36 protein-coding genes and 2 tRNA genes are annotated in these 44,639 nt (G+C 46.0%); 18 read left to right on the forward strand and 20 right to left on the reverse strand.

From position 1 onward, the window contains the following. Nucleotides 1-207: 207 nt before the first annotated feature. From QUA00_RS23935 to QUA00_RS23965, 7 genes are all read right to left on the reverse strand, one after another. A tRNA-Ser gene (locus QUA00_RS23935) sits at nt 208-294 on the reverse strand. Nucleotides 295-354: 60 nt separating this feature from the next. Further along, the gene (locus QUA00_RS23940; protein ID WP_333411333.1) at nt 355-2,964 is read right to left on the reverse strand and encodes a ComEC/Rec2 family competence protein; all 2,610 of its coding nucleotides are present in this window, start codon (nt 2,962-2,964) and stop codon (nt 355-357) included. A gap of 229 nt (nt 2,965-3,193) precedes the next feature. Continuing rightward, on the reverse strand, nt 3,194-4,462 hold the full coding sequence (locus QUA00_RS23945; protein ID WP_333411334.1) for a transposase: 1,269 nt from the start codon (nt 4,460-4,462) through the stop codon (nt 3,194-3,196). Nucleotides 4,463-4,595: 133 nt separating this feature from the next. After that, complete coding sequence (locus QUA00_RS23950) at nt 4,596-5,075, reverse strand: DUF4079 domain-containing protein (protein WP_333140054.1); 480 nt, start codon at nt 5,073-5,075, stop codon at nt 4,596-4,598. An 848-nt stretch (nt 5,076-5,923) separates the two neighbouring features. Next, complete coding sequence (locus tag QUA00_RS23955; RefSeq protein ID WP_015176985.1) at nt 5,924-6,262, reverse strand: DUF1815 family protein; 339 nt, start codon at nt 6,260-6,262, stop codon at nt 5,924-5,926. A gap of 317 nt (nt 6,263-6,579) precedes the next feature. Beyond that, the gene (radC, locus tag QUA00_RS23960) at nt 6,580-7,311 is read right to left on the reverse strand and encodes a RadC family protein (RefSeq protein ID WP_333229317.1); all 732 of its coding nucleotides are present in this window, start codon (nt 7,309-7,311) and stop codon (nt 6,580-6,582) included. Nucleotides 7,312-7,433: 122 nt separating this feature from the next. Continuing rightward, the gene (locus QUA00_RS23965; protein ID WP_333411335.1) at nt 7,434-7,982 is read right to left on the reverse strand and encodes an excalibur calcium-binding domain-containing protein; all 549 of its coding nucleotides are present in this window, start codon (nt 7,980-7,982) and stop codon (nt 7,434-7,436) included. A 496-nt stretch (nt 7,983-8,478) separates the two neighbouring features. Here QUA00_RS23965 and QUA00_RS23970 point away from each other — a divergent pair, with 496 nt between their 5' ends. The 4 genes from QUA00_RS23970 to QUA00_RS23985 all read left to right on the forward strand — a co-directional run bounded on the left by QUA00_RS23970 (nt 8,479) and on the right by QUA00_RS23985 (nt 11,558). Then, nucleotides 8,479-8,676, forward strand: coding sequence for a hypothetical protein (locus QUA00_RS23970; protein ID WP_333411336.1), 198 nt, complete (start codon nt 8,479-8,481; stop codon nt 8,674-8,676). A gap of 306 nt (nt 8,677-8,982) precedes the next feature. Continuing rightward, a complete protein-coding gene (locus tag QUA00_RS23975) occupies nt 8,983-9,999 on the forward strand; it encodes a succinate dehydrogenase/fumarate reductase iron-sulfur subunit (protein WP_333140042.1) in 1,017 nt (338 codons plus the stop codon). A 94-nt stretch (nt 10,000-10,093) separates the two neighbouring features. After that, entirely contained in the window at nt 10,094-10,282 is a 189-nt protein-coding gene (locus QUA00_RS23980) for a chlorophyll a/b-binding protein (RefSeq protein ID WP_333140040.1), read from the forward strand. A gap of 124 nt (nt 10,283-10,406) precedes the next feature. Continuing rightward, nucleotides 10,407-11,558: a leucine-rich repeat protein gene (locus QUA00_RS23985; protein WP_333140038.1), complete on the forward strand. Its 1,152-nt coding sequence runs from the start codon at nt 10,407-10,409 to the stop codon at nt 11,556-11,558. A gap of 292 nt (nt 11,559-11,850) precedes the next feature. On the opposite strand, the gene QUA00_RS23990 is transcribed toward QUA00_RS23985, so the two are convergent. The 5 genes from QUA00_RS23990 to psbX all read right to left on the reverse strand — a co-directional run bounded on the left by QUA00_RS23990 (nt 11,851) and on the right by psbX (nt 16,788). Continuing rightward, on the reverse strand, nt 11,851-12,471 hold the full coding sequence (locus tag QUA00_RS23990; protein ID WP_333140036.1) for a pre-peptidase C-terminal domain-containing protein: 621 nt from the start codon (nt 12,469-12,471) through the stop codon (nt 11,851-11,853). Nucleotides 12,472-12,603: 132 nt separating this feature from the next. Beyond that, nucleotides 12,604-14,052, reverse strand: a complete 1,449-nt coding sequence (locus tag QUA00_RS23995) for a trypsin-like peptidase domain-containing protein (RefSeq protein ID WP_333305776.1) — start codon at nt 14,050-14,052, stop codon at nt 12,604-12,606. Between the two features lie 110 nt (nt 14,053-14,162). Then, entirely contained in the window at nt 14,163-15,287 is a 1,125-nt protein-coding gene (locus QUA00_RS24000; protein WP_333140032.1) for a redoxin domain-containing protein, read from the reverse strand. A gap of 287 nt (nt 15,288-15,574) precedes the next feature. Next, entirely contained in the window at nt 15,575-16,384 is an 810-nt protein-coding gene (locus QUA00_RS24005; protein WP_333411337.1) for a Ycf66 family protein, read from the reverse strand. Between the two features lie 284 nt (nt 16,385-16,668). After that, a complete protein-coding gene (gene psbX, locus QUA00_RS24010) occupies nt 16,669-16,788 on the reverse strand; it encodes a photosystem II reaction center X protein (protein WP_190741405.1) in 120 nt (39 codons plus the stop codon). A 124-nt stretch (nt 16,789-16,912) separates the two neighbouring features. On the opposite strand from psbX, the gene QUA00_RS24015 reads away from it, so the two are divergent. Further along, nucleotides 16,913-17,197, forward strand: coding sequence for a YggT family protein (locus QUA00_RS24015; protein ID WP_006634856.1), 285 nt, complete (start codon nt 16,913-16,915; stop codon nt 17,195-17,197). Between the two features lie 130 nt (nt 17,198-17,327). Here the strand turns inward: QUA00_RS24015 and accC are convergent, their stop codons facing one another. Next, entirely contained in the window at nt 17,328-18,683 is a 1,356-nt protein-coding gene (accC, locus tag QUA00_RS24020; protein ID WP_333411338.1) for an acetyl-CoA carboxylase biotin carboxylase subunit, read from the reverse strand. A 228-nt stretch (nt 18,684-18,911) separates the two neighbouring features. Between accC and QUA00_RS24025 the strand changes: the two genes are divergently transcribed. From QUA00_RS24025 to QUA00_RS24045, 5 genes are all read left to right on the forward strand, one after another. Next, nucleotides 18,912-18,995, forward strand: a tRNA-Leu gene (locus tag QUA00_RS24025). 61 nt (nt 18,996-19,056) lie between these two features. After that, complete coding sequence (locus QUA00_RS24030) at nt 19,057-19,257, forward strand: hypothetical protein (RefSeq protein ID WP_333411339.1); 201 nt, start codon at nt 19,057-19,059, stop codon at nt 19,255-19,257. Nucleotides 19,258-19,288: 31 nt separating this feature from the next. Further along, nucleotides 19,289-19,501, forward strand: a complete 213-nt coding sequence (locus tag QUA00_RS24035) for a helix-turn-helix domain-containing protein (RefSeq protein WP_006634859.1) — start codon at nt 19,289-19,291, stop codon at nt 19,499-19,501. 37 nt (nt 19,502-19,538) lie between these two features. Further along, a complete protein-coding gene (locus QUA00_RS24040; RefSeq protein WP_333411340.1) occupies nt 19,539-19,937 on the forward strand; it encodes a DUF433 domain-containing protein in 399 nt (132 codons plus the stop codon). Next, nucleotides 19,930-20,286, forward strand: a complete 357-nt coding sequence (locus QUA00_RS24045) for a DUF5615 family PIN-like protein (RefSeq protein ID WP_333127850.1) — start codon at nt 19,930-19,932, stop codon at nt 20,284-20,286. Before QUA00_RS24040 ends, QUA00_RS24045 begins: the two co-directional genes overlap by 8 nt. Nucleotides 20,287-20,306: 20 nt before the next feature. Here QUA00_RS24045 and QUA00_RS24050 read toward each other — a convergent pair whose 3' ends face one another. Together QUA00_RS24050 and QUA00_RS24055 are read right to left on the reverse strand one after the other, a co-directional pair. Further along, nucleotides 20,307-23,138, reverse strand: coding sequence for an ATP-binding protein (locus QUA00_RS24050; protein ID WP_333411341.1), 2,832 nt, complete (start codon nt 23,136-23,138; stop codon nt 20,307-20,309). Continuing rightward, nucleotides 23,135-24,247, reverse strand: a complete 1,113-nt coding sequence (locus QUA00_RS24055; protein WP_333411342.1) for an AAA family ATPase — start codon at nt 24,245-24,247, stop codon at nt 23,135-23,137. Before QUA00_RS24055 ends, QUA00_RS24050 begins: the two co-directional genes overlap by 4 nt. Before the next feature lie 204 nt (nt 24,248-24,451). Between QUA00_RS24055 and QUA00_RS24060 the strand changes: the two genes are divergently transcribed. Continuing rightward, the gene (locus QUA00_RS24060) at nt 24,452-24,799 is read left to right on the forward strand and encodes a hypothetical protein (protein ID WP_333411343.1); all 348 of its coding nucleotides are present in this window, start codon (nt 24,452-24,454) and stop codon (nt 24,797-24,799) included. Nucleotides 24,800-25,444: 645 nt separating this feature from the next. Here the strand turns inward: QUA00_RS24060 and QUA00_RS24065 are convergent. After that, nucleotides 25,445-26,713, reverse strand: coding sequence for an FAD-dependent hydroxylase (locus tag QUA00_RS24065; protein WP_333411344.1), 1,269 nt, complete (start codon nt 26,711-26,713; stop codon nt 25,445-25,447). Between the two features lie 91 nt (nt 26,714-26,804). Between QUA00_RS24065 and QUA00_RS24070 the strand changes: the two genes are divergently transcribed. Further along, a complete protein-coding gene (locus tag QUA00_RS24070) occupies nt 26,805-26,927 on the forward strand; it encodes a hypothetical protein (RefSeq protein WP_333109292.1) in 123 nt (40 codons plus the stop codon). 259 nt (nt 26,928-27,186) lie between these two features. Here the strand turns inward: QUA00_RS24070 and QUA00_RS24075 are convergent, their stop codons facing one another. After that, entirely contained in the window at nt 27,187-30,693 is a 3,507-nt protein-coding gene (locus tag QUA00_RS24075) for a PAS domain S-box protein (protein WP_333411345.1), read from the reverse strand. 580 nt (nt 30,694-31,273) lie between these two features. After that, a complete protein-coding gene (locus QUA00_RS24080) occupies nt 31,274-32,401 on the reverse strand; it encodes a serine/threonine-protein kinase (protein ID WP_333411346.1) in 1,128 nt (375 codons plus the stop codon). Nucleotides 32,402-32,701: 300 nt separating this feature from the next. On the opposite strand from QUA00_RS24080, the gene QUA00_RS24085 reads away from it, so the two are divergent. Continuing rightward, entirely contained in the window at nt 32,702-37,648 is a 4,947-nt protein-coding gene (locus QUA00_RS24085) for an FG-GAP-like repeat-containing protein (RefSeq protein ID WP_333411348.1), read from the forward strand. A 101-nt stretch (nt 37,649-37,749) separates the two neighbouring features. Then, nucleotides 37,750-38,286, forward strand: a complete 537-nt coding sequence (locus QUA00_RS24090) for a GUN4 domain-containing protein (RefSeq protein ID WP_333140006.1) — start codon at nt 37,750-37,752, stop codon at nt 38,284-38,286. 85 nt (nt 38,287-38,371) lie between these two features. Here QUA00_RS24090 and QUA00_RS24095 read toward each other — a convergent pair whose 3' ends face one another. Continuing rightward, nucleotides 38,372-38,518 carry a hypothetical protein gene (locus tag QUA00_RS24095; protein ID WP_333411350.1) on the reverse strand — a complete coding sequence of 49 codons (147 nt, stop codon included), beginning with the start codon at nt 38,516-38,518 and terminating at the stop codon, nt 38,372-38,374. Between the two features lie 230 nt (nt 38,519-38,748). Continuing rightward, the gene (locus QUA00_RS24100; protein WP_333140089.1) at nt 38,749-39,414 is read right to left on the reverse strand and encodes a glycosyl hydrolase 108 family protein; all 666 of its coding nucleotides are present in this window, start codon (nt 39,412-39,414) and stop codon (nt 38,749-38,751) included. A 99-nt stretch (nt 39,415-39,513) separates the two neighbouring features. Here QUA00_RS24100 and QUA00_RS24105 point away from each other — a divergent pair, with 99 nt between their 5' ends. The 4 genes from QUA00_RS24105 (at nt 39,514) to QUA00_RS24120 (ending at nt 44,560) form a co-directional block, all read left to right on the forward strand. Beyond that, nucleotides 39,514-41,694 carry a tetratricopeptide repeat protein gene (locus QUA00_RS24105; protein WP_333411351.1) on the forward strand — a complete coding sequence of 727 codons (2,181 nt, stop codon included), beginning with the start codon at nt 39,514-39,516 and terminating at the stop codon, nt 41,692-41,694. A 208-nt stretch (nt 41,695-41,902) separates the two neighbouring features. Further along, entirely contained in the window at nt 41,903-42,499 is a 597-nt protein-coding gene (locus tag QUA00_RS24110) for a tRNA isopentenyl-2-thiomethyl-A-37 hydroxylase MiaE (protein ID WP_333140001.1), read from the forward strand. Nucleotides 42,500-42,590: 91 nt separating this feature from the next. Beyond that, nucleotides 42,591-43,088: a GNAT family N-acetyltransferase gene (locus tag QUA00_RS24115; RefSeq protein ID WP_333411353.1), complete on the forward strand. Its 498-nt coding sequence runs from the start codon at nt 42,591-42,593 to the stop codon at nt 43,086-43,088. Between the two features lie 83 nt (nt 43,089-43,171). Continuing rightward, a complete protein-coding gene (locus tag QUA00_RS24120) occupies nt 43,172-44,560 on the forward strand; it encodes a cytochrome P450 (RefSeq protein WP_333411354.1) in 1,389 nt (462 codons plus the stop codon). Nucleotides 44,561-44,639: the final 79 nt, after the last annotated feature.

Raw genomic sequence — 44,639 nt, forward strand, 5'->3', positions numbered from 1 at the left:
GTCCCGCCCGTCCTTTTTGGACGGGCGGGACGCCCATCCCACAAACTTGTGGAAGTTATTTAATTCTCATTCCTAAGCATCTACCTTACCCAAATGAAAACCGCCCTATCATGCTACTGAGATTGGGGAGTTAAATTTCATAATATAATCAGGAGCGCGCACCCTAGGTTAATAAGGTGCGCGCTTGACGCTGGACGCTGAGATGTACGGAGAGGGTGGGATTTGAACCCACGTTAGAGTCACCCCTAAAGTAAATTTCGAGTTTACCGCATTCAACCGCTCTGCCACCTCTCCAATTAACTTGAGATGCGAGCTAAAATTATATTACCGCACAGTGCACCACATTGTAAATCTTTATAAAAAAGAAGTTTGATTTTCTTCAGATTCCAGAGTGGTCTTAAATCCCCCTGCAGGAGTCCACTGGAGGGCTCCGTCGCGCCCTGTCCAGAATATCTGGGTTTTGCTTTGGCGCAGTTGGGCTGCGGTTTCTGGGTCGATTTCGTCAGCAGATGCGATCGCCACTTGCGGCCCAACCGCGCCCAATAACTCGGTCGTCAGGGCTTTTCCTGACCACCACAGCACTTGAGCCGGCTTCAAGGTTCCCGTTGCTGCCAATTTTTTTTGCGCTTCCGGTGTCATTTCACCGACGAGCAACCACGTTCGATTTCCCACCAGGAATTCTACCACCGGAATCTCCGCATTCACGAACTGCAACCGCGTCGAACCCAGATCAACTGTACTGTTAGTTTCTAAAGGAAAGTAAACGCCTTGGCGAGATTGCACAGCCGTTATAAACTCCTGATTGTTGCCACGGTGAATTTGTTTGGGAGCATTATTATCATAAAATGTTTTAATTGGCAAGCGTTCTAGTAATTTTCCCCAACCACTGCTCAAACCTAAATGACCGTGAGTGGCGATCGCAAAATTCACAGAATTAACTCCTTGCTTCTGCAAAAAAGGCAACACTGTAAACCTTACCGTATTTTCATCACCGCTATTAATTAGCGCCACTTTTCCCCTATCTTGAATTACTAAAACTGGATCGCCAGATGTCGCCAGCAAAGTAACTTGAAATAAAGATGCTTGAACGTGCCAAGCTGGCAAAACTATGATACTTATTCCCGCCACCAGCGCCAGCGGTAAAATCCAAGCCGCAGAAAAAATCGGCAGTGCAATAACTCTGCTTTTGGCCTTCTTCCCTTTCCCCTTTTCCTGGTTTTTTCCTCTGACTGCTTCCGGCTTCCGTCTTTTTTCTTCCTTCCTCCTTCTATCCGTTACATCCGTTACAGAATCCGTTGCCGAACTTCCCCCGATCCAAACCCAGCAAATTAAACTGTAAAGCGCGATTAGCTGAAACACCGATACTTGACCGACAGCTACCGAATTACCGGGTAATTGCGAGAAATATTGGGCGATCGCAATTAACCCCTTTGCCGGATAGTCCAGCAGTTGCGCTAAAACACTGCCAGCGGGCGGAAAAATCAATCCAGCTAAAGCGCTAATCATCCCCCCAATACTCAAAATCCACAGCAAAGGAGCCGCAATAATATTAACTAAAATGCTGTAAGGTGATACCACGCTAAAAACGTAAAGTAGCAGCGGCAGCACCCAAATTGAAGCTGCAATCGGAACCACAACAATCGAAGCGATCGCGGGCGGCATCCATTCCAACTTTGCCATCAGCGGCGGCGTTGTCACGATTAACCCCAAAGTTGCCAAAAAACTCAGTTGGAAACCTAAATCCCAAATCCACAAAGGGTTAACCAGAAGTAAAATAGTAGCAGCAATTAACAGCAATCCCAGCGGCTTAACTTGGCGGTTCAGCACCAAAGCAAATAGTGTTCCAAATCCCATTAAAGCGGCGCGGCATACTGAAGCTTCAAAGCCGGTTAATCCCACGAGGAAAAATAAAGCACCGACGCCAAAGCTAAATTGTAATTGTTTGGAAAAACGCCTGGTTAAAGCTAGAACTAAAGCCAAAACCATCGAAACTTGAGTGCCGGAAGCTGCGATCGCGTGGGCTAATCCAGCCTGCACAAAATAGTCTCGGATGTTGTAAGGTAAATCTACGGCTTGTTTGCCGAGGGCGATCGCACTGATTAAGGGCCCTTCGGGAACATTTAACTGCGATAGTTGCGATCGCACGATCCGCTGCCGCATCGCTTGAATTTTCGATGGCTGCATCCCGCTTGACTCCCAGAAAGCAGCCGCTTGGCTGTTAACTCGATTTACATCCGCGATCGCATTTTCTCTCCTCCAGTCAATTTGACGGCCTTTGAGTCCGACAAAAGCCCCTTCTCTGGCTAAATATGTTTGAAAATCAAAAGCCCCCGGATTCGACGGTGGCTGCGGTTTGTACAAGGATCCCACAACTGCGATCGTATTGTCGGCGTACAAACCTGTTGCTTGCAGCAGGGGCACTGTAACGTAGAGTTTGCCGGATACTGGGCGGTTGACAACTACTCCTCCCTCGCCGCCGTTGATTTCGCTAACTAAATCTGTTTCTAGCCAAAATTGCGATCGACCCGATCGAGTCAATCGAGGCGTACTGACAACTCTACCGCGAACTGTCACTGCCACTTCTTGAGTGTTTCCAACCGCCGGAATCAGTTTGCTGATGTCATCTATTGCCGGTTGGGGCGATCGAACTGCAAAATAAACGCTAGCTAGAAATGCCACCAAACCCGCAACTGCCCACACCCATTTCCCTCGCGGCAGGATCTCCAACAAACTCAACTCTTCCCTCGCATCTAAGGGTGCTTCAAGAGCATTTTCTTTTTGTCTGCTGCGTCTTTTCTTAGTAACTTGGACAGAATTTTTAGTATATTTTCGCAACAATTTCGGCAGGGCGATCGCTACCGCTATTCCCAAAGCAAGTATCGCGTATCTACCCCAAGAAACCGCTGTAGAAATCAATCCCAAAATGTAGGCAAGACAGAAGATGACACCCGTTGCTTGATTCATTAATTAGCAAGTAATTAGCAATTTTTACTGTCAAAAGTAGAGTTGGTTTCAGTCCAGAACACATAATATCAATTCCGGTTATATCGGAATGATTTAACCACAGAGAACGCAGAGAACGCAGAGGAAGAGAAGAGAGAGAGACGAATAATGCCGATGAAGAGAGGATTTCATATAACCTCTGTATGTAGGGTACACATTGCGACCCTACATATAGCTGGTAAAAGTATAGTCATTTATAGGCATGGGAGGCTTCAAGTCCCTCCCCCTTCACTTTTACTTTGAGCGGATTAACCCGCCTCGGCTGAACTACGCAGCTCCCTATCCCATCGCTGAAGGCATTTGGGATTGCTTTTCTGAGGATATTGTACGCTGCATTCACATCGGAATTAATTAACCGACCAACCGATGTTTTGTACAAACCTCGCTTGATACGCTTACCAGTAAACACAGGCTCTTTATCAGTTGTTCCGTAAACAGGAATTGGGTCTAGACCCAGAAAGTTGGCCCGTGAACTATAGGATTCTTCCTGCACAATTACCTTGATTCCCGCCAGCCGAGCTTTGTATTCCAACATCTCAATTAATCGAGAGTGAGGAATGTTGACAAAGTTTTGGTTGGTTTGCTTACCTAAGTTAATTTCGGTTTTCCACTGTGCATTTTTGCCGATGACCAGCGTTCCAATTTGGTTCACTACCAAATGGTCAACAATCACGCGACTAGCATGATGCAAGTAATTATCAACTTTTTGATGGCGACAACGAGTTAAGCGCTGAATCCGGGGTGACGTTTTGCGGTTCCCTTTTAAGTGGGATTGCAATCGTGCTTTCCGCTTGTTGTAGAACTGGTTGATCGATTTCAATGGTCGCCCGTTAATCAACAAAGGGATAAATCCCGGTTGATTTGAAGTTAACGCCACTAAATTATCCAGTCCCAAATCAATACTAGCTACAGAGTTGGCATTGCCAAGGGTGGACTCCGTTTCATCATAAATCACCTCAATTACATAGGCATCACATTTCGGAACCAGTCTAACTTGACAAATCTGGTTGGGATTGAGTTTGGTTTTAATTGAAAGTTCAGTGCCGGAAAGTTTAATGATTCCTTTCTTCAACTGTTTGCTGCTAATTGCTTGAATCGTGTAGACGAGAAGGTTTCGCCCTTTAGTCTTATCTTTGTACTTTGGCAATTTTGGGCTACCCGTGAATCTTGAAGAGTCAGCTTTGTAAGCTTTAACGGCTTCAAAAAACGATTTCCAATTCTTGTCTAGCACCATCAAGATTTGCTGACTTACTTTAGCAGGCAAAGCCTTATATGCTTCGTGAGACTTCATCAATCGGTTCATTTCGTTATAACTGACATAACCCCATCCATAAATAAAGCTCTGACGAATGACGTAATTGGCGGCATTGTAGAGGTTTTTGGACTTGAAAGCTAGTTCGTCTATTTGGGCGAAACGGTGTTCCGTCGATTTAATGATGTGCCTCTGTGTTAGTTGCATTTGAGACTTGCGTTTTTTGGGCTATGCGTATTCCTTGTTCAACACTCACAACAATAGAATACCATTATTGTTTATAATTGCTTATAAACTCAATGAAGTTTTACAATACTACCACTGCCTAATAAGTCTTCTTCTAAATAGACAGCCCCAATTTTAAACCGAAAGCCGCGTGCAGCACCATAAGTGCAAGGGCCGTCGTGCCTAAATAAGCGTGAACCGCGCGCAGTGCTAGCTTATTGCCCCCAAAACCCGTTAGCGAAATCAAGCTGCCAATAGCCAGCAAAACCAGCACTGCCGAACCCGTCCAAAAATGCGGGCTTTCCATGACTGGCTGGTGCTGCATCACCAGCGACAGCAAGCCGCCTGTATAGCCCAAAGCTAGAAACAGAAACATCCACGGTGCAAGCTTGCGGTGATCCGAGCGACTTGTGAGTGCGACATCTTTATCTGTGGCCAAACGTCCCTGCCATCCCGTATACCCGACAAAACTGCCCATCGCCACTACCACGATCCCCATCATTACAGGGTGTCCCCAATGGGTAATTGGTTCGGGAATTCCTAGACTGCGAAATTGACTGGCGATGGGTTCTAGTAGTTCGCTTAAATTTACCATTTGATACTGACTCCAAACTTGGCGATAAATATTTTCGGACTAATCATTAAAATATTATAAAATATTAGTGTAGCAAGTGCGATCGCGATTTCTAAGAGCTGTTTAATATCAAATCCTTGCTTCATCGTCGAGCGTAAAGTCTCCTTCAATCTGCAACCAAATAGAAGCACAATTTTCAGTTTTTGGGTTCACAGTCAACAGTCAACAGTCAACAGTCAACAATTCCGGAGGAGTGCAACCAGAATCTATCTAACATGATGGTCAAACATTGCGCCGAAGCCTGGATATAGGCAAAACTTAGCCGGCTTGGGCCGGCTGTGAGATGTTTTACAGCAGTGATGCTGCTTCAAGTTAATTCTTAGCCTGATAGGCTAAATCTAAGAGCAAAAATAAACGCCATTCGCCCGCACATCACACCCCGTGGGCTGCCTTTTGCCCAATCTTCACAGCCTCATCCTCACTCTGGATGTTAAATTTTACCTGCCTGCTCAAAGTTAATTTCAATTCCTTGACTTTTGAATGGCCAAGTGAGAAATTAACATCGCAGCCGACGAACCGTCACACTTCTACATTTTGCTAATCGTTCTCAAGGGAGAATCAACTGCTGAAAAAAACTAGAGGTTCCAAGTTTGAGACTTCTGGCATAAAGTATGCCGTCTGCCCAGGCTCACTTCGATCGACTGATCGCTAAACTGTCTCAAGGCACCCTGATAGCACCCTTGGCTGTTGAGCAGCCATCGCTGTGCACCTAAATGAACCCTCTCAACTAACTAGCTGGGGATTCGGTTTTAGCAGACAAGCAGTGACTTTCTTGCGTCGCCTTCCTCGGAACCGTGCAATCGCTACACTCACTGCGCCGTCGCTAAAGTAGCTTCCGAAGGTTGGATTTGATACTTTACGAGATTTGCCAGTTCTTGTAACTGATTAATCGCTTCTGCACCTTCTAGTTTCATGAGTTCGCGGTCGTCCCGCATCTCAGTCCAAGTGATACCGTAATCTGACACTAAGAATCGAATCAGATGGTTGTCCGTCAAACTGACCATAAATGAGGCACTGTTCATCTGACCCCCGCAAGTGTAGCAGGATGCCAGATAACCCCGATGCTCTAGCACGATCGCTAAAGCTTGAAGGTTCATTACCAAATCTTGAACGAATTTACGGTGTTGTTCTGCAAGTCTCAGAAACACAGTTCTCCTCCTATCACCACACCGTGTATTTTACATCCCATTTAATAATTTCTTAATAAGTGGGTATTTAGGTGCTGGTTCAGTATACGTTTAGTATGCTCAAAAAAAATCGGATTAGCGACCTCTTCAGCCTACCTATACTAGATTAACCGAGTTGTGCTCGAAACGCAGTATCAGCAGCGACATTCAGCCAAAACAGGCTATCGCGGGGGACTCCAGCCGGAAAATTTGCCTGCTGTAAAGGGTGATTCAGCCGTCGGAGAGCCCAAAGATACAAATAACTAATGATAGTAATGAAATTAGTTAAGTAGAAGAGTTCAATCACCCTGGGGATACTCGTCCCAAAGCGTCGTGGTCTGCCGCAAGCTCCGAAAATCGCCATTCCCCAAAATCAAGTGATCCAGCAGCGGAATCGACAAAAACTGCGCTCCCGCCAGCAACTGTCGCGTCAAAGCAATATCCTCCGGGCTTGGTTCCACAATCCCCGATGGGTGATTGTGCGAGATAATCGCCCGCGTCGCCCCCTGGCGGATCACCTCGCGAAAAATATCCCGTGGGTGAGCCAAAGTTTCCGTTGCTGTGCCGATCGTAATTACCTGAGTACCCAGCAGCCGATTTTTCACATCCAGCAACACCACAGCAAAACGTTCCTGAGACTGCCACATCAAATCCTGACTCAGGGCATCAGCCGCCGCTTGCGGAGAGTCAACCACAGCCATTTCCGGCGGCCGCGACTGAAACACCCGCTTCCCCAACTCCACCGCAGCCAAAATCGAAGTTGCCTTAGCAGGGCCAATCCCGTGAATCTGCGTCAACTCCTGAACGCTAATAGTGCGTAGCACAGCCAGAGGATCGCGGGAATGCAAACTCAACTGATTTAAAATATACTGTCCGAGCCCGACGGCGGAAAGTTTGCCTGGTCCCTGACCAGTACCCAGGAGAATCGCAATCAATTCTGCAGTCGCCAAACTTTTCGGGCCACCCGCCATCAGCCGTTCCCGTGGCCGTTCACTCGTTGGCAAATCGACAATTCTTAAGCTGTAAGTCATAGCTGCACCCGCACCGCAAGCTCAACAATTAGACAATTTTAGCCGATCGATTTGCCTTCTTCAATTCGTACAATCACCGAAAAAAGCCTTCATCATTAACCGAGGATTTTGGCCGATCAAATCTAACCTAGCGTTTCGCAAGCGATCGAGTCTCGATCTCGATCGAGCTTAAAAGGATCGCCCGGATATGCCTCTAAAACTCGCTGCGCTTCAGCTTGAGTCGCAAAGTCCGAACAGTTGCAATCCGAGTTAACGCAACTCGGAAAATCGGCACTTTTAACCTTCGCTTTAGAGGACTCGTCAATAACTTTCTTGGTGTCTTTCTTTGGCTGCTGTGCATCAAGAGCAATCTCTGCATTTCGTCCAACAGATTTGACTGAAGATGGCAATTTGCGATCGGGTTCTGGTTTGGCAAGTGCAGGTGGGGGAGCAGAAATTGCAGGTTTCGGTGTTGGTGCCGGCGTTTTCACAGTCTCCGGCTTCAGTGTCGGGGCTGCTGAAAGCGGTGACGGCTTAGCGGTTTGAGATGATTCTAGCCGATCGGTTGGGGCCGGATGCGCCACCGAAACTTCCTGAGACGGATTGGGTGCGGCGACGGCAACAAGTACAAACGAAGCCGCCATCAACCCGCCGTACATCGCAGCCGATCGCTTGCGGGTTGGTGCACCCATTTCGGATGAACAATACCCAGAAAAAAGGCAGGTATCGACAATAGAAAGCTTAAGATGAAAAAATTAAGCATCGCGACTTTTACCAGTAAAAAATAGAAGTAATCCAGGACGCAGAAACCGGGTTTCTTTTAGCAAAATCCGAGGTGAAGCACGAAGGATATCTGTTTAAACAACCCGATTTCTTTAATCCCTGTGCGTAAGTCCTGAGAAGTTAACTTCCTTATTTATCTGCTGGCACACTCACAAATCCCTATGATTTACGAAGTAAACTAGGACGTTGGACACCCGACCCAGTTGCACCAGGGTCTCTGAGTATATTTCTCCTTACTAAACCCACGATTTTTTCCTACAGTTCGCGAGCGCACTCCGACGCCTATAAACCTGGGTTTTTAATTGCAGTAAATGAGTAGAACCAAGTATTTTTCTTAAAAAACTACGTTTCTCGCCCCAACCGGCCGTAAGTCCTGGTAAAATTTCTTGTAATGGTGCCAAAAAAGTGAAATGCATACCCAGCTACGTTCAGCGCAAAGGTGCGCTTACTCTAAATTCGGGCCATTCAGTTGAGGCCAGCAGCCCCGATGAAACTGCTTGCGGCGGCTTAGGTGCTGTAACCCCAAGCAAAACGAACGAAACTGCCATCAAGCCGCCGTACAAGGCAGCCGATCGCTGGCGAGTTCCCAGTCCCACCCATTGAGGATTTAGCAGACCCAGACAAAAAGCCGGTGTGGAAAACATGAAAGTTAATACAAACAAGCTGGACATCACGCACCTCCGACTAGCGAATTGCAGCGATTAATTACTTTTATCTCCAATTAATAGCTCACAAATCCGCTTAAAAAAGTTGCAATTTATGATTTATAACTTTAGAATTATTGATGTTTATCAAACAATAATAAAACTTTTAAAATCTCTTACTTTCGGTAGTTGTTAAAAAAATAATAGGTTTCTAGAGAGACCAAAAATTTAGCTTAAAATAGAAACTAAATTCCTTACTCAAAATATGAAAGTCCGCTTTAACGTAGTCCGCCAAAATCAAAACGAGGCTCCCCGGGTTCACACTTACACCCTAGATGTGGAAGAGAGCAATACCATCCTAGACTGCCTCAACAGTATTAAGTGGGAACACGACGGCACTTTAGCTTTTCGCAAAAATTGCCGCAATACAATTTGCGGCAGTTGTTCTATGCGAATTAACGGTCGATCGGCATTAGCTTGCAAAGAAAATGTAGCCAGCGAACTCGCAAGATTGCAAAAAATAGCTGATTCCAGCTCAGCAGAAAGGCCGGCCGATTTCATTCCAGAAATCACGGTAGCCCCAATGGGAAATATGCCAGTAATTAAAGATTTGGTTGTTGACATGACCAGTTTTTGGGACAACCTGGAAGCAGTGGAACCCTATGTCAGCACAGCCTCGCGAGCAATTCCAGAACGCGAATTTCTGCAAACTCCAGAAGAGCGATCGAAACTCGACCAAACCGGCAACTGCATCCTCTGCGGCGCGTGCTATTCTGAGTGCAACGCCCGCGAAGTCAACCCGGAATTTGTCGGCCCCCACGCCCTCGCCAAAGCTTACCGCACGATCGCCGACTCCCGCGACAGCGAAACCGAAAATCGGCTCGAAAAATACAACGAAGGCACCGCAGGCGTCTGGGGATGCACGCGCTGTTACTACTGCAACTCGGTTTGTCCGATGGAAGTTGCGCCGATGGATCAAATTGGTAAGATTAAACAGGAGATTCTCGATCGCAAAGATGACCAAGCCAGTCGATCGATCCGCCATCGCAAAGTTTTAATCGATCTCGTCAAAGAAGGTGGCTGGATAGATGAGCGCAAATTTGGCATCGAAGTAGTAGGAAACTACTTCCGCGACGTTAAAGGTTTGCTGAGTCTGGGCCCGTTGGGTTTGAGAATGATCGCTCGCGGCAAGTTCCCGCTGTTTTTTGAGCCTTCAGAAGGTACCGAAACCGTGCGAAATCTGATCGAATCGGTTCAAAGTTTAGAAAAGTCAGCAGATTAGCGATCGGCGGGCATTTTCCTGGTAAATTACAAGTTGTGCGATCGTAAAGCTTCCCACAATTCATCACTCAAAACACGAAACTTAAAACTTTTCAATGACTGCTCAAACTCCTCCATCCTCAAAACCGACAACCCCAAATACCCCAAAACCAGAACCAGCCTTTGGGTGGAATGCCTACGCCGAACAAATCAACGGACGATTTGCGATGGTGGGATTCGTGGGACTTTTGCTGCTAGAATTCTTCACCCGTCAGGATTTTTTTACCTGGCTGGGCCTGCGTTAAATTAATCAAAATCAATTAAAAAAGGAAGCTGAAAAATTATCTATATTTCAGCTTTCTTTTGATTTTTAAGAGTTATTGGAAATACACTTTATCAAATTAGAGGTACCAAATTATAACATTTATAGTGGCATACAAACATATGAATTTACCCAAGTGGATAGTAGTTACTTGTAGCGCGATCGTCCTAGCATCATGCGGAAATGGATCTTCCACCTTAATCTCCGAACCGAAACCGGGAAACAGTGGACGAACATTTGCTGATTGGTGTCGCCAGCGGGCTTCTTTGATTCCTGAAGCTAAACGTACTGTTGATGTGCTGTTGCAGAAAGCAGGGACTACTGAATGCGATGAGGCTAATCAGAAACTTTCTCTGCTCACGGAACTCAGCCTCCGCAGCCATGAAATCAGCGATATTAAACCGCTAGAATCCTTGACTAACCTGACTGTGCTCAACCTCAGAGGCAATAAAATCAGCGATATCAAACCGCTAGAATCCTTGACTAATGTGACTGTACTCAACCTCAGAGGCAATAAAATCAGCGACCTCAAACCCTTACAATCTTTGACTAAGCTGACTGAACTCGACCTCAGCTTTACCCAAATCAGCGACATCAAACCGCTAGCATCTTTGACTAAACTAATCGATCTCGATCTGGGTGACAATAAAATCAGCGACATCAAACCCTTAAAATCTTTGACTAAACTGACACACCTCGTCCTCAGTGGCAATGAAATCATCGAATTCAATAAACCTTCCCCGTTAGTCGCAAAGAGGCAACCCGGAAAGAGTGGACAAACATTTGCGGATTGGTGTCGCAAAAAGGCTGATTTGAGTCTTGAAGCTAAACATACTGTTGAGGTGCTGTTGCAGAAAGCAAGGACTACTGAGTGCGATGAGGCCGATCGAGAACTTTTCCGACTCACAGAACTCGACCTCGGCGCCAATCAAATCAGCGACCTCAAACCGCTAGAATCCTTGACTAAGCTGACTGAACTCCACCTCGGTGCCAATCAAATCAGCGACCTTAAACCGCTAGAATCCTTGACTAGGCTGACTGAACTCGGTCTGATCAACAATAAAATCACCGACATCAAACCCTTACAATCTTTGACTAATCTGACGGGACTCACACTCGAAAGCAATCAGATCGGTGACATCAAACCGCTAGCATCTTTGACTAAACTAACTTTTCTCTCCCTCGGTCTCAACCCGATCGTTTCCAAAATTTGCCCGCTCAAACCAGAGTCTATCTGTCGCTGGGAACCCGTAAGTTAAATGCCAAATTTTTAACTTTACTGGTGTAAAAATTAGATGTACAAGATTATGAGTTTTATAGTTGCACGCCAACATATAAATTTACAAAAGTTAATAGTAGTTACTTGTAGCGCGATCGTCCTTGAATTATAGGGACACGGCATTGCCGTGCCCTGAATCCGAAGTTTCGTTCATATTCTGTTCGGTCGATGGCCCCTAATACGGTAGGGGCGGGTTCACGAAAAATATCTGCCAATAATTGACAATCTCAAAAACCCGCCCTTTTAATCGTTCGAGCAGACATGATATCAAACTAATTTCCAGTTGTTTCACGGACGGTCAAACTGTACTTGCCTCTACCTTTTGGAGGCGGATCGTAAGCGTTGACAATGACGCGATAGCGACCGTTCGCAGACAAGGTAACAGTAAGCTCTGAATTGGAATTTTGCTGCGTCGCATCATCATTTTCTCCAAGTAGCTCCCCCTGGGAGTTGAAAATAGCGAGATAAGTATCAAACTCGGTACTTTCTACGGTAATAATCACTTTTTGACCCTGAGTGCCTTCAAAGGTATACTCGTCGTACAAACTGCTGTCCGAGGGCAGTACAGAAGACTTAGCAGGGCTGAGTTCTCCGTTTTGCTCTAAAATTACCTTAGATGAACCCGCATCAGGACTCGATCGAGGTTCTACACTTGGGCTCTGAGTTGGCGAACTTTGTGGTGATGGCGACGGGTTGGGGCTTGCTTGAGCTAAAACCGCCTTGCCAGCAGGCTTCGCATCAGTTAAATTTTGAGGAAATTCTGCTGAAATGAGGGTGGAACTACTGTTAGCAACTCCACCTAAATTGGAAACTGGCAGGGAGACAGTCGGCTTGCCAGAAAAAGTAGCTACCAGAGCAATTGGCGCGATCGCCCAAAATCTAACTTGACGCATGAATTACCTCGATTTGCAACGAAGAAGGAAGGAAGAAGTCAGTAGTCAGTAGTCAGTAGTCATGGATTATTTGTTAGGTGCTACCAATGCCCCATGCCCCATGCCCCATGCCCCATGCCCCATGCCCAATTTTCACCGGACAGTTAGAGTGTAACGACCCCGGCCCGAAGCATCGTAAGCATTGACAAATACGCGATAGCGACCCGTAGCGGGCAAAGTAACGCTTAGAAACGCATTTTTAGTCGAATCGCTCCCTTCGTCATTTTGTGCCAGTAATCGGTCGTTAGGGCCAATGATAGCCACATACGGCTCGAAATCTGTACTTTCGAGGGAAATGGCTACAGACTGACCAGCTCGACCTTCAAAAGTATACTCTCGATACAGACTGTTGTCAGACGGCAATACTGGGCCGCCTGCGACTAAAGCGCCTTCTTCTTGCAAAATCGCCCGAGAAGGCGCGGTAGCACTCGCTTTCAGTTCTAACGTATAAGCCCCCGACTGCCTAGCTTCGTAGGAATTTGCCACTAACGTGTAAGTGCCGTCTGCTGGCAGCCTGACTGTAATTCTGGCGTTTTTACTGCCGGCTCCGTCATGGTCTTGCGCGATTCGGCGCTGGTTGGGCCCGAGCAATATTAAATAAGGGTCAATTTCTTGACTTTTCATTTCTATTGTGATTTGCTGGCCCGCTTTTCCCTCAAAGGAGTAGAGGTCAAAAAAGCTGTTGTCTTCGGCCAGAACGCTAGAATTGTCGGTGAGTTTACCGCTGATGGCGGGCCCGTTGAGCGCGAGTTTTTCAGGTGATTTGTTGCCACCAAAGGGCGATCGGGCTTGAGCCACGCGGGGAGCTCGCCCTTCTCGTACCGCTGTCAGGAAAGCGGGTACTTTGTCTGCTGAAATTGCAAAACCGATACCGATATTACCTCCACCCCGATCGCGAGTCAAAATAGAAGAATTGACGCCGATTAATTCTCCAGAACTGTTGAGCAGCGGCCCTCCAGAATTGCCGGGATTGATGGCGGCGTCGGTTTGAATTAAGCCCCGAGAAAGGTCGATGCGGCTGACGATTCCGACTGTAAAAGTACCTTGAAGTTGACCGAAGGGATTGCCGATCGCAAATGCTTGTTGCCCGACTTTCACCGAACCGGGACGGGCTAAAGGAATGGTCGGCAAATTGTTTTGACCGCGAATCTTAACCACGGCTAAGTCTAGACCTTCTTCGCCGAATCCGACAACATCGCCGACAAGTTTTCTGCCGTCTGCCAGAATTATATTCACGGTACCGCCGGCCGAAACGACGTGGGCGGTCGTTAACACCATGCCGTCAGGGCTGATAATTGTGCCGCTGCCCTTAGATTTACCGGTATCGACGGTAACAACCGCCGGACTGGCCTTTTCGTAGACCCGAATATTGGTTTGTTCTGCGACATTTTGGGCGATCGCACCCTGGGAATGCACCGAGTTAAATTCTGTTAAATCTGTTGATTGCCGCCCAGGGGATGTCGTAACAACCGCACTGGCGCTGGCTGTTACCCCAACCGTTAAAATTCCCGATACTGCTAAAGTTAGAAGTTTTAAATTCATGGCGATCGATTTAGTATTTAGCGATGGGTAGCTAGGAATTAGGTTTTGTGCTTAACCGCTAACTACCTTCTGTAATTATTTTAAGACTTGCACCACGGTAGTGACATTCCTCACGCCGGTTCTCCAATTCGGGAATCTGAATCAGCAGCTAAATACTTAAAATTAGCTTGTCGTAGCGCAGCATCCTCATTGCCGTAGAAAAAAGACAGCAAAGCAAAACGCTGGCCGCTAATCACCGGCGTCGCTTCATGCAGCAAAGAACACGAAAAAATAATCGCCGTGCCAGAATCGCCTTTATAACCGTGCGGCGCGTACTCGGGAAACCGTAAAAATCCCCCCGTGTACTCTCCCACATTCAAGTTTAGCGTCATCGCAAACCTACGGTGCACCGTAGCTTTGCTAGTGTTGTCGCGGTGCGGCAGAAAATAACCGCCGCTGTCAGCATCGTAACAACCTATCAAATACCGCTCAAACCTGGTAATTGTAAACTGAAAAGCTTTTTCTACTTCCGGCCGCACCCGGCGCCAAATAATCGCACTCAATCGCTGCTGTAACTTCGGGTCTTCAATAAAGAAATCGCGGCGCTTCTTGAAAGTGTCGTCGTGCAGGCCAACTGTTTTCCCGCCTATTTGCCTCATAAAGCCGGAAGGACTGCCACCGTGATTTTTGTACATATCGATTAAACTGCGGCAAGATGCTTTGTCCAAAACGTTAGGAATTACCAACACCGGGGCGTGGCGAGTGGCCGATCGGGCTTCCTCAATTGGGGGTAAAGTTTTGAGAAAATCTAATACTTGTTGGGCGTGTTGGTGCGGTTCGCCCATCGGCAAAATATTAATTACCTGAAGGTTTTCGTTGAGAACAAAAGTTTGTGGTGCATAGTGAACTCCGGCAACTCCATTTTCTTCGACATCTCGGAAAACACCGTACTGCTGGCTGACTGTTTTATCCAAGTCCCAGAAAAAGATGAATGACGGAGCAATTGTTGTTGGTCTGTTTTGTTCTTTGTCTGCTGGGTCAACGCTCACTCCAAACTGCGGTACTTGCAAGCTTTGGAATTCTTCTGAAAGCTCTTGAAAGCTTTTGAGGATAACTTGGATTTGTTCAAAAGCTGCGCTGGCAAAGAAAAACAGCACGACGCGCCGGCCGCCAACAGTCTGGAAATGAAATAAGGGGTTATTTGTAGAAGGAATGGAAAACCAGGGAGCCGGATCTCCTATTTCGAGTAATGGCATCTTGCTGATTTAATAATTGGGATTTTATATTTAGATTATTATGCTGTCGATTAGTTCCACATATTCGGTATGTTAATATTGTTTCTTTATACAAAAATTAGCTTATATCTGTGTATATCTGCGTTTTTCTGCGGTTTTAAACTCGCAATTTAGAGTCTTTTTAATAAGTTGTTTAATATCGGATAATAAGTAGATGGGTATCAATAAACGCAACTTAGATTTCTGCGGTTTCCCAAGCCAGAGCTACGGGATAAATGTTTAGTTTCACCCATCTACTTAGTGTTTGCCTATTTGTCGAAACTGGGGGAATTATCCGGTTGGTCTTCCGGGTATTCTACAGGTCGATATTCCACGTAATCTGACGGCGGTGCTTCCACGTCGCGGTTGCTGGGGCGAGACCTCGATGATTCCGTAGGACGGGGTTTTTTGGTTCTCGGCGGCGTATCGGAACTGCGGTTTTCCGAAGCAGGGGGGCGACTGCTGCGGCTGCGGGTCGGTCTTTCTTCGGGGTTGTCTGAAACGTCCCAGTTGTCAGACTCTTGGGCGGGCGGGGCTTCTGGGCGAGAGGGACGTTTGCGCGAGGATCGATCGGGCGAGTCGGGCCGTCCGGTGTTAACGCTGCCGTTGCGATTCGAGGGGCGGCGGCGGGGTTCGTCGTCGTAGGCTTCCCGAGAGGAACGGTAGTCTTGGCTGCCTCTGATGCGGGGACGCGGCGGATAGTCTTCCTCTGGTTCTAGCTGTTCCATTTCGGAATCATAGCCGTCGTAACCATAGGCGTTGCTGACCGGTCGCTCTTCATCTACGTATTGGGCGCGACTTTTGGCTTGGGCTGTGGTCGCTCCTCGCAGCTTAATGCTTTCTGTTGCAAAAAATATGGCGGTACCGCTGAGCAGAAATTGACCGAATGCCAGAATTGGGTCAAGCCGCCACCCTTGAAATAACAGAATACCGCCGCACAGCAAGCCGACTGCTGCAAAAAAAATATCGTGGTCTCGGGCTAGTTTGGGACGCCACGATCGCAGAAAATACAGTCCTGCCCCTGCTACTGCTAGGATAATCCCTAACAGGCTGCTCCAGTTCAATCCTAAATTGACCATTAGCCTATCTCCTATGTCTTTCCTATGTTAGCGAGTTAGATTTTACATCTATCATTAAGTCTGTCAGCCCGACTGTGCTTTCTGGGGCAGCGTCCGGTCAGGGTTTCAGCTTGGGAAGTGAGTAGTATAATAATGAGTTTAACGGGAAAAAACCTCAGCTTGGCAGTCAACTGAAGGTTTTGCCTTGACAGTTGCTGGCAGCCGAGGTTTCTCGGATCGGGGAAATGCCCGACTTGTAGCCCACAATTGACTTGCAGCGCCGGACTTAGAAACCCGCTGACTTTTTAGGTGCGCTTGATTTTGTCTTTTTGGCTGATGAAGATCAGGGCGATGGTTGCTGGAATCACTACTACCACCACGCCCACCAGCAGGCTGTACAAAAAGTTCGCGAGAGAAGGAGTCATAGATTCAAAGCCTTTGTTACAACAATTTGATTTTTATTAATTTTATACTTTCGATCGCACCTGTGAAACGGTTAAAATTATGAATAGCAGACTTAACAAAACTTAAAATTTCGAGATAAGACCCATGACTGGTATTACCGTTGCAAGTTGGATTCTGGGCTCTGTCCTAGTCGTGATGACCTTGCTGTTTATTTTTCGGATCGTCCTGACTTGGTATCCCGAGGTGAACCTGAGCAAGTTGCCGTTGAGTCTGATTGCTTGGCCGACGGAACCTTTTTTAGCCGTAACTAGAAAGATTGTACCGCCGATCGGCGGGGTGGACATTACGCCGATTATTTGGGTGGGTATCTGTAGCTTGCTGCGAGAAATGATTCTCGGCCAGCAAGGGCTGCTGACGATGATGATGTAAGAGTCAGCGGGCATGGGGCATGGGGCATGGGGCATGGGGCATGGGTTAGTTGCCAACTGCCAACTGCCAACTGCCAACTGACAACTGACAACTGACAACTGCCAACTGACAACTGCCAACTGCCAACTGACTAATGACTGTTTTGGTTCAAGAACTGTTCGACAAAATTCGTGTAAACTTCGCCGCTGAGAAACTCGGGGGAATCGAGGATTTTTTGGTGAAAGCCCAGGGTGGTGGGGACACCGGTGATGGCGCATTCCCGCAATGCCCGTTTCATCCGGCGGATGGCTGTCGGTCGATCGCGCCCCCATACAATTACTTTACCGATTAAAGAATCGTAGTAAGCGGGTATTTCGTAATCGGTGTAGACGTGAGAGTCCATCCGCACGCCGGGGCCACCGGGAGGCAAATAACCGCTGATTATGCCGGGGTGAGGGCGGAAGTTGCGATCGGGGTCTTCGGCATTGATGCGGCACTCGATCGCGTGACCGCTGAGAATTACTTGGTTTTGCTTGATTTGCAGTTTTTCTCCCTGGGCGATGCGGATTTGTTCGGCTATCAAGTCGAGGCCTGTAATCATCTCGGTGACGGGATGTTCTACTTGGATGCGGGTGTTCATTTCCATGAAGTAGAACTTGCCCGATTTGTCAAGCAGAAATTCGACAGTGCCCGCACCCGTGTAGTTGATGGATTTGGCGGCGGCAATGGCAGCGTGACCCATTTGATCTCGCAGTTTCTGGCTGAGGGCTGGGCTGGGGGCTTCTTCGAGGAGTTTCTGGTGTCGGCGCTGAATCGAACAATCTCTCTCGCCGAGGTGAATGACGTTACCGTAGTTGTCGGCGAGGATTTGGATTTCGATATGCCGGGGTTTTTCGATGAATTTTTCGAGGTAAAGTCCGGGGTTGCCGAAGGCTGCATCGGCTTCGCCTTGGGCTGCTGAGAATAGTTTGGGGAGTTCCGAGGGTTCTCTAACTAGCCTCATGCCGCGGCCTCCACCGCCGGCGGTGGCTTTGATCATCACAGGATAGCCGATGTCGCGGGCGATCGACAAAGCTTCGCGATCGTCCGCCAGCAATCCCTCGCTACCGGGTACTGTGGGGACTTTCACCCGCTGCATAGTTTCTTTGGCGGTGGATTTGTCGCCCATTGCCCGCATTGCTGCCGGAGACGGCCCGATGAAGGTTATTTGATGGTCGGCGCAGATTTCGGCAAATCGGGCGTTTTCGGCGAGGAAGCCGTAACCGGGGTGAATGGCTGCTGCGTTGCGCGTCAGGGCAGCCGCGATGATGTTGGGGATGTTTAAATAGCTTTTGCTGCTGGTGGGGGGGCCGATGCAAACGGCTTCGTCTGCCAACTGGACGTGCAAGGCGTGTTTATCTACGGTGGAGTGTACGGCGACCGTGGCAATCCCCATTTCCTCGCAGGTCCGCAATATGCGGAGAGCTATTTCTCCCCGATTAGCGATTAAAATTTTCGAGAACCCCATCTTCGCTGCTTAATTCACTCAATATTCTGTACAATAATGCCTTTCGGTATGTTCTGGATAATCGTTTTGCAGAAATTGTTCACAAAAATTTATTTTACATTTGGCTGGTAGTGGTGCTATGATTGTAAATCGGCGGTGTCAAAGGGCAAGTCACAAGTTAAATGTCAGGAACCTCAACCTGTGAATCTTTAACTGGTAACGCAAAAATCCCGGAGATTGCCAGAAAGAGCGGATGTGGCGGAATTGGTATACGCGCACGCTTGAGGTGCGTGTGGCAATATGTCCTTGCGAGTTCGAGTCTCGCCATCCGCATTGAATATGTAAAACAACTGTTGACGGTTTTGGCTGTCGGCAGTTGTTTTATTTTTGATGGGTGGGTAGCCAGAAACCGGGTTTTTGCGAGAATATTTGGTTACGGTGGGAAGATTTGGGAAAAAACCCGGTTTCTTTGATTGTGCGCGAGTACGGTAGGGTGCAGATTCATCCGATATCCTCAAGTGCGATCGAACTTCTGACAGATCCGCACCATACAAAATACTGTTTAACTGTCGATCGACAATTGTGTTTGAATTAGAAACATAGATACTTATCGTTTGTCAAGTAGAATGGGGTTAGTTAGGTTCCGAATCCGAGAGTTGGCTGACGAAAAAGGATGGACGCTAAAGGATGTTGCCGATCGATCCGAGGTTCCGTACAGCACAGTCAGGCACTATGCTCGTTCGGAAGGACTAGCAACGGTTGATATCACATCCATTCAAAAGATAGCTCGCACGCTCGATGTTTTGATTGAGGAGTTGATGGAAGTTGTTAAAGAATGAACCGATGAAATTATATTAGCAAACGGAAGTTAGATCGATGACATCCTACGCCTTAAACTTACCCGTTCAGTTACAGCAAGAAGCTGAAAAATTGGCAACACTCCAAGGCATTTCCTTCGATCAGTTTATCCTCTGGGCTGTAGCCGAAAAAGTCGCTACCCTCAACCAGCGGAATGACGATCCGGCTTTTCCTGAAATCACCTATGTGCGCGGCGCTAGCGGCGCACTCGTTCCCGTTTTGCGCGGCACTCGGTTGCGGGTGCAAACAGTAGTCATCGCAGCGCAGAAATGGGGTTTTTCTCCAAACCAAATTGCCACTGAGTATGACTTAAGTGAAGATCAAGTGAACGCTGTTCTCGCTTTTTATGCGGCTCACCATCAAGAAATAGACGCATCTATTGCCGCTGAGCAAATTATCGAAGCTGCTAATGTCTAAACCGCTATTGCATCTAGATGCCGATACTTCTATTAAAGCTTTGCAAGCCGCCCTTTTATCTCGCAGTCACGATGTCACTCGGACACCGACTGAGTGGATGGCTTTAGATGCTAGCGATGAGGCTCAATTGCTAGAAGCAACAGCGCGAGGACGGTGTATTTTTACGTTTAATATCCGGGATTTTCAGGTTTTAGCTCAGCGTTATCCCGAACATGGTGGCATCATTTTGGCTGCTCAAAACAGTTGGACATTATCTAGTCTAATTGCTTCGCTCGATCGCCTGCTTTCAGAAACACAAGCTGCTGACTGGAAAGGGCAAGTCCGCTGGCTTAATCAGTGGCGAACCTAATCAGGACTTACGCAAGCACACTATATACATTTATCCACCCAAACGCGAAATAGTTCGACAATAATGCGCCACTTGCCATCAATTTCCCAAACTACATCGTGGCGTATCAAAGAGTTAAGTGCTTGCTGTAAATTTGTCTCGTTCATGCCAGTAAATTCAGCTAGCGTGTTGATATCGAGTCCTTCTGGGTGAGGTGCAATCGCTCTTAATATCTCTTGTTGTCGGGGAGCACCCCGCGCCGCCTGACCCCAAACGCCATCGAAGTAGTAGCTTCCCCGCTGAAAGAATTCAGGGTTATTAATGACTGCCCTCACATCTTCTACTGTAAAGACCGGATCGCGAGAATTTCCCATGTCAAAAACTTGCTCATTGTAGCGGCGAACTAGCTGAAATCCCACTAGCTGAACTAAATAAGGCTGTCCAGTAGTCAACATAGAGATTACAGATAACGCTTCTGGCGCGTAGTCAAGAAGGAAATCTTCATGTGGATTAGCGAGAATCTGACGGGTAGCTGCACTTTCCATGAAGCTAACCTTGATATTAATAAAGCTAGCGAAGAAAGGGTGGGAGTAATCCCCAGTCATCTCGTCTAAAGTATGCAAACCAGCCAAGGCAAAAGCTATTTTAGGACTCATTTGTACCATCCCGCGCAGAACCTCCATAAAGTCACTGTCAATCTTTCCCTTTTCAATCAGTTTTTCAATCTTCTCAAACTCATCTAAAGCAATAATTAAACCCGTTTCACTCAGATTTGCCTCTACTTGTTTCAAATAGCGCTCAAAAGTACGGTAGGGAAGATTCAGCAAATCCTCATCGGCAGGAGGTGGAATTTTGACAACCTCAGAAATTTCATCACTAATTGCCATCAACACCTCTCCAACTCCTTGAGGAGTATTTCCCACTCGCAATAGATTGATATAGGCTACTTTTACCTGTGACCCTAGGGACTCAGCCGCGTTAAGCAGAATAGAAGTTTTGCCCATGCGTCGATGACCGTAGATAACCACAGACTGGAGTTGGTGACTCAATATCCACACTTCTTTGAGCTGTTTGAGTATATCCTCTCGTCCAACAAACAGGTTGCCCTCAACAGGGTCGCCAACCACGTAGGGATTACGCACTCGCTCAGTAATAGAAACGTTGCCAACCTCACTAGCTACATCTAATATCGCTTTCGACCAATTCCAGGCTATTTTTCTAACTATTTCTCGCTCTGGTTGAGGTACATCATCAGGTTGCTCCCGCAAGTTTTTAAGTTCTCCTAAAGCATGGCTCAGAGCGAAGGCTCTGGCAGAACGAGACGAACTATTCTGAATAATTTGAATATCCCTTATAATGTCATACAAACTCTTGAGTGCTCTCCAAGTATTCAAACGCCTCCAAGGTTTTTTAGGCAAATCTATCGATAGCGTAGCAATATCGTTCAACTTTTTAGCCTGGTCATAGTAATACATATTTAGGCTGATATTCCACATTTCGTCTCCATAAGGTAGAGAGCGCAAGGTCTCAAATGCTTTCATTGCATGGTATGGCGACCGCTCATACAAACACAAAAAACCACGGGCAAAAGCGCGAGCATGAGGATCAAATTGAATAAAGTCTGTATACATAAAATCTGAAATTAAACGCACCCATTCCCATTGGTAAGGGGGAGCTGTTAAATGTGCTATACGAGAGACAAGTTGCTCTGGTTTCTCAGCAATAACTTGCTTTAAAGCTTGAATTACAGGAATGAACTGGAGAGTATAAGTATAAATTTGATAAGCATTATGTATTCCTGTCTCCCAATCTTGTCGCAGCCATTCTGTTAATTGCTCGGTGAGATAGGGATTAGGCAGGACAGTTACACGAGGAAAAAGCAAGTCTAGATTATTTCTATAAGGCTTACGCATTTCAAAGACACAATCAGATGGCAATTCTTGAGACAGTGGAAGATGGGGAGATGAAGAAATTAGAAAATCAGGAAATCGGGAACTAAACTCATTACTTAAAACCCTTGGGCTGCTGTTTTCTTTAACTCTTTGCATAAGTCCTGTTTTAAAGAATGTTTTGGTTATAGGTAATTTAATAAACCAGTTATCTGGACGCAGCAATCCTAGAAATGAACCAATTACACAACCAACAAAAAAAACTGCGCGAACTAACAGGCTTTTTAGAACTACAAAAATATCTGTAACTTTGAACTCAATTGGCAGACTCAAGCAAAGCATTAATGACATTAATAATACTCCACAAATAACTAATATAATAGCTAAGTCGTCCACCTCTAAAATGGCTAGTGTCGCAATACCTCCTATACCCAACCATATACCTGCTAATATACCTGAAATTAAGATAACTCCCAGGTGAGTAGATCCTTCTTTTATAGCACTCACTGTAAAAAAGGCCATATTTAAATTCAAGGTCAAAAGAATGATTATAGTTAGAGGTTTTGTTGTTTGTGAAAGGTTAAATTTAGATATATTTGTTTGAATTATTAGTAGTAGATAACCCAAGACCATGACACAGAAAACATTAGTCAATAAAAAGATGGCTAATATATGTTCAATTTTTACTGAAAAATTCATTAATTTAAGAATTACACTCCAAGTTAATAATGTCATAAATATGACTACCATTACTTGTATCAGTAACCGAGATATGGAGTTAATCACTAATCCAAAATATTTTTTAGAATTTTTGTTTTTCTCTAGAATAGACCCTCTATTTTGGACATACCAACGCAAGGCTTGGGGAAAGAAAAACATCCAGTATAATAACCGCAAGTAATCGATGGGCTTTGATAATGAAAGAGATATCTTGAATTTAGGAGCTAAGTCTAAACGGGGAATGTCGGTGTTGCGATCGCTCATTTTACATCCTCCATATATCGCGCATAATTTTGATAGCACAACTGCATCAGCCGTCGGGGATGACCGCCACTTAATTGTAGTAGCTGGCTGATTTCCTCTTCACTAAAACGCACCAAAGTCCTAGCAAGACGAGCTTGAATAAAGTCACGGGCTGTTGTTTCATCCCAAGGCTTAATATTTTCTGGCTGACAAATAGTTTCAAGTGGAGATGACGAGATATCCTGACCGTCATTAAAGAGTGTCTTGAGGGGTGCGCTAGCAGCTACAATCAGTTTCACAGGTGCCTTTTGCCCCTCAGCTAAACTCCGCAAAATATCTCTAACTTCGCGGGTAAAACCTTCTCTAGTCATCTTTTCAATATTATCTATAGCCAGCAGAACTCTATGATTTTTCAAATTACGATATAGCATATTTCCATAGCTTTTAGGGATGCCAACTTCTTCACACAAAGCTGTGTAGAAGTCATCGTTATCTCGAACTCGATTGAGGTCTAAGTAAATGGGCTTCCGTGGCGAGAATAGGAGATTTTTAGCCTGTTGGCAAATAGCCGATAGCAGAGAAGACTTCCCGATACCTTCTTCTCCTATTAAAACTACGCTGTCATTGCTGTTAAGAACCTCGAATACTCGCCTCATTTCCCCCTCTCTGCCGAAAAACAGTTGTGGGTCGTCAACTCTACCAGTCTGAGGAATAAAAGGGTTATCAGAAATAACAGGGGTACGATCGCCTATACTTACTACACTCCTTTGACTTGACAGCCACTTTAAATACTTCGGTTTCAGCCAATCTAGAAATGCGGTATCTTTCACCGAACTACTTCTGTCGTTACAACCCGAAAAACCTTCGCGATTTTCTTGTGGACAGAAACGCTTATTGTATATCGTCCACATTTGCCGCCGAACATTCTCAGGGTCGATCAGAATGTCAGAATTTTCTTCTGCGATTCCTCCATCTGCAACCTCTTTATTGCTCTTAACGGTTTTTTCATCGGGAAACTTAGCCAGAAGAATAGCTGTCTCTGTCCGACTCAAGCCATAAAAAGTAACTATCTCTAATCTTAAAAAGTTTTGCCATAAGTTCACAGTCCCAGTCACCCCAACTTCTCCCATAACTTGGCGTCTCTCTTGCTGAGTTTACCATAACTAGCGCGTAACTAGAATCTTTTTCCGGTTTCTCAAAACATAGGAAAAATTTTTCCGGTTATTTTTATGATACCGGAAATAATTTTCTGGGACATTTTTGAAAGTAGCTTATAAGCTGTTATTTAGTGGTAAGCCTTCCACCGCAAACTTTGAAAAACTCAGGAGATAAACATGACACAACTAATTGAGTACATCCAGACAGCTAAAGAATTTGCTGATGCTTATGGCATAGCACATCTAGATCGCCTGCTGGCATTAGCTGAAACTGTCCCCACTTCTCCGAAAGCTCTACCATCGACTTTTACAGTTATGTCTAATACAATTTTGGAGGAAGTGAAAAGGGCTGGATTTCATATTAACCCTTGGCTAGAGACTTTTATCCTAAGTAACAATGTTGAAGTAGTTAGAGATGCGATCGCTGTAGTTGAGGAAAATCGCCGCCGGGGAATAGTGCGGAACGGCGAAGGGCTGTTAGTACAAGCTATCCGCAACCAATGGAAACCCCATATTTCAGCTTAAAAAAGTGCAAAAATTTGGGGAAAAACCCGGTTTCTTAGATGTGCGATCGCCCAGAAACCGGGTTTTTGCCAGCATACTTCGTAACAGTGCAAATATTCAGGAAAAAACCCGGTTTCTTCGATCGTGCGCGAGTGGCCAGAAACCTCGGTTAGCCCGATAGTCCGCCAGGGGTTGAAACGAGAGCATCTCAATGAAAGCCGCCCTCCGCTAGAAATTCGAGTTAGGAGTCAGGAGTCAGGAGCCAGGAGAAAAGAGGAAGAAGGAAGAAGGAAGAAGGAAGGAGCCAGAAGAAGTGTTTTTACAAATATGAGATGCTCCCGTTGAAACCCCTGTCTCATAGCAAAAGTCCTCGCTATGAGGACTAAAGAGTTTTTCATTTTTATCTCGGATTTTCAGTCGGTTTCAACTGACATCTGGCAGCAATCTCAATAAGAGGATTTTTCGTGGGGTCGGGCGGGTTTATAGAACCTATTTGCAAGCTTTAAGGCTGTTGGCGAACCCGCCCCTACGGCTAATTGAGAATGGTGCAACATCTCAGTTTCAACCGACTTTCGCTATTAGCCAGGGGTTTCAACCCCTGGCGGTTGTGGCAACACCGCTAGAGTACAAGCAACACAGGAAAAAACCCGGTTTCTTTAATTTTTACTAAGCGCCTAATTCTGGCGGTCGCCCCATCAAGCCTGTCATCAAGCGCAAGGCTAAAAACCTCACTGGGGGAATTGTCCGCAAACACCACAATCCAAAGCGGCGAAATGCTACAATTGGTAGCCAAGTATTAGAAAATAATCTGTCTAGAAAATCTGTAAATCCTAACACGATTAAATTCTCTTTTTTGCGCCAGTTGTGATACCGTTTCAATACTCGCAAATCGCCGATGTCTTCGCCTTTTTGGTGCGCTTGCTGCAAGATTTGGGCGATCGCCCCAGCGTCTCGAATGCCCATATTTAATCCCTGGCCGCCGACGGGATGGCAGCAGTGGGCCGCGTCGCCAATTAGTGCTAATCTGGGCAAAACGTAGCGATCGCTCTGCATTAACTGCACCGGAAACAAGAAGCGATCGCTCTCCAATTCCAAACGCCCCAAAAGCCCGCCCGTGCGCTGTTCCAACAAAGTCAAAAACTCTTGTTCATCCATTTGTTGCAAAGCTTTAGCTTCCGCGTGGGGTGCTGTCCAAACTACTTGACAGCGGTTCCCAGGTAATGGTAAAACTCCCATCGGGCCGCTCGGCCAAAAGCGCTCAAAAGCGATATCATTGTGCGGTTTTTCTGCTTTAATAGTGATAGCAACGCAGGATTGCCAGTATTTCCAGCCGCGAGTGCTGATGTTGGCTTCGGTGCGGATGCGCGATCGCGAACCGTCGGCGGCGACTAATAATTTGGTGCGAATTGTCCGAGTTTCGCCGTTTTGTTTGACTTCTATTTCGGCGCAATCGGTTAAATATTTTACCTCGACAACTTCCGCCGGACAAACCCAACTAAAATTCGGGTTTTTTGCCAAAGATTCTTGCAAAGCTGACAGCATGACTCCGTGTTCGCCAACGTAACCTAAAGCTGCTTTTGGTACGGGCAATTTGCCAGTATTTCCCAAATCCGGGCGGTGGAATTCGACGACACCGGGATAGTCGCCGTCGCAGAGGCTAATTTGCTCGAAGGTGGTGATTTGCGGCAAGATTTGCTGCCACACGCCGATACCTTCTAAGATCATTCCTGATAGCAGGGTGATTGCATAGGCTTGTTTTTTGGCTGCAGCGGCGGCGGGGAGTTGGGTTTCAATTATTGCGATTTTCAATCCAGAATCTTTTAAGGCGCTGGCTAAGGTGGCCCCGACTATGCCGCCTCCGACGATGGCTATGTCAAAGTCGAGTGTCGGTGTTTGCGTGGAGGCTGTTGTTGGAGAAAGTTGGTTTACAGGCATTTTTTAAGGAATGTTGTTTAAGTCGATCGGCAAATTTACTATCTTATTGTAAAGAATTATTGCAGTTTGGGGCGATCTTGAGGCAGAGCTTATGTCATATCAATTCTGGCTGTGCCGGAATGATATCAAATCCCATCGCACATTTCTCTCAAATTCGATCGCCCATCAACCCAAAAATCCCATCGGCCATCAACCCAAAAACCCCGGCGGTTGAAACCGCGTCTACACAGACAAAACCCGCCTCCGCGGGTTGAAGAGTCGTAGCGTAGCGGGGCGTAAGCCATCGCACATTTATCTCAAATTCGATATTTCTTCGTCCGCGGAGGCGGACATCGTTTGTGTAGACGCGGTTTCCAACCGCCCGGTTATATCAAATCCGCTAGCTTCGGAATGATATAATTGTAGGGAAACGGCACTGCCGTTTCCTGATTTCGGGTAATATTAATTCCGATGCCACCGATCGCAACTAACAATTAACTACCAACTGCTGCTAATTGATTATTTCCTGTGACTAGAGGCGATACTTTTTGGCAAATGGGAATCTCGATGACAAACTCTGCACCTTCCCCAGGCGTGGAAATACACTGCAATTTGCCTCGGTGTTTTTCAACTATAATCTGATAGCTGATTGACAGCCCCAAGCCTGTGCCTTTGCCGACTGGTTTAGTAGTAAAAAATGGGTCGAACAACTTGCCAATAACTTCTTGATTGATTCCCATGCCGTTGTCGGCAATCCGAATTGTTACTGTCTCGGAATTCGCACTTGTGCTAATCCGAATTCGGTTGTGACGAGCATATATTTCTTTTGAAGAATGAGTGCTGTTGTACTCTTCGAGGGCGTCGATCGCATTTACTAAAAGATTCATAAATACTTGATTGAGCTGACCTACATAGCACTCGACTTTTGGAAAATTGCCGTATTCTTTGATAATCTCAATAGCGGGACGAAGTACATTAGCTTTAATCCGGTGCTGCAAAATTAGCAAAGTGCTTTCGATTCCTTCATGAATATCTACTCGCTTCATCTGCGATTCGTCGAGTCTGGAAAAGTTGCGTAAGGATACAACTAAGTCGCGGATGCGATCGGCTCCAACTTTCATTGATTCCAAAATCTTCGTAAAGTCTTCCATTAAGTAATCGACTTCAATATCTTCGGCTGCTTCTACAATTTCCGGGACGGGATTTGGGTATTTTTCCTGGTAAAGGTGGAGCAAACCGAGCAAGTCTGTGGCGTATTCGTTGGCGTGGGTGATGTTGCCGTAGATGAAGTTAATCGGATTGTTAATTTCGTGGGCGACGCCGGCGACTAGCTGGCCGAGAGAAGAGATTTTTTCGGTTTGGATTAGTTGAGTTTGAGCTTGGTGCAACTCTTGGACAGCTTTTTCGAGCTCGGCTGCTTGCGATCGATACTGTCCCTCGGACTGCTTGAGTGCTTCCAAAACTTGGACTCGATCGCTAATGTCGGTGTGAGTTCCCACCCATTCGCGAATGCTGCCGTCTGCTGCTAAAAGGGGGACGCCCCGCACCCAGAAGTGTCTGTAGCTGCCGTCTGCGGCCCGCAAGCGGTGCTCGACTTCGTAGAGACTTTTTGTTTCTATGGCCCCCATCCAAGCTTGAATTGTGCGATCGCGGTCTTCTGGGTGCACTGCTTCTATCCAGTTGTCCTTCTCTTTCCAACTCATGCCCGTATAAGCTATCCAATCAGGCTGAGGCTTGTCGAAGATTCCGCTAGCGTTGGTCGTCCAAACCATCTGTGCGGTGGCCATTGCCAGCGATCGGTATCTTTCCTCGCTCAGACGCACAGATTCTTCGGCTTGGCGGCTGGCTGTCACGTCGCGCAAAATAGTTGTGAATATGATTTCGCCTGCCACTTCGAGTTTGGAAATAGAAACTTCGGCGGGAAATTCCGTACCATCTCGGCGGCGGGCGAAAATTTCTTTGCGGTTGCCCATTTTTCGGGCTTGTTTAACGCCACCGCCGAAATTGCTGACGAGGTGACTATGATGCGTGGCAAAAGCTTCGGGCAACAGCAGGCTCAGGGATTGCCCGATCGCCTCCGCAGCCGTCCACCCAAAAATCCGTTCTGCACCTTGGTTGAACAGGATAATTTTTTGGTCAGCATCCACAGAAATAATCGCGTCCTCGGCAATTTCTAAAATGCCGGCGAAACGAGCTTGAGACAGTTGCAGCGCCTGTTCAGCTTGTTTGCGATCGCTGATGTCGCGGGCGATCGTCGAAATGTATGCGAGTTTGCCGTCCGGTGCGGAGTGGGAGATGATAACTTGGCTGATGGGAATTTCGAGTCCCGTTCCTGACACGAAGGCTGTTTCTCCACTCCAAAAGCCCTCGGAAATAGCGGTGGCGATCGCTTGATTCAAATTGCTGCGGCCTGACGCTGGCGTGAATTCTGCAACTTGTCGCTTGGATATATCCTCGTTTTCGTCTATACCCACCATTTTTCTGCCTGCTTTGTTGATGTAAATCGCGCGTCCTTCGAGGTTGGAGATACCTACAAAATCCGGGGTCGCTTCCAGAATTGCTGCCAGACTTCTGTTGGCGATTTCGGCTTGTTTGCTCTCAGTAATATCCCGCGCGATGCTAACTATACCGCTGATCTTTCCTAACCCGTCCCGGTAAGCACTTTTTGTAGAAAGAAATATCCGCAAATTGCCTTTAACTGGCAGTTCTTCTTCGATCGCTTGCGTTGTTCCCGCTGTCATAATTGGGCGATCGGTTTTCCTAATATTGCCCGCAATTTCCGGCGGAAATAGCTCCCTGTCATCTCTGCCGATAATGTCATCTACAGACTTGCCAATTATACTGGCTCCTGCAGCATTAAGCATTAGGTAACGGCCATGAATATCTTTGACAAATAGGGCGGCGGGCGTACTGTTGATGACTGCCATCAACAGGTTATAGTTTTTTTGAAGCGCCTGCTTTGTTGTTTGAGAGTCGAAAATTTGCTGCTGCAATTGCTCGTTGGTGATTTGCAGTTGGAGAGTCCGTTTCTCAACTTGATTTTCTAAGTCTAATTTAGCTTTCCTCAGTCCCAGTTCCGCTCGATAGCGCTTCCGGTCTGCGCTGCAGAGAGTTTTTGCATTCTGCCAAATCAGAACTGTAAAAATAATCACGTTCAATACACTTAACAGCGATATCCCTACCTCCGGCGTGTAGGCTTGTAACCGATCTCCCAATAGGATGAAATAACCGACTAAAGGCGGGATAATGATTGCCCGTGGCAACAAGCGCCGCGCCATGATGCCGCCCGCGCGATCGCTCGTCATTACTGCTATCAATCCTCGCTCAGGACTGGCAAATAAAATACCGAAGCTCAGCAACATAAATGCTGCGGCAGTGTGCAAAGCCATGCCGGTATTTTTGCCAATTTGGTAAAATAAAGCTTTGTCGTAGAAATAGCCTATCAAACCCATAAAGGCAATTAAAAATGCACAACAGCTTAAAATTTGAATCCGCAAGTATTTAGGCCGACGTTCTGACAGCAGCAGCAGCGCTATTCCCAGCAATAAAAAAGCACCAGCAGTATTCGGTGCCATGCGTCCTGGTGTTCCGGGGGTTGTCAACCTGTAACTTTCTTTAAATAGCAGTTGGTCGATGCCTAAATCTAAATTAAAGCTATATTGAACTAGGGTTAATAGGCTAATTAATATAATTAAAAATGAACATACCAAAATTAAATATTTATGCTTTTTTTGATACTTTCTTGCTGTTAATTCTGGCCGCCGCCGCTGTTGGATGAATAGAGAAAACCCGCCCAAAATAAAGCACACCGCAGTATTGGCTTTCATCGTCACGAGTCCGGGCAGAATGCTTTTTAAGAGTGGCAGATCGAATATCCACCCCAAAATGACTATACAGCCGATCGCCATTACTGCAATACTCGCTTTTTTGGAAAAAGACTGGACAGCAGCCATTCGGGTTGAGGGCGTTTGCAGTTGTTGTGCTCGTTCAAAAACTTCCAATTTCTCGCTCCCTCCAATTATTGGGGTTTATACGTATCCAAGGTAACAATTAAGACTTTAGGTATATTGTCGCCCGCTATACAAAGCTGCCTAAGATTTGGTTAAAACTGCTAAGCATAAAATATGAATTATTTTATCTAACTTTAGAGAGATAGTCAAGTGAAGGTTGAAGGCTCTTATGTAAAAGGCATTCGGCAGAATTCAATAATTTTTCTTGCTGGTTAGTTAAAACACAAAATTCCTTGTTTCTTCAGCCTTGTTCCTTGTTTCTTCAGCCTTGTTCCTTGTTCCTTCAGCCTTTTTCCTTGTTCCTTGGAAATTAGCGCCCGATTCATTGGTCGGGCTGAGCGTTTTTACTCAGTCCATCGAGGCGTAATGGTAGCGGATGAATCGATCGGCAATAAGATCACTCGCATTGTAAACCGGGTGCTGCGGGTGTGGGAAATGCGATCGGCACAACAATAAGACTCGGCGGTTGAAACCGCTACTACACAAACAAAGTCCGCCTGCGCGGACTAAAGAGGGGGATATTAAAGTGGGATTTGGTAACGGTCAACAGTCAACTGACAACTGACAACTGTCAACTAACTCCCAACTTTTGAAGTGCTTCCAAAGCTTCGGTTGCTGACGGGTAACGCTGGGGGAAATGGTAAAGCACCATCTTGTCTAAAACGCGAGCCAACTCCGGGGTGACAGTTGCATTTTTCTGCCAGATGAGATTGCCTAAATTATCAACTCTGAGTTGTTTCGGGCGCATTCCTGTCAAGGCTTGAATCCCGATGAGCCCCACAGCATAGATGTCGCTGCACAATTTCGGGGAACCGATGGCTTGTTCGGGAGGAATGTAGTCTTGCTGAGTACCGCCGCGCGATTTCGTTTGACCGATGCTGTTTGGTGAAGTGTTGATTTCTTTAACTGCCCCAAAGTCAATTAATACAATCTTGCCATCTGATGTCCGCCTGATTAAGTTTTGAGGGTGAACGTCGCGGTGAATTACATCTTGTTTGTGAACAAAAACAAGCACTTCTAAGATATCTTTCAACAAAGCGATAACCTGATGTTCTTGCCAGGGTTGACCTTCGATTAGTTCTTGATACAAGGGTTGCCCTTCGATGAATTGATAGACTAAATAAAAATATCCATCTTCTTCAAAGCGAGCTAACAATTCTGGTATCCGATCGTGTTGGCCCAATCGATATAAAACGCGCGTTTCTCGATCGAATAAATGGCTGCTTCTCTCAGACTGGCTTTTGAGGCGCTTGACGAGGCACAAAGGTCGATCGGGCAAATTTTCATCTTCAGCCAGATACGTATCGCTGTACTCGGTGCTGACCAAATGTTCTCTGATTCGGTAACGCATCCGCAACAGCTTTTGCAAGATCGGATCGACAGATTTAGCGGGTTGTGTGCCTTGTACAGCTCTCATGATACAGTCCCAAAGATTTGCTCCGACTACTCTTTCTTCTTGACCGAGAATTTCTGCTTGTCTCAGTACCTTTGTCAGTTCTTTCCACAAGTTGTAGCCGACATACCGCCCCAGGTAGCCCACTGTGTACCCGCGGGCGATCGGATCGTTTTGCTGAATTTCTTGATAGGTCAAACCCCCTACAACGCCTCGAATTATCGACTGTTGCAACCGACTCAGGTGTTTTTCCGTTTGTTCGTATACCAGATTGTCCAAAAAGATTATTGCTTCTTCTACCGTCATAGTTTCATATTTTAAGTGATTTGTACAGGAGCCACGCATTTTTATCTCCATAGATTTCTGTTATATATGATTTCTCTTAAATTTGCTAGATTGTCTACTTATTGAAATATATTTTTACCAATATGACTTTTATGACTTTAGGTTATGAATTTTATGAATTGACGTTTTAAGTAGTTACTGGTACTATCTCAAATACAACTTTTAACTAGAGAGTACATTGCCAAATTAGGGTCTCGCAGATTCGGCTTTACAACTCCAAACATCAGAAACGACTGTTGTCAACTAATAGGTAAATTCATCATGTCTATCTTCAGTACCGCAACCAGCTTCCCTGTCGGCGAAGGGCCGAGTGACGTTGTTGTAGCAGATTTTAACAAAGACGGTAAGCCAGATATCGCCACAGCGAATCAAGTAACTAAAAACATCTCCATTCTGTTGGGGACAGGCACTGGCAGCTTTGGCACGGCCAACAACTTTAACATCGGCTTTACGCCCATAAGTCTGGCATTAGGGGACTTTAACAGCGACGGCAACCTCGACATAGCTTCTGTAAAGAGGGACAGCGCAGATGTAGGTCAAGTAGCCATCCTGTTGGGAAATGGCACAGGTAGCTTTGGCACTCCCACGAACTTTGATACGGGGGAAGCTGATGGGAAGTCAGATTTTGGCCGTGGTGTTGCTGCGGGTGACTTTAACAGCGACGGCAAGCTAGATTTAGTTACGATAGGCAATAACAATCTATCGATCCTGTTAGGAACTGGTACAGGCAGCTTTGGGGCTCCTACTAACCTTAATGTTAATGGGTCGAATTCGCGGTTTTTCGCCGTGGAAGACTTTAATGCTGACGGCAAGCTCGACTTAGCTTTCATAGACTCTTCTGATAATGTATCGATCCTGTTGGGGACAGGGACAGGCAGCTTTGGGACTCCTACTAAATTTAAGGCGGGGAACGATCCGATCGGGCTCGCCACAGGGGACTTCAATGGGGATAACAAGCCAGATTTAGCTGTAACAAACACCGAATCTGACGAATCTGACAACGTATCAATCCTGTTGGGGACAGGGAAAGGCAGCTTTGGGGCTCCCACTAACTTTAATGCGGGGGACTTTCCCAATAGCGTTGCTGTTGGGGACTTTAACAGCGATAACAAGTCAGACTTAGCTGTGACGAACGATGATGGTATCTCCATTTTGTTGGGAAATGGTACGGGCAGTTTTGGTGCGCCCGCCAACTTTTCGGCTGGGGAATATCCCTTTATCATTGCTGTTGGGGACTTTAATGCTGATGGCCTGACAGACTTAACTACGACAAACGATACTGAAGAATCTAGCAACGTCTCGGTTTTGCTCAACAACAACAATACGCCTGTAGTGAATTTTGGTGCTGCTACCTACAGCGGCAGAGAAGGAAACGCGAATAGGGTTGTTGATATTCCGGTGACAATCAGCAGCAGTCCCGTCAAAGATTTGACAGTCCCGATCGTAATTGACTCTAGCAGCACAGCCACCCAAAATTCAGACTACACTTTTTCACCTGCCACTGTCACATTCCGTGCAGGTACTAACACTCTCACTCAGAATGTTGCTGTCACTATCAAAGCTGACAATATCGCAGAAAACGCCGAAACAGCGGTCTTCAACTTTGGCACGATTACTGATGGGATTGCAGGTAAAACAAATCAAGCAAAATTGACGATCGCAGCTAATGATACTAATGCCATAGCTTACGCCATTGCTACTGATACTGCCAGTATGACCGAACGCAACATTATCACTACTCCCGTTACTTTTACCGTGACTCGCAGTGGAGGTATCAATGCTGCCAGCAGTGTAAATTACGCAATAGGAGGAACTGCTACAAATAGCAGCGATTACAACAATATCGGTGGCACTTCTGGAGCAACTGCTACTACTGGTCAGATTGATTTTGCTGCGGGTCAGAAATCGAAAACGATTACTCTCAATGTGTTAGCCGACACCATAATTGAAGCAGATGAAACTATTGCTGTCACCCTGTCAAATCCCACAGATCCAGGGGTAACACCAACTATTACCACTGAAACGGCTACTACTACTATCAAAAATAATGATTTGGCCGGCTTTAGGGTTAATCGAAAAGCGGTATCAACAACAGAATCTGGTGGCAAAGCAGAATTTACGGTCAAATTAAAGGCTGCACCAACTGCTGACGTTACCATCGGCTTGAGTAGTTCCAATACAGGGGAGGGAACTGTTTCGACGAATAGCTTAACTTTCACTCCCGCTAACTACAATAAACCGCAAACAGTAACGGTGACTGGTGTTGACGATTTGGTAGTTGATGGCAATATTGATTACAAAATTGTCACGGCGGCTGCTGTCAGCACCGATCCTAATTACAATAACCTTAATCCTAATGATGTCACCGTCACCAACAGTGACAATGAAACTTCGGGAATTACGGTTAATTCGACTGAGGGATTAACTACTGACGAAGATGGGAACACTGCCAACTTTGATATAGTCCTGAATACCAAACCAACTGCTAACGTGACTATCGGTTTGAAAAGTGACAAGGTTGCCGAAGGAACAGTTTCGACTAATAGTTTAACATTTACTCCTATTAACTGGAATACACCGCAAGAGGTAACAGTAACTGGGGTTGACGATCGCATTGGTGATGGTGATATTGACTACACAATTGTCACGGGTACTACTGTTAGTACCGATCCGAAATATAACAACCGAAATGTAGCGGATGTTAGCATTACTAATGAGGACAATGAGACTGCTGGTGTTTCTGTTAGTCTTACCGAAACGGAAGTTACAGAAGGCGGCGCGAATGGCAGTTACCAGCTCAAATTAAAGTCGCAGCCAACAGCCCCCGTTACCATCAATCTCACAACCAATAATCAGATTCAGCCGATCGCCCCTGTGACTTTCACTCCAAATAATTGGAATGTTGCTCAAACCGTTACGGTAAAAGCTGTTGACGATACAGTTGCCCAAGGTACAGACAGCGCTAATATTACTCACACTGCAACCAGCACTGATGCTAAGTATAACGAAATTTCGGTGCCAGGGGTGATAGTGGCGATCGACGATAACGACACTACGCCGACACCGACGCCGACACCGACACCGACGCCGACACCGACGCCGACGCCAGTTACGCCGACACCAACGCCGACGCCAGTTACGCCAGTGACGCCGACACCAGTGACGCCAGTCACCCCGACGCCAGTGACGCCGACGCCAGTCACCCCGACGCCTGCAGAAGTGACGCCGACGCCTGCAGAAGTGACGCCGACACCAGTGACGCCAGTGACGCCGACACTAGGGACGCCCCCACTGATACTTGCAACTCCAGACATTATTATTAATGTACCACTGGGATTCTTAGTCACTTGGGAAACAGGTGACGCAGCCAGATTCTTTGTCAAACTCAACAGCCCACCTACTGCTGATGTGAGTATTACTTTTAGTACCAATAATGCGGGAGAAGGAGTAATTGACAGGCCAACTGTTACCTTCAATTCTACTAATTGGAATGCAATACAGATGGTGAGTGTAAGAGGCGTTGATGATTTTGTATTTGATGGAGACCAAAATTACCTTATTATTGCCGACCCTGCTGTTAGCGCCGATCCCAATTACTCCGGGTTAACTACATCAATTGTTTCCGCTTACAATAATGACGATGACGATCCTCTTCTTGAGACGAGCGTTATTATAGGCAACGTTATTGATGGTTACATCTCCGGTGCAACCATCTTCCTAGATGCTAACAAAAATGGCATTAAAGATAGTAACGAACCATCAACTACTACTGACTTTAACGGTGCATATCAGCTCGATATTCCCTTGGAGACTTTCGACAAAAATACAAATGGGAAAATCGATGCAGATGAAGGCAATTTAGTTGCTTTTGGCGGGACGGATACTGCGACAGGTTTGCCGCTGGAAATGCCTCTTTCTGCACCTGCGGATGCTAATGTTGTCACTTTGTTAACCAGTTTGGTAACTGATTTGATGGCTGGGGGAATGACGCAGAGTGAAGCCGAGTCAAAAGTTAAATCTACTCTGTCTATTCCTGCGGGAGTTGACTTGAGCGACTTAGATCCGATCGCCTCTACAGCAAAAAATGAGCCTGGGGGCGTTGAAACTCTAGTCGCCATGACAAAAGTCCACAACGTCATCACCCAAACCAGCAGCCTCATAGACGGTGCATCTACGGCGGACAATGCTGCGATCGTCAAAGCTGTTGTCGGGGCAATTAACAGTAAAATTAAATCCGGTGGTTCCCTGGATGTGAGCGATGCGGCACAGGTAGAAAGCATTATCGAGCAATCTGTTGCCAAGGTCAAAGAAATTGACACCAATCTCAACACTGAAAAACTTTCCCAAATTGCCCCGGAAGCTGCGAAGGTAATGGCTGAGGCAAATCAAAGCACGGATAAAGTTAAATCTAACTTTTTGCCTGAGTTTATTCCCTCGGAAATTGCCAAAGTCCAAAAGGTGACATTAGGTGAAAGTTCGATCGCCCTCGAAGAAGCGGCGGCTGGCACAAAACCAATCGCACAGGTAGTTTCCGAAAATACAGGCGAATTTTTAACGGCCAAAATTCAAGGTAATCCAGCACCTTCTCAACCTGCTGTTCCGGTTGTACAAGGTGATGTGGAACTTGTCAATAATTCTCCTGAAATTCTCGGTGATGAGGGCAAAAATCTTGTCGGTACTGATGATAGCGATACTTTAATCGGCGGCAGCGGTAACGATTTTATCAGTGCCAGAAAAGCTAGTGATTCCCTCGATGGTGGCAGCGGTAATGACAGCATTTACGGTGGCCGGGGACTAGATATGCTGACAGGTGGCAGTGGATCTGATATCCTATTTGGAGGCCGCGGTGCTGACAGTTTGGACGGCGGTATCGACAATGACAGTTTGTACGGTGGCAAGGGAGATGATACTTTGCTTGGCGGTTTGGGAGATGATTTTTTCAGCGGCGAAAATGGCAACGATTTTCTGACAGGAGGTAGCGGGATCGATCGCTTTTTGTTAACTCCAGGTGGCGGCTCGGATACGGTGCTTGATTTTGAGGTGGGTATCGATAAATTTGCGATCGATAACAGTTTGAATTTCCAGCAGTTAGAAATTAGTCAAACTGCGGGAGGAACGCTGCTGAAATTGGCCTCAACTAATCAACTTTTGGCAACAGTCACTGGGTTGAATAGTTCGATTACTGAATCGGATTTTGTGTTGGTTTAGAGCCAACTCCAGCGTAGGGGCAATCCTGTGATTGCCCTTCTCAATGAGGTAGGCACTAAAAACGAATCATTTGTTAAATCACTTTTACTGGGAGGAGCATCATGTTTAAATTTGGAAAAATGACCCTAGTATTCATCACCGCATCTGTTGCTGTTTTGCAGCCAGCTTTTTCAGCTAGCGCCCAAGAAACCAGCAGCGAATTCAGGCAACTGCAAACCTTATTAGAAGCTAAGAAATGGGACGACGCCGATCGCGAAACCGTCTCTATACTCCGCAACAACCCCACGTCTTGTCCTAACCTCCGCGCGATCGACCAATTGTGGATGCAACACAGCAATAATAAATACGGCTTCACTCCGCAGTTAGAGATTTGGCAACAGACGGGGAAGGGTTTAAATTGTCAAACTTGCGAAGAAGAAATTAAAGAATTTAGCAGAAAGGTAGGATGGAAACTTGACTCGCGAGACATTCCTCTGCTAGGGGATTTTCCCGCTCAGTACCCAACTGTTGCTGCATTAGGTTGGCAAAGCTACGTTGGTAGAGATACAAGTTTTTTTGGCGATCGGCGTAATACATGGCAAGCGTCGAAAGTTCAAGGTCATAACTTGTTCTCTACTTTTGCTAATTGCGGCAAGTAATATCAAATCCGTTAGCATCGGAATAGTAAATTCCAGTTCACTGTTCACTGTTGACTGTTCACTGTCAACCGTCAACCGTCAACCGTCAACCGTCAACCGTCAACATCATTCCGGTGTAACCGGAAATGATATAAGTAGACAAACCTAAAAAAACAGAATACTCAGATACCCGACTTCTTAAAGAAGTCGGGTATCTAAAGCGCGAGGTCGTTTTACGTTCTTTTGCTTTCATACTTCTGCTTCTTTTAAAAAGCTGGTTTTGCTGAATACAGGTATGAATTAAAAATTTCCCAATTGCTATGGGCCAAGTATGGTGAGTTTTGTAACGTTGGAGAAAAGTTTATTCATACCGTAAATCAGCAACGCCATTTATAGAACACAGGCAAGATGTCTGTTCCACAAATATAGAATAAGAAATAACAATCAACTGTCAACTGTCAACTGTCAACTGTCAACTGTCAACTACTTAATCTTATTTACATAGCCCCACAAACTATAATCGCGACTCAACCAACCCCGGAAAAAAGCCATCTGAGTCGGATCTTCTTGCACCCTTTTGTAGCGGTAAATAATTCGTTCATTAATCATTTGCAGTGCGGTATTTTTGTTATTTGCCCCTTTCAGCGCTTCCTTGGTGCGCGGGTCAAAAACTCCCGTTTGCGGCAATCCTAATGCTTGCTGAAGAAAGGTAATTGAGTTATTAATACCGAAATTAACGGCGGTGTCAAACATGACGATCGCCAAAGCCGGCTGCATCGTGCCCGAAAGGCTCGAATCCCAGTAATATTTATAAATTTCTAGGAGCTCTGCTTCCGACATCTGCGTCACGTCGAGGGGCGGAAGCCCACGACTGTAGCGGTAGGCGTTGTATTCCGTTTGCAAGACGCCCCGATAAGTTCTGCCACCCTTATCGGCAGGGTGATTGCTGAATCCACCCTCAAAATATAGGGTGAAATAAAGAGCAGTTTGAAATAATTTCTGCCGAAAGCTGGCTGTCTGCTGCTGCTGTGCGAAAGTCTTTTGGGCAAAGGGTAAGGGGATTGCTAAGGTTAACAAGAGTATCCCCAGCAGGAGGTTTGGTTTCCACTTGATGTTATGTTGGCGCTGTGTCGCTTGCTTGTCGCTCATAAATTCTCTGTGACGATCGCCCGTAATTCCGCTAAAACTGCTACTCTGCAAAATAATATAGATTCAACCTTTAACTTGATAGCACAGATAGGCCGCAAAATGAATTCCGATTTTCGCAACCAATCCGAAACACCCCAATTTGAAGATGCTGCATCGCTGACAGTGGCTGCAGAAACCTATTACTCTCAAGGCAATTTAGCAGCAGCCGTCGCTGCTTGTCGCCGAGCTCTGGAATTGCAACCGGATTGGGCGGCGGCTTACGTGACAATGGGCAATGTGCAGCAAGCAAGCGGCCAAATTGAGGAAGCGATGCGGTTTTATTCCGAGGCGATCGCTCTGAATCCCGATTTTGCTGAGGCTTATGCTAATTTGGGCAGTATGCTCTACAAACAAGGGCTTTTGGTGGAGGCGGTTGTCAATTATGAAAAGGCGATCGAACTTAAACCGAATTTGGCTGCTGCTTACTGGAATTTGGCAGGGGCACTGAAACAGCAGGGGCAGCCGGATGCAGCGGTAGCATACGAGCAAAAAGCTCTCGAACTCAATCCCCACCTTGCTGAGGTAGATTTTCACTTAAATTTAGGAGATAAATTAGCGCGGCAAGGGAAGTTAGATGAGGCGGTGGCTGCATGGCAGCGGGCGATCGCATTCAAACCCGATTTAGCCGAAGCATACTGTCAAATTGGCCGAGTTTTGCGCCACCAGGGCAAATTTAAAGATGCAATACCCAACCTTCAAAAAGCCCTAGAAATTAAACCGGATTTTATTGCTGCTCACCAAAATTTGTGCGACATCCTCATAGATACTAGCAATTTAGCTGCCGCGCGGCAAGCCGTACACCAATACAGCCAAATGTGTGCCGAAACCGATCCAATTATGACCGCGATTTACTTCATCAGCACCTATCAAGTGTCGGGATTAAATCAAATTGCGGGCGATCGATTTTTAGAGCTAGAGTCGTACTTGCAGCACAACTTAGAAACCGCTAACCCGGTGGAAATTAAATCGCTTTATGCAAACTTGTTATTCAGCACGCCCTATTTGCGAGATGACTTGGCAGCCAACTCAAAACTTGACAGATTAATTGCCCAAAAGTATATCGAACAATGTATTAAACCTAATTTTTCTCAACCCGCCAATTACAGTTTCAAACCAAGTGTCCCATCCAGCCCGTTAAAAATCGGCTTTTTGTCCAATCACTTTAGCCGCCATTCTGTAGGTTGGTGCAGCGCTGACATCATTCGCGAATTGTCTGACATCACACCCCATGTGTATTTGTACGCTTCCGAAAGAATTATTCCTGACGATCGCACTCAGCAATTTGAAAGTTTTGGCAAACTGACTTTTCCCACAACCTACCCGAACGGACTTGCCAATTCTGCCGAAATTATCGACCAAATTCAGCAAGATGAATTGGACGTTTTAGTTGATTTAGATTCTCTCAGCGTACCAGTTCACGCTGACATTCTCTACCAAAAACCCGCACCAGTTTGTGTTTCTTGGCTGGGATTTGACGCCCCTTACATATCGCCGGAAAATTACTTTCTTACAGACGGGCACTCGCACCCAGCAGGGCAAGAAAAATATTATGACGAACAGCTAATTAGGATGCCTGATTCCTTTGTAGCGGTGTCCGGTTTTCAGAGATATGGAGTCGATCCAGTTGCATTGAGAAGGTCGCATCGGATCGGCTTGGATCAGATAGTTTACCTGTGCGTCAGTCCCGGCAGAAAATTCAATAGCGAGTTGGTAAAAGCACAAATTGCGATTCTCAAAGAAGTGCCGAACAGTATCTTAATTCACAAAGCTTTAGGGGATGCAGCAGTGTTTGAGGGTGCGTATCACCAAGCTTGCGAAGCTGAGAAAGTGAGCAAGCACCGAATTAAGTTTTTGCCGAGGTTTGCTACTGAGGAAGAACACAGAATTATCTATTTGCTGGCAGATGTTTTGTTAGATTCTTATCCTTACAACGGAGGAACTCAAACTTTAGAGGCTTTGTGGTCTAATTTGCCGGTGGTGACTCGCACAGGAGAGCAATGTTTGTCGAGAATGGGTTATTCGTTTTTGCAGACTTTGGGAATTGAAACAGGCGTGGCTTTGTCTTGGTCGGAATATGTGGAAGTGGGTGTAAAATTGGGCAAAGAACGTGAATTTAGAAATGCAATTAAAGCACAGTTGGTGAAATCTAAAGATTCCGCCAATTTGTCGCCGCTGTGGAATCCGAAAAAGTTTGCTGGTGATATGTATGCGGTGTTTGAAAAATTGTGTAAAATAGGATAAATGCTGGCTAGTGACTGCTGATAATGACCGAAAGCATCCAGGATACCCGCCACGTGATTCATCCGTCCAGAAATAAAAAACCTGTATCCGATGAAACTTGCCCCCCGACTTTATCCGTGGGGTCAATGCTTGAATCTAAAATCTAAAATCTAAAATCTAAAATCTAAAATCGATTGACTGCTGACTACTGACTAATGACTACTGACTAATGACTTCAACACTGCCAACTATTAAGTTTTTGAAACAGCCGACTTCGGAAGCTTGGGTGCAACAGGCGATCGCCCATTTGGATACAATCTTATTAGACCATTCTCACTGCGAGCGGAAAGCGGCGGGAGTAGCGTTAAATTTAATGTTTCGCTACCCAGCCCGCGAAAAATTGGTGAGGATGCTAACGGCGATCGCCCGCGAAGAATTAGAGCATTTCGAGCAAGTCAACCAGCGGTTAGAACAGCGCGGCATTGCTTTAGGCCCTTTGGCTGCACCTCCCTACGGTGCCGGTTTGTCCGCCCAAATTCGCAAGCAGGAACCGGAGAGACTTTTGGATTCTTTGTTGGTTTCTGGTTTGATAGAAGCGCGCAGTCACGAACGGTTGGGGCTGCTGGGCGATCGCTGTCCCGACGCCCAATTAGCTAAATTTTACCGCAGTTTGATGGCTTCGGAAGCTCGCCATTACGGTGTATATTGGATTTTAGCAACAACTTATTTCGATCGCACTCTTGTGATTGACAGGCTGGAGGAATTATCATTAGTAGAGAGCGAGTTGCTGGCAAGTCTTCATCCCGAACCGAGAATTCACAGTTAAAATCTAGGTGCATTTAAAGACTGTAAAACCCAAAAAATGAGTAATTTTACAGTTGCTAAAGTCAAAAAATAAATATACGTTGCAACAACCAATGAAAACCCAACATCTGGATTTTTTAATTCGTTCCTGGGAAACGCGCGATCGCGCTGAGGCGTTCTATTTAATTAGAGATGTTTTAGCAGAGTACGGTTTAAAATGCGAACCTCACGGGGCCGATCGAGATGTCTATGATGTAGAACTTCATTATCATAATCAAGGCGGTGAATTTTGGGTAGTTGAACGGCAGGATAAAATAGTGGGTACAGCCGCTTACTATCCGATTGAGCGCGGAAATAATGCTGTGGAAATTCGCAAAATGTATATTTTGCCAGCAGCAAGAGGACAGGGTTTGGGGAAATTTTTACTGCAAGAATTGGAAAGTAAAATTATAGCTCGCGGCTTTGAGGAAATTTGGATAGAAACTGCTAGCATTCTCAAAGAAGCTGTGAAAATGTACGAAAATAGCGGATATCTACCGACAACTGGTGTGGAGACGCAAAGGTGCGATCGGGTTTACGTAAAATCTCTAGGTATAAAAAAAGTACAATAAGGTTTGTGAAAACAATGATTAATTTACTCAGTTTCAATCAACAGTTGATTGAAACTGAGTAAATTAATCTAGGAGGAAAACACATGACTATCACCACAGAAAACTCTCACTCTCAAAATCATGCTACCAACAAATTGCTAGACGGCCCTAAAGACGCTAGATTTGTTCAGACAGTGCGGGGAATTTTAAATCCTCTGTATTATTTAGATAGTAATTCTCAACGCTACGGCGACCTTTTTACCAGCGAATTCAGCAACTTTCCGCCGCAAGTAATTATTAGCAATCCTCAAGCTATTCAAGAAATTTTTACATCCGATTCCAAACTCTTTGAATCCAGTACGGGAAACCAGATAACGCTACCTTTAGTAGGCTCGAATTCGTTATTGTTGTTAGATGGCGATCGACATTTGCAGCAGCGCAAACTTTTAATGCCACCTTTTCACGGTGAACGGATGAAAGCTTACGGACAAATCATCCGCGATACAACCGAAAAAGTAATTAATAATTGGACTCCTGGTAACTCGGTAATCGCGCAATCAACTATGCAGGAGATTTCCTTGGAAGTAATTTTACACGCTGTTTTTGGGCTGAGCGAAGGAGAACGCTACCAGCAAATTCAGCAACTAATGATTAATATGTTCAGCCTGTTTAGCAATCCATTAAGCGCTACCTTTTTGTTTATCAAGTCGTTGCAAAAAGATTTAGGTGCTTGGAGTCCTTGGGGAGGATTTCTGCGACAAAGACAGCGTTTAGATGAACTGCTTTATCAAGAAATCCGCGCTCGCAAAACTCAGTCTGAACCATTGGGCGAAGACATCCTGAGCTTGTTAATTTCCGCTCGTGATGAAGCAGGAAAGCCGATGAGCGACGTTGAATTGCGGGATGAATTAATGACAATCTTATTCGCCGGACACGAAACTACAGCCACAGCTTTAGCCTGGGCTTTGTATTGGATTCACTACATCCCAGAAGTCCGTGAAAAAATGCTGCAAGAACTCAATTCTATTGATGTCGAAAATTGCGAGCCGACGGAAATAAGTAAACTCCCGTATTTGAATGCTGTCTGTTGCGAAACGCTGCGGATTTATCCGATCCTATTTTTTGCATTTCCGCGCCTTCTGCAAGCTCCGATGCAGTTAATGGGTTATAATATTCCCAAAGGAATGGTACTTTCTACCTGCATTTATTTGGTTCACCACCGACCGGATATTTACCCGGAACCAAAACGTTTTAAACCCGAACGTTTTCTAGAAAGGCAATTTTCGCCTTACGAATATTTGCCGTTTGGAGGAGGGAACCGCCGCTGTATTGGCACGGCATTCGCAATGTTTGAAATGAAGTTAGTATTGGCGAAAGTGCTGTCACGATACTCTTTAGAACTTGCAGAAAATCGTCCGGTTTTGCCAGTGCGCCGCGGTTTGACAATGGCACCCGCTGGTGGTGTGCCTCTCGTGGTAAAGGCGAGGATTTGAATCTTAGGAATGAGAATTAAATAACTTCCACAAGTTTGTGGGATGGGCGTCCCGCCCGTCCAAAAAGGACGGGCGGGAC

Origin of the sequence: Microcoleus sp. T2B6, assembly GCF_036700475.1 — a bacterium.
GTDB lineage: Bacteria > Cyanobacteriota > Cyanobacteriia > Cyanobacteriales > Microcoleaceae > Microcoleus.

What these genes read in the sequence shown, in the direction of transcription:
- QUA00_RS24005 (WP_333411337.1), bottom strand. Translation starts at nt 16,384, where the DNA reads ATGGTCAATTTAGGATTGAACTGGAGCAGCCTGTTAGGGATTATCCTA.
- QUA00_RS24050 (WP_333411341.1), bottom strand. Translation starts at nt 23,138, where the DNA reads ATGAGCGATCGCAACACCGACATTCCCCGTTTAGACTTAGCTCCTAAA.
- QUA00_RS23980 (WP_333140040.1), top strand. Translation starts at nt 10,094, where the DNA reads ATGACTGCTCAAACTCCTCCATCCTCAAAACCGACAACCCCAAATACC.
- psbX (WP_190741405.1), bottom strand. Translation starts at nt 16,788, where the DNA reads ATGACTCCTTCTCTCGCGAACTTTTTGTACAGCCTGCTGGTGGGCGTG.
- QUA00_RS24115 (WP_333411353.1), top strand. Translation starts at nt 42,591, where the DNA reads ATGAAAACCCAACATCTGGATTTTTTAATTCGTTCCTGGGAAACGCGC.
- QUA00_RS24090 (WP_333140006.1), top strand. Translation starts at nt 37,750, where the DNA reads ATGTTTAAATTTGGAAAAATGACCCTAGTATTCATCACCGCATCTGTT.
- QUA00_RS24045 (WP_333127850.1), top strand. Translation starts at nt 19,930, where the DNA reads ATGTCTAAACCGCTATTGCATCTAGATGCCGATACTTCTATTAAAGCT.
- QUA00_RS24060 (WP_333411343.1), top strand. Translation starts at nt 24,452, where the DNA reads ATGACACAACTAATTGAGTACATCCAGACAGCTAAAGAATTTGCTGAT.
- QUA00_RS24040 (WP_333411340.1), top strand. Translation starts at nt 19,539, where the DNA reads ATGACATCCTACGCCTTAAACTTACCCGTTCAGTTACAGCAAGAAGCT.
- QUA00_RS23990 (WP_333140036.1), bottom strand. Translation starts at nt 12,471, where the DNA reads ATGCGTCAAGTTAGATTTTGGGCGATCGCGCCAATTGCTCTGGTAGCT.
- QUA00_RS24000 (WP_333140032.1), bottom strand. Translation starts at nt 15,287, where the DNA reads ATGCCATTACTCGAAATAGGAGATCCGGCTCCCTGGTTTTCCATTCCT.
- QUA00_RS23940 (WP_333411333.1), bottom strand. Translation starts at nt 2,964, where the DNA reads ATGAATCAAGCAACGGGTGTCATCTTCTGTCTTGCCTACATTTTGGGA.
- radC (WP_333229317.1), bottom strand. Translation starts at nt 7,311, where the DNA reads ATGACTTACAGCTTAAGAATTGTCGATTTGCCAACGAGTGAACGGCCA.
- QUA00_RS24095 (WP_333411350.1), bottom strand. Translation starts at nt 38,518, where the DNA reads ATGAAAGCAAAAGAACGTAAAACGACCTCGCGCTTTAGATACCCGACT.
- QUA00_RS24055 (WP_333411342.1), bottom strand. Translation starts at nt 24,247, where the DNA reads ATGGGAGAAGTTGGGGTGACTGGGACTGTGAACTTATGGCAAAACTTT.
- QUA00_RS24065 (WP_333411344.1), bottom strand. Translation starts at nt 26,713, where the DNA reads ATGCCTGTAAACCAACTTTCTCCAACAACAGCCTCCACGCAAACACCG.
- QUA00_RS24015 (WP_006634856.1), top strand. Translation starts at nt 16,913, where the DNA reads ATGACTGGTATTACCGTTGCAAGTTGGATTCTGGGCTCTGTCCTAGTC.
- QUA00_RS24080 (WP_333411346.1), bottom strand. Translation starts at nt 32,401, where the DNA reads ATGACGGTAGAAGAAGCAATAATCTTTTTGGACAATCTGGTATACGAA.
- QUA00_RS24120 (WP_333411354.1), top strand. Translation starts at nt 43,172, where the DNA reads ATGACTATCACCACAGAAAACTCTCACTCTCAAAATCATGCTACCAAC.
- QUA00_RS24110 (WP_333140001.1), top strand. Translation starts at nt 41,903, where the DNA reads ATGACTTCAACACTGCCAACTATTAAGTTTTTGAAACAGCCGACTTCG.
- QUA00_RS23975 (WP_333140042.1), top strand. Translation starts at nt 8,983, where the DNA reads ATGAAAGTCCGCTTTAACGTAGTCCGCCAAAATCAAAACGAGGCTCCC.
- QUA00_RS24105 (WP_333411351.1), top strand. Translation starts at nt 39,514, where the DNA reads ATGAATTCCGATTTTCGCAACCAATCCGAAACACCCCAATTTGAAGAT.
- QUA00_RS23945 (WP_333411334.1), bottom strand. Translation starts at nt 4,462, where the DNA reads ATGCAACTAACACAGAGGCACATCATTAAATCGACGGAACACCGTTTC.
- accC (WP_333411338.1), bottom strand. Translation starts at nt 18,683, where the DNA reads ATGGGGTTCTCGAAAATTTTAATCGCTAATCGGGGAGAAATAGCTCTC.
- QUA00_RS24070 (WP_333109292.1), top strand. Translation starts at nt 26,805, where the DNA reads ATGTCATATCAATTCTGGCTGTGCCGGAATGATATCAAATCCCATCGC.
- QUA00_RS23950 (WP_333140054.1), bottom strand. Translation starts at nt 5,075, where the DNA reads ATGGTAAATTTAAGCGAACTACTAGAACCCATCGCCAGTCAATTTCGC.
- QUA00_RS24100 (WP_333140089.1), bottom strand. Translation starts at nt 39,414, where the DNA reads ATGAGCGACAAGCAAGCGACACAGCGCCAACATAACATCAAGTGGAAA.
- QUA00_RS24035 (WP_006634859.1), top strand. Translation starts at nt 19,289, where the DNA reads ATGGGGTTAGTTAGGTTCCGAATCCGAGAGTTGGCTGACGAAAAAGGA.
- QUA00_RS23965 (WP_333411335.1), bottom strand. Translation starts at nt 7,982, where the DNA reads ATGGGTGCACCAACCCGCAAGCGATCGGCTGCGATGTACGGCGGGTTG.
- QUA00_RS23995 (WP_333305776.1), bottom strand. Translation starts at nt 14,052, where the DNA reads ATGAATTTAAAACTTCTAACTTTAGCAGTATCGGGAATTTTAACGGTT.
- QUA00_RS24085 (WP_333411348.1), top strand. Translation starts at nt 32,702, where the DNA reads ATGTCTATCTTCAGTACCGCAACCAGCTTCCCTGTCGGCGAAGGGCCG.